The sequence below is a fragment of the Pseudomonas sp. WS 5079 genome (assembly GCF_012985465.1).
Lineage (GTDB): Bacteria > Pseudomonadota > Gammaproteobacteria > Pseudomonadales > Pseudomonadaceae > Aquipseudomonas.
This window is the reverse complement of the sequence record NZ_JAAQWN010000006.1, coordinates 227,504-285,174: the sequence shown is the minus strand read 5'-3', so window position 1 is coordinate 285,174 and position 57,671 is coordinate 227,504. Positions and strand designations below refer to the sequence as shown.

General features: G+C 62.1%; 49 protein-coding genes and 1 pseudogene (2 of these 50 running past the window's edge). 29 read left to right on the top strand and 21 right to left on the bottom strand.

The features are described 5' to 3' along the window. The 4 genes from dgcA to HBO05_RS17890 form a co-directional block, all read left to right on the top strand. On the top strand, positions 1-1,142 hold the 3' portion of the coding sequence (dgcA, locus tag HBO05_RS17905; RefSeq protein ID WP_172313594.1) for a dimethylglycine demethylation protein DgcA. The gene continues 919 nt to the left of window position 1, outside the view; only the last 1,142 of its 2,061 coding nucleotides appear in the window; the start codon falls outside the window, past its left edge; the stop codon is at positions 1,140-1,142. A 185-nt stretch (positions 1,143-1,327) separates the two neighbouring features. Next, positions 1,328-3,265, top strand: a complete 1,938-nt coding sequence (gene dgcB, locus HBO05_RS17900; protein ID WP_169953695.1) for a dimethylglycine demethylation protein DgcB — start codon at positions 1,328-1,330, stop codon at positions 3,263-3,265. Then, positions 3,265-4,485, top strand: a complete 1,221-nt coding sequence (locus tag HBO05_RS17895) for an electron transfer flavoprotein subunit alpha/FixB family protein (protein ID WP_169953697.1) — start codon at positions 3,265-3,267, stop codon at positions 4,483-4,485. The genes dgcB and HBO05_RS17895 overlap by 1 nt, the downstream gene beginning before the upstream one ends. A 15-nt stretch (positions 4,486-4,500) precedes the next feature. Next, complete coding sequence (locus HBO05_RS17890; protein WP_169953699.1) at positions 4,501-5,271, top strand: electron transfer flavoprotein subunit beta; 771 nt, start codon at positions 4,501-4,503, stop codon at positions 5,269-5,271. 854 nt (positions 5,272-6,125) lie between these two features. On the opposite strand, the gene gbcA is transcribed toward HBO05_RS17890, so the two are convergent. Then, positions 6,126-7,421, bottom strand: coding sequence for a glycine-betaine demethylase subunit GbcA (gene gbcA / locus HBO05_RS17885; protein WP_172313592.1), 1,296 nt, complete (start codon positions 7,419-7,421; stop codon positions 6,126-6,128). 281 nt (positions 7,422-7,702) lie between these two features. On the opposite strand from gbcA, the gene gbcB reads away from it, so the two are divergent. Beyond that, on the top strand, positions 7,703-8,803 hold the full coding sequence (gbcB, locus tag HBO05_RS17880) for a glycine-betaine demethylase subunit GbcB (protein ID WP_169953703.1): 1,101 nt from the start codon (positions 7,703-7,705) through the stop codon (positions 8,801-8,803). Positions 8,804-8,863: 60 nt separating this feature from the next. On the opposite strand, the gene HBO05_RS17875 is transcribed toward gbcB, so the two are convergent. Further along, positions 8,864-9,679, bottom strand: a complete 816-nt coding sequence (locus tag HBO05_RS17875) for a nitrilase family protein (RefSeq protein WP_169953706.1) — start codon at positions 9,677-9,679, stop codon at positions 8,864-8,866. Then, positions 9,676-11,121, bottom strand: a complete 1,446-nt coding sequence (locus HBO05_RS17870; protein WP_169953708.1) for a cytosine permease — start codon at positions 11,119-11,121, stop codon at positions 9,676-9,678. The genes HBO05_RS17875 and HBO05_RS17870 overlap by 4 nt, the downstream gene beginning before the upstream one ends. A 263-nt stretch (positions 11,122-11,384) precedes the next feature. Between HBO05_RS17870 and HBO05_RS17865 the strand changes: the two are divergent. Then, positions 11,385-13,199 (top strand): annotated as a pseudogene (locus tag HBO05_RS17865) (NAD(P)/FAD-dependent oxidoreductase). 69 nt (positions 13,200-13,268) lie between these two features. Here the strand turns inward: HBO05_RS17865 and HBO05_RS17860 are convergent. Further along, complete coding sequence (locus HBO05_RS17860) at positions 13,269-14,309, bottom strand: low specificity L-threonine aldolase (protein WP_169953713.1); 1,041 nt, start codon at positions 14,307-14,309, stop codon at positions 13,269-13,271. Between the two features lie 90 nt (positions 14,310-14,399). Between HBO05_RS17860 and HBO05_RS17855 the strand changes: the two genes are divergently transcribed. From HBO05_RS17855 to fdhA, 8 genes are all read left to right on the top strand, one after another. Next, the gene (locus HBO05_RS17855) at positions 14,400-15,128 is read left to right on the top strand and encodes a TraX family protein (protein WP_169953843.1); all 729 of its coding nucleotides are present in this window, start codon (positions 14,400-14,402) and stop codon (positions 15,126-15,128) included. A 236-nt stretch (positions 15,129-15,364) separates the two neighbouring features. Beyond that, the gene (locus HBO05_RS17850) at positions 15,365-16,618 is read left to right on the top strand and encodes a serine hydroxymethyltransferase (RefSeq protein WP_029296971.1); all 1,254 of its coding nucleotides are present in this window, start codon (positions 15,365-15,367) and stop codon (positions 16,616-16,618) included. Positions 16,619-16,640: 22 nt separating this feature from the next. Then, on the top strand, positions 16,641-17,891 hold the full coding sequence (locus HBO05_RS17845; protein ID WP_010207084.1) for a sarcosine oxidase subunit beta: 1,251 nt from the start codon (positions 16,641-16,643) through the stop codon (positions 17,889-17,891). Between the two features lie 15 nt (positions 17,892-17,906). Next, positions 17,907-18,209: a sarcosine oxidase subunit delta gene (locus tag HBO05_RS17840; protein ID WP_169953715.1), complete on the top strand. Its 303-nt coding sequence runs from the start codon at positions 17,907-17,909 to the stop codon at positions 18,207-18,209. Next, positions 18,206-21,223, top strand: a complete 3,018-nt coding sequence (locus HBO05_RS17835; protein WP_172313590.1) for a sarcosine oxidase subunit alpha — start codon at positions 18,206-18,208, stop codon at positions 21,221-21,223. Before HBO05_RS17840 ends, HBO05_RS17835 begins: the two co-directional genes overlap by 4 nt. 132 nt (positions 21,224-21,355) lie before the next feature. Then, the gene (gene soxG, locus HBO05_RS17830; protein WP_169953719.1) at positions 21,356-21,988 is read left to right on the top strand and encodes a sarcosine oxidase subunit gamma family protein; all 633 of its coding nucleotides are present in this window, start codon (positions 21,356-21,358) and stop codon (positions 21,986-21,988) included. 51 nt (positions 21,989-22,039) lie between these two features. Further along, positions 22,040-22,897 carry a formyltetrahydrofolate deformylase gene (gene purU, locus HBO05_RS17825; protein ID WP_169953721.1) on the top strand — a complete coding sequence of 286 codons (858 nt, stop codon included), beginning with the start codon at positions 22,040-22,042 and terminating at the stop codon, positions 22,895-22,897. Positions 22,898-23,086: 189 nt separating this feature from the next. Further along, positions 23,087-24,286, top strand: a complete 1,200-nt coding sequence (fdhA, locus tag HBO05_RS17820; protein ID WP_038443950.1) for a formaldehyde dehydrogenase, glutathione-independent — start codon at positions 23,087-23,089, stop codon at positions 24,284-24,286. Between the two features lie 137 nt (positions 24,287-24,423). Here fdhA and HBO05_RS17815 read toward each other — a convergent pair whose 3' ends face one another. Continuing rightward, positions 24,424-24,789 carry a hypothetical protein gene (locus tag HBO05_RS17815; RefSeq protein WP_178121185.1) on the bottom strand — a complete coding sequence of 122 codons (366 nt, stop codon included), beginning with the start codon at positions 24,787-24,789 and terminating at the stop codon, positions 24,424-24,426. Between the two features lie 258 nt (positions 24,790-25,047). Next, the gene (locus HBO05_RS17810; RefSeq protein WP_169953723.1) at positions 25,048-25,506 is read right to left on the bottom strand and encodes an anti-sigma factor; all 459 of its coding nucleotides are present in this window, start codon (positions 25,504-25,506) and stop codon (positions 25,048-25,050) included. A 182-nt stretch (positions 25,507-25,688) separates the two neighbouring features. Between HBO05_RS17810 and HBO05_RS17805 the strand changes: the two genes are divergently transcribed. After that, positions 25,689-26,258: a DUF2780 domain-containing protein gene (locus tag HBO05_RS17805; RefSeq protein WP_170042198.1), complete on the top strand. Its 570-nt coding sequence runs from the start codon at positions 25,689-25,691 to the stop codon at positions 26,256-26,258. Here HBO05_RS17805 and HBO05_RS17800 read toward each other — a convergent pair. Next, a complete protein-coding gene (locus HBO05_RS17800; RefSeq protein WP_169953727.1) occupies positions 26,255-27,142 on the bottom strand; it encodes an acyltransferase in 888 nt (295 codons plus the stop codon). The genes HBO05_RS17805 and HBO05_RS17800 overlap by 4 nt on opposite strands. 175 nt (positions 27,143-27,317) lie before the next feature. On the opposite strand from HBO05_RS17800, the gene HBO05_RS17795 reads away from it, so the two are divergent. The 4 genes from HBO05_RS17795 to creD are packed head-to-tail and all read left to right on the top strand — an operon-like array spanning position 27,318 to position 31,418. After that, the gene (locus tag HBO05_RS17795) at positions 27,318-27,818 is read left to right on the top strand and encodes an ATP-dependent zinc protease (protein ID WP_029296952.1); all 501 of its coding nucleotides are present in this window, start codon (positions 27,318-27,320) and stop codon (positions 27,816-27,818) included. Between the two features lie 58 nt (positions 27,819-27,876). Further along, complete coding sequence (gene creB / locus HBO05_RS17790; RefSeq protein WP_172313588.1) at positions 27,877-28,554, top strand: two-component system response regulator CreB; 678 nt, start codon at positions 27,877-27,879, stop codon at positions 28,552-28,554. Next, the gene (creC, locus tag HBO05_RS17785; RefSeq protein ID WP_170057623.1) at positions 28,554-29,993 is read left to right on the top strand and encodes a two-component system sensor histidine kinase CreC; all 1,440 of its coding nucleotides are present in this window, start codon (positions 28,554-28,556) and stop codon (positions 29,991-29,993) included. Before creB ends, creC begins: the two co-directional genes overlap by 1 nt. Positions 29,994-30,044: 51 nt before the next feature. After that, positions 30,045-31,418, top strand: coding sequence for a cell envelope integrity protein CreD (creD, locus tag HBO05_RS17780; protein ID WP_172313586.1), 1,374 nt, complete (start codon positions 30,045-30,047; stop codon positions 31,416-31,418). Between the two features lie 151 nt (positions 31,419-31,569). Here the strand turns inward: creD and HBO05_RS17775 are convergent, their stop codons facing one another. The 9 genes from HBO05_RS17775 to HBO05_RS17735 form a co-directional block, all read right to left on the bottom strand. Beyond that, positions 31,570-32,199 carry a glutathione S-transferase family protein gene (locus HBO05_RS17775; RefSeq protein ID WP_172313584.1) on the bottom strand — a complete coding sequence of 210 codons (630 nt, stop codon included), beginning with the start codon at positions 32,197-32,199 and terminating at the stop codon, positions 31,570-31,572. 164 nt (positions 32,200-32,363) lie between these two features. Continuing rightward, a complete protein-coding gene (locus tag HBO05_RS17770; protein WP_169953736.1) occupies positions 32,364-32,543 on the bottom strand; it encodes a hypothetical protein in 180 nt (59 codons plus the stop codon). Continuing rightward, a complete protein-coding gene (locus HBO05_RS17765; protein WP_172313582.1) occupies positions 32,540-33,643 on the bottom strand; it encodes a PepSY-associated TM helix domain-containing protein in 1,104 nt (367 codons plus the stop codon). The genes HBO05_RS17770 and HBO05_RS17765 overlap by 4 nt, the downstream gene beginning before the upstream one ends. Positions 33,644-33,705: 62 nt before the next feature. Continuing rightward, positions 33,706-36,135 (bottom strand): TonB-dependent siderophore receptor, encoded by a 2,430-nt coding sequence (locus HBO05_RS17760; protein WP_172313580.1) that lies wholly within the window; start codon positions 36,133-36,135, stop codon positions 33,706-33,708. A gap of 146 nt (positions 36,136-36,281) precedes the next feature. Next, positions 36,282-39,107 (bottom strand): acyltransferase domain-containing protein, encoded by a 2,826-nt coding sequence (locus tag HBO05_RS17755; protein WP_172313578.1) that lies wholly within the window; start codon positions 39,105-39,107, stop codon positions 36,282-36,284. 140 nt (positions 39,108-39,247) lie between these two features. Continuing rightward, positions 39,248-40,243: a FecR family protein gene (locus HBO05_RS17750; protein WP_172313576.1), complete on the bottom strand. Its 996-nt coding sequence runs from the start codon at positions 40,241-40,243 to the stop codon at positions 39,248-39,250. Beyond that, positions 40,240-40,758: an RNA polymerase sigma factor gene (locus HBO05_RS17745; RefSeq protein WP_169953742.1), complete on the bottom strand. Its 519-nt coding sequence runs from the start codon at positions 40,756-40,758 to the stop codon at positions 40,240-40,242. Before HBO05_RS17745 ends, HBO05_RS17750 begins: the two co-directional genes overlap by 4 nt. Before the next feature lie 97 nt (positions 40,759-40,855). Next, a complete protein-coding gene (locus HBO05_RS17740) occupies positions 40,856-41,563 on the bottom strand; it encodes a 3'-5' exonuclease (RefSeq protein ID WP_172313574.1) in 708 nt (235 codons plus the stop codon). Continuing rightward, the gene (locus HBO05_RS17735) at positions 41,560-43,482 is read right to left on the bottom strand and encodes a putative nucleotidyltransferase substrate binding domain-containing protein (RefSeq protein WP_169953746.1); all 1,923 of its coding nucleotides are present in this window, start codon (positions 43,480-43,482) and stop codon (positions 41,560-41,562) included. Before HBO05_RS17735 ends, HBO05_RS17740 begins: the two co-directional genes overlap by 4 nt. A 247-nt stretch (positions 43,483-43,729) precedes the next feature. On the opposite strand from HBO05_RS17735, the gene HBO05_RS17730 reads away from it, so the two are divergent. Both HBO05_RS17730 and HBO05_RS17725 read left to right on the top strand, forming a co-directional pair. Beyond that, the gene (locus HBO05_RS17730) at positions 43,730-44,176 is read left to right on the top strand and encodes a response regulator (RefSeq protein WP_169953748.1); all 447 of its coding nucleotides are present in this window, start codon (positions 43,730-43,732) and stop codon (positions 44,174-44,176) included. A gap of 128 nt (positions 44,177-44,304) precedes the next feature. After that, entirely contained in the window at positions 44,305-44,694 is a 390-nt protein-coding gene (locus tag HBO05_RS17725; protein WP_169953750.1) for a hypothetical protein, read from the top strand. A 66-nt stretch (positions 44,695-44,760) separates the two neighbouring features. Here the strand turns inward: HBO05_RS17725 and HBO05_RS17720 are convergent, their stop codons facing one another. Further along, positions 44,761-46,938, bottom strand: coding sequence for a malate synthase G (locus HBO05_RS17720; RefSeq protein ID WP_172313572.1), 2,178 nt, complete (start codon positions 46,936-46,938; stop codon positions 44,761-44,763). Between the two features lie 480 nt (positions 46,939-47,418). Between HBO05_RS17720 and HBO05_RS17715 the strand changes: the two genes are divergently transcribed. Next, positions 47,419-47,937, top strand: coding sequence for an ACT domain-containing protein (locus HBO05_RS17715; protein WP_172313570.1), 519 nt, complete (start codon positions 47,419-47,421; stop codon positions 47,935-47,937). Between the two features lie 222 nt (positions 47,938-48,159). On the opposite strand, the gene rarD is transcribed toward HBO05_RS17715, so the two are convergent. The 4 genes from rarD to HBO05_RS17695 all read right to left on the bottom strand — a co-directional run bounded on the left by rarD (position 48,160) and on the right by HBO05_RS17695 (position 51,874). Beyond that, positions 48,160-49,044, bottom strand: a complete 885-nt coding sequence (rarD, locus tag HBO05_RS17710; RefSeq protein ID WP_128593318.1) for an EamA family transporter RarD — start codon at positions 49,042-49,044, stop codon at positions 48,160-48,162. Positions 49,045-49,206: 162 nt separating this feature from the next. Next, complete coding sequence (locus HBO05_RS17705) at positions 49,207-50,181, bottom strand: serine/threonine protein kinase (protein ID WP_032858595.1); 975 nt, start codon at positions 50,179-50,181, stop codon at positions 49,207-49,209. Positions 50,182-50,306: 125 nt separating this feature from the next. After that, entirely contained in the window at positions 50,307-51,071 is a 765-nt protein-coding gene (locus HBO05_RS17700) for a TOBE domain-containing protein (protein WP_170042275.1), read from the bottom strand. Positions 51,072-51,136: 65 nt separating this feature from the next. Continuing rightward, positions 51,137-51,874 (bottom strand): ComF family protein, encoded by a 738-nt coding sequence (locus tag HBO05_RS17695; protein ID WP_172313568.1) that lies wholly within the window; start codon positions 51,872-51,874, stop codon positions 51,137-51,139. 92 nt (positions 51,875-51,966) lie between these two features. Between HBO05_RS17695 and bioB the strand changes: the two genes are divergently transcribed. From bioB to HBO05_RS17660, 7 genes are all read left to right on the top strand, one after another. Beyond that, positions 51,967-53,022 (top strand): biotin synthase BioB, encoded by a 1,056-nt coding sequence (gene bioB, locus HBO05_RS17690; protein ID WP_169953757.1) that lies wholly within the window; start codon positions 51,967-51,969, stop codon positions 53,020-53,022. A 156-nt stretch (positions 53,023-53,178) separates the two neighbouring features. Then, on the top strand, positions 53,179-54,357 hold the full coding sequence (gene bioF / locus HBO05_RS17685) for an 8-amino-7-oxononanoate synthase (protein WP_172313566.1): 1,179 nt from the start codon (positions 53,179-53,181) through the stop codon (positions 54,355-54,357). Next, positions 54,350-55,081 carry an alpha/beta fold hydrolase gene (locus tag HBO05_RS17680; protein ID WP_169953761.1) on the top strand — a complete coding sequence of 244 codons (732 nt, stop codon included), beginning with the start codon at positions 54,350-54,352 and terminating at the stop codon, positions 55,079-55,081. The genes bioF and HBO05_RS17680 overlap by 8 nt, the downstream gene beginning before the upstream one ends. Beyond that, the gene (gene bioC / locus HBO05_RS17675) at positions 55,074-55,886 is read left to right on the top strand and encodes a malonyl-ACP O-methyltransferase BioC (protein WP_169953762.1); all 813 of its coding nucleotides are present in this window, start codon (positions 55,074-55,076) and stop codon (positions 55,884-55,886) included. The genes HBO05_RS17680 and bioC overlap by 8 nt, the downstream gene beginning before the upstream one ends. Then, positions 55,883-56,563, top strand: coding sequence for a dethiobiotin synthase (gene bioD / locus HBO05_RS17670; RefSeq protein ID WP_169953763.1), 681 nt, complete (start codon positions 55,883-55,885; stop codon positions 56,561-56,563). The genes bioC and bioD overlap by 4 nt, the downstream gene beginning before the upstream one ends. Before the next feature lie 107 nt (positions 56,564-56,670). Next, complete coding sequence (locus tag HBO05_RS17665; protein ID WP_169953764.1) at positions 56,671-56,952, top strand: pyrroloquinoline quinone biosynthesis protein PqqE; 282 nt, start codon at positions 56,671-56,673, stop codon at positions 56,950-56,952. A 286-nt stretch (positions 56,953-57,238) separates the two neighbouring features. Continuing rightward, on the top strand, positions 57,239-57,671 hold the 5' end (the start) of the coding sequence (locus tag HBO05_RS17660; protein ID WP_029296902.1) for a phenylacyl-CoA dehydrogenase. It continues 1,373 nt past the right edge of the window; the window shows 433 of its 1,806 coding nt (coding positions 1-433); its start codon is at positions 57,239-57,241; its stop codon lies off the right edge, out of view.

Below are 57,671 nucleotides of genomic sequence, written 5' to 3'. Positions count from 1 at the left end.
ACCAGGCCACGCGCATTCTCGAAGGCGGCTATGTGGACATGGTCGGCATGACCCGCGCGCACATGGCCGACCCGCACCTGATCGCCAAGATCAAGATCGGCCAGATCGACCAGATCAAGCAGTGCGTCGGCGCCAACTATTGCATCGACCGCCAGTATCAGGGCCTGGACGTGCTGTGTATCCAGAACGCGGCAACCTCCCGTGAATACATGGGCGTGCCGCACATCATCGAAAAATCCACCGGGCCCAAGCGCAAAGTGGTGGTGGTCGGTGCCGGCCCGGCCGGGATGGAAGCGGCGCGGGTCGCTGCCGAGCGCGGCCACGACGTGACTCTGTTCGAGAAAAAAGACTTTATCGGCGGGCAGATCACCACGGCGTCCAAGGCGCCGCAGCGCGACCAGATCGCCGGTATCACCCGCTGGTTCCAGCTGGAACTGGCACGGCTGAACGTCGACCTGCGCCTGGGCGTGGCGGCGGATGCCGCGACCATCCTCGACCTGCGCCCCGATGTGGTGGTGCTGGCGGTGGGCGGGCATCCGTTCATCGAGCAGAACGAACACTGGGGCGCGGCAGAAGGCCTGGTGGTCAGCAGTTGGGACGTGCTCGACGGCAAGGTGGCGCCGGGCAAGAACGTGCTGGTGTACGACACCATCTGCGAATTCACCGGTATGTCGGTGGCCGACTTTTTGGCCGACAAGGGCTGCCAGGTCGAGATCGTCACCGACGACATCAAGCCTGGCGTGGCCATCGGCGGTACGTCATTCCCGACCTACTACCGCAGCATGTATCCCAAGGAAGTGATCATGACCGGCGACATGATGCTGGAGAAGGTCTACCGCGAGGGCGACAAGCTGGTAGCCGTGCTGGAGAACGAATACACCGGCGCCAAGGAAGAACGGGTGGTGGACCAGGTGGTGGTGGAGAACGGCGTGCGTCCGGACGAAGAAATCTACTACGCCCTCAAGCAAGGGGCGCGCAACAAGGGGCAGATGGACGTCGAGGCGCTGTTCGCGATCAAGCCGCAACCGTGCCTGAGCGAGCCGGGGGAAGGGTACCTGCTGTTCCGCATCGGTGACTGTGTGGCCCAGCGCAATACCCACGCTGCGATCTACGACGCCCTGCGCTTGTGCAAGGATTTCTGACCCAACACCGAACCAATGTGGACTCGGTCAAAAATGTGGGAGCTGCTTTATGTAGGAGCCGGGCTTGCCCGCGATGCAGGCAACTCGGTCTCGAGTGAGACCTGGGTGATGCCATCGCAGGCAAGCCAGCTCCCACATTGAGCCGGGTCCCACGCGAGACTTGCGTGGTCTGTGGGAGCTTCACCATGTTGAACACCTTGCTTCCTGTTCTTTTGTTCGCAGCGATAGGCCTGGCCGTCCTCGGTGCTGTGCGCCGGATGAACATGTGGCGCCGGGGCCGTGCTGCCAAGGTCGACCTGCTGGGCGGTCTGCTGGCCATGCCCAAGCGCTATATGGTCGACCTGCACCACGTGGTCGCCCGCGACAAATACATCGCCAACACCCACGTCGCCACGGCCCTGGGCTTTGTGCTGTCGGCATTGCTGGCGATCCTGGTGCACGGCTTCGGCCTGCATAACCGCATCCTCGGCTACGCCTTGCTGCTGGCGTCGGTGCTGATGTTTGTCGGCGCCACCTTCGTCTATCTGCGCCGGCGCAACCCGCCGTCGCGGCTGTCGAAAGGCCCGTGGATGCGCCTGCCGAAAAGCCTGATGGCGTTCTCGGTGAGCTTCTTCCTAGTGACGTTGCCGGTGGCCGGGCTCCTGCCTGCCGACTTCGGTGGCTGGCTGCTGGCCGTACTGCTTGGTGTGGGCGTGCTGTGGGGTGTGTCGGAACTGTTCTTCGGCATGACCTGGGGCGGCCCGATGAAACACGCCTTTGCCGGCGCCCTGCACCTGGCCTGGCACCGCCGCGCCGAACGCTTTGGCGGGGGCCGCTCTACCGGCTTGAAGCCGCTGGACCTGAGCGACAAGAGCGCGCCCCTGGGCGTGGAAAAACCCAAGGATTTCACCTGGAACCAACTGCTGGGCTTCGACGCCTGCGTGCAGTGCGGCAAGTGCGAAGCCGCGTGCCCGGCGTTTGCCGCCGGCCAGCCGCTGAACCCGAAAAAACTGATCCAGGACATGGTGGTCGGCCTGGCCGGCGGCACCGATGCCAAGTTCGCCGGCAGCCCTTACCCGGGTAAGGCCATCGGCGAACACAGCGGCAATCCGCACCAACCGATCGTCAATGGCCTGGTGGATGCCGAGACATTGTGGTCGTGCACCACCTGTCGTGCCTGTGTCGAAGAATGCCCGATGATGATCGAGCACGTAGATGCCATCGTCGATATGCGTCGCCACCTGACCCTGGAAAAAGGCGCGACCCCGAACAAGGGCGCCGAAGTCCTGGAGAACCTGATCGCCACCGACAACCCCGGCGGGTTCGCCCCGGGTGGGCGGATGAACTGGGCGGCGGACTTGAACCTGCCGCTGCTCGGCGATAAAGGCAGCACCGACGTGCTGTTCTGGGTCGGCGACGGCGCCTTCGACATGCGTAACCAGCGCACCCTGCGCGCCTTCGTCAAAGTGCTGAAGGCGGCGAAGGTCGACTTCGCCGTACTGGGCCTTGAGGAGCGTGACAGCGGCGACGTGGCCCGGCGTCTGGGCGATGAGGCAACGTTCCAGCTGCTGGCCGCGCGCAATATCCAGACCCTGGCCAAGTACCGCTTCCAGCGCATCGTCACCTGCGATCCCCATAGCTTCCATGTGCTGAAAAACGAATACGGCGCCTTCGACGGCAACTACCGGGTGCAGCACCACAGCACCTACATGGCCGAGCTGATCGACGCAGGCCTGCTGAACCTGGACCAGCACAAAGGCAACAGCGTGACCTACCACGACCCGTGCTACCTGGGCCGCTATAACGGTGAGTACGAGGCACCGCGCCAAGTGCTGCGGGCGCTGGGGATCGAGGTCAAGGAGATGCAACGTTCGGGGTTCCGTTCCCGTTGTTGCGGTGGCGGTGGCGGCGCGCCGATCACCGATATTCCCGGTAAGCAGCGCATCCCCGACATGCGCATGGAAGACATCCGCGAGACCGGCGCCGAACTGGTGGCCGTGGGTTGTCCACAGTGCACGGCGATGCTCGAAGGGGTGGTCGAACCCCGCCCACTGATCAAGGACATTGCCGAGTTGGTGGCGGACGCCTTGCTCGAAGAGGCTGTACCGGCCAAGAACACGCGTGTACCAGCGGAGGTCCACTGATGAGCGACATTATCCGCCGCGACCCACGGGCCGAATGGATCGCCCGCAACCGCTTGCACCCGCTGCATGCGGCGATGCAACCGGAACAGCACAGCTGGATGGGGCCTAACGGCATCCTCCGTAAAAACGTGCATGGCATAGGTTTTATCGGGCCCAACGGCATCAAGCGTATCGACCGCAGCGGCGCCCAGCAGGGCGGTGCGACCAAACGTACGGCAGCGGCGCAAGTGCAGTTGCCGTTGCACCAGGTGCCAGCCCCGGCGTTCTACATCAACGTGGTGCCGGACATGGTCGGCGGCCGCCTGAGCAGCCACGACCGCGACTTGCTGGGCCTGGCGCGGCAACTGGCCGGCAGCGACGGCGCGGTGCTGGCGGTGGTGTTTGGCGAGCATAAGGAAAGTGCCTTCGACACGGCCGGCGTGGACCGCCTGCTGGTGCTCGACGGGCACGAATTCGACGGTTATTCACCGGAGCAGCGGGTCCATGGCCTGCGGGCTGTGGATAACCAGTTCAGCCCGCGTCATTGGCTGCTGCCCGACAGCCGCAGTGGCGGTGGCGAACTGGGGCGGCGCTTTGCCGCCAGCCTCAAGGAACGCCCGGCCACCCGGGTGTGGCAGATCAAGGGCTCTGAGTGCATCGGCCGTGCCGGCGCAGGCCGGGAAGACCTGGCGCGCGCGCTGCCACGGCTGATCCTGGCTGCTGTGGAATGCGCCGATCCGGTCAGCGATACGCGTCACGAAGTGTTGCCCGTGGAGTTATCCACAGCCCTGGCGCGCAGCTTGCCGCGTATCGAGGATTTGGGCGCGGTGGCGGTGGATCCCGGTGCGATTCCCATGGCCGAGGCCGAGTTTATTTTCTCCGGTGGCAACGGGGTCAAGGATTGGCACCTGTTCCACCAGACCGCCGCTGCCCTGGGCGCCACCGAAGGTGCGTCGCGGGTGGCGGTGGACGATGGTTTTATGACCCGTGATCGCCAGGTCGGCGCCAGTGGTATCTGGGTCACCGCGCGGGTGTATGTGGCGGTCGGGATCTCCGGGGCGATCCAGCACCTGCAAGGCATCGGGGCCTGCGACAAGGTGGTGGCGATCAACCTCGATCCGGGTTGCGACATGATCAAGCGCGCCGACCTGTCGGTAATCGGCGACAGCGGTGACATTCTCCGGGCCTTGATTGCAGCGGTCCAGGCCCACCGCAACGGCGCCAAGCGCGATGCGGCTTAAACAAAGGATATGGCCATGACCACCCATGTAATCAGCCTGGTATCCATAGGCGCCCACCCGACCTCCGGCCGTCCGCGCCGCGCCGAACAGGATGCCCGCGCCGTCGAGCTGGGGCTGCAACTGGCTGGGGATAACCTGCAAGTCCTGCATGCCGGCGACATCGCCGAACCGACCCTGCGCGCCTACCTGGGCATGGGGCTGGCGCAGTTGCACGTGCTGGAACAACCGGCTGGCGCCGATGCCTTGCCGGTACTCGGTGACTACCTGCGGGACGCTGGCGCCCAGGTGGTGCTCACCGGCAGCCAGGCCGAAACCGGCGAAGGCTCGGGCATGTTGCCGTTCCTGTTGGCCGAGCAACTGGGCTGGCCGCTGATCGTCGGCCTGGCCCAGGTGGAGTCCATCGACAGCGGCGTGGCCCTTGTGCTGCAAGCGCTGCCTCGCGGGCAGCGGCGGCGCCTGAAGGTGCGCCTGCCCTTTTTGGCCACGGTGGATAACGCCGCGCCCAAGCCTCGGCAAAGCGCCTACGGCCCGGCCCAGCGTGGCGTGCTGCAGGAGCACGACGTGCAGGTGGTGGACGATGAGTTATTCACAGGCGCCGTGCTGCAACCGGCCAAGCCTCGGCCCAAGCGACTCAAGGTGATCAAGGCCAAGAGCGGCGCCGACCGCATGAAAGCCGCCACGGCCAAGGCCAGTGGTGGCGGTGGGCAGGTGCTCAAGGGGGTGAGCCCTGAGGCGGGTGCCGAGGCGATTCTCAAGCTGTTGGTCGAAGAGGGCGTGGTGCGCTGACCCTGTAGGAGCTGGCTTGCCTGCGATGGCGTCACCTGGGTGTAACTGAAAAACCGCGGTGCCTGCATCGCAGGCAAGCCAGCTCCTACAGGGTTTGCGGTGTTACCCACAATCCCTGTTAGCCCAGCTGTGGATAACCTGTTCGCGGCTGTCCACACCCCATGTAAATCAAGCCCTGTAGCCCTCTGTACGAAAAACAACCAACCTAAGCGACGGTTTTTACTGGGCTTTTTCTGTGGATAAGGAAAAAGCTCGGCTCATAGTTGCCCCCAAAGTCTGTTGGTGCTTCTGTGGATAAGATGTTCGCTACCCGCTACAGGTCATGTGAATAAAGGCTTGCAGTGAGTTGGTTGAAATATGATCAATATCGCCATTTCAATCGGTTTACGCGCGTAAAGCCTCGATTTTGCTCGGTTGCAGGCGGTTTTCCACAGAATGGCCGAAGTTGCCCCCAAAGTCTGTTGGCGCTTCTGTGGATAAGGTGTTTGCGATCCGCTACAGGCCATATAAAACGTGGCTTGTACGCTTCTGATTAAAAAATGATCAATGTTCGATCAAACCCGCTGCTTTGAATAAGTCACGGATTTTCTTGGTTTTATTTCAAGGAGATAAGGCAGTTGCCCACAATTACTGTGGGTGGCTTTGTGGATAAGTTGTTGGGGGATGGCTGGAGGGCAGGGTAATAGCGGGCTGGAGGCGCGATGATTAATTTCTGACCAGATGAGTAACCAAATGTAGGAGCGGGCTTGCCCGCGATTACGGTGGGTCAGCCAACAAATCTGTGACTGATACACCGCAATCGCGGGCAAGCCCGCTCCCACACAAGCCCCACAGTTTGATCTCTGGTGTGTCCGTTATTCGTGAGCGGCGACACCTTTAAGGTACGGCGCTGGCGCCGCTCCCAGGTTGTTCAACATGCGTTCGCTGTACCAGTCCACAAAGTTCACCACACCAAACTCATAGGTCTTGGAGTACGGCCCCGGCTGGTAAGCGGTGGAGTTGATCCCGCGCTGGTTCTCTTCGGCCAGGCGCCGGTCCTGGTCGTTGGTGGCGTCCCACACCTGGCGCATGCGGTCGACGTCATAGTCCACGCCTTCCACGGCGTCCTTGTGGACAATCCATTTGGTGGTGACCATGGTTTCCTGGGCGCTGATCGGCCACACGGTAAACACGATGATGTGATCACCCATGCAGTGGTTCCACGAGTGGGGCAGGTGCAGGATGCGCATCGAGCCCAGGTCGGGGTTCTTGATCCGGCCCATCAGTTTCTTGCAGCCCTGCTTGCCATCCAGGGTCATGGACACGGTGCCCTTGAGCAACGGCATGCGCACGATGCGGTTACGCAGGCCGAAGCTGGCGTGGGCGTAAGGGATCTTCTCGGCGTCCCAGGCGGCGGCGGAGGCGGCGACGTGGTCCTTGAAGGCCTGGTCGGCCCGTGGGTCGGTGACGTCGTCCCATTCCAGCAGGGTTTTCAGCAGTTCGGGGTGCGAGGCGTTGCAGTGGTAGCACTCGCGGTTGTTTTCCAGCACCAGTTTCCAGTTGGCTTTTTCGAACAAGGTGGTCTGGATCGCCACCTTGGTGTTCTCCATGTCGTAGGGTTCCATGTAGTGGTTCAGCGTCGACAAAAAGTCATCGATGGCCGGCGGGTTCTCGGCCAGGCTGATGAAGATGTAGCCGCCGGCGGTCTTCACGTTCACCGGTTTGAGGCCGTACTGCTTCATGTCGAAGTCAGGGCCCATCTCGGTGCCGGCGAACAGCAGGCGCCCGTCCAGTTCGTAGGTCCACTGGTGGTAATGGCATACGAGCTTGGCGACCTTGCCCTTGTCGCTGGTGCACAAGCGCGAGCCGCGGTGGCGGCAGACGTTGTGGAAGGCATGCACCACGCCCTCGGCGCCACGGATCACGATGATCGGGTTCTTGCCGATCTGCAGGGTCAGGTAGTTGCCCTTGCTGGGGATCTCGCAGGTCATGCCGGCGATCAACCATTCCTTCTGGAAGATCTCCTGCATGTCGATATCGAACAGGCGCTGGTCAGAGTAAAACGGCTGTGGCAGTGAAAAAGTGCGCTCGCGCTCCTGCAGCATTTGCGCGGTGGCCTTGCGTGCGGGTTCCAGCGGATCGCCCAAGCTCAAGGTTGCGGTGACGTCCATCGTGTGTGTCCTCAAGGCCATTCTGTGTGGCCGCGATAAGTGGCTAATCAGGTTTGCAGCAAGGCGTAAAGAAAGCGTCGTTGTTGGCTGCGAGTGTGGGCCCGGCGCTGCCCGCAACCTTGTCCATTAACGACATGGCCCACTCTGTTCCCGACGCGAAACCCCAGTGGTATGGGGGCTGGTCGCGATAAGTATGCGAATGTCGCAGATAGGTAAATGGCAGGTTGCGGCCTTACGCAGAATCGCCAGCATCAAGCCGAACTACGGCCGTGGAGAACAGCATGTCCAACAGCTTCCTGAATCCTGTCACCACCCAGACCTGGGCCAATGGTCGGCACATCGTCCGTTGCGTCAAAGTCATCCAGGAAACCTGGGATGTGCGCACCTTCTGCTTTATGGCCGACCAGCCGATCCTGTTCTTTTTCAAGCCGGGGCAGTTCGTCACCCTGGAGCTGGAAATCGACGGCCAGCCGATCATGCGCTCGTACACCATCTCCAGCTCGCCGTCGGTGCCCTACAGCTTCTCGGTGACGATCAAGCGCGTGCCCGGTGGCAAGGTTTCCAACTGGCTGCACGACACCCTGCACGAAGGCCAGGAACTGGCAGTACACGGGCCGGTCGGGCTGTTCAACGCCATCGACTTCAGCAACCCCAAGGTGCTGTACCTGAGCGGCGGCGTGGGGATCACCCCGGTGATGTCCATGGCGCGCTGGTATTACGACACCAACGCCAATGTCGACATGGTGTTCGTGCACAGCGCCCGGTCACCCAAAGACATCATCTACCACCGCGAGCTGGAGCATATGGCCTCGCGCATCGACAACTTCAGCCTGCACCTGATCTGCGAGAAGCACGGCCTGGGCGAACCGTGGGCCGGATATCGGGGCTACCTCAACCAGAAAATGCTCGAACTGATGGTGCCGGACTTCCTTGAGCGCGAAGTGTTCTGCTGCGGCCCTACGCCCTATATGAACGCGGTCAAGCGCCTGCTGGAAGCCAATGGCTTTGACATGACCCGCTACCACGAGGAGTCCTTCGGTGCGACCCCGCCAGAGGCGCGTGCCGATGCGGTGGAGCAAGCCGAACAGGCGGCCGATGCGCCAGAAATCGACCTGGCGGACTTGCACCAGGTGGAGTTCATCTCGTCGGGCAAAAGTATCCGTGTGGCCCCTGGGGAAACCGTGCATGCGGCAGCGGCCAAGCTCGGCCTGCTGATCCCCAAGGCCTGCGGCATGGGCATTTGCGGCACGTGCAAGGTGATGAAACTGGGCGGGGAAGTAGAAATGGAGCACAACGGCGGGATTACCGAGGAAGACGAAGCCGAGGGCTACATCCTGTCGTGCTGCAGCGTGCCGAAGGGCGATGTGCGGATCGAGTTCTGATAGATCGTGTGATCGTTCCCACGTGGAGCGTGGGAGCGATCAGGGGAGTTAACGGGCGGATCAGTACAACTGCGGCCGACGGTCCTGGTGCACGTGGTTGTGCTCGCTGATGAACTTGTCCCTGGCCTGGGTCAGGGGCAGGTCGGCCACCAGGCGTTGTTCGTTCTGATGTGAGACCGCTCCGGCCAATGGGTAGCCATCGGCATCGACAATGACGGATCCCCCAATCCAGTTGACCCCCCGCTCTTCGCCATGGCGATCGCATGCGGCGATAAACATCCGGTTGACCGCCGCATTGGCCTGGACCCGCACGATTTCTGCCGGTCTTTCACCGGCTGGGCGCGGGCCGTCCGGCCAGTTCACCGGCACACAGAGCAGGTCGGCCCCGGACAGGGCTGCCAGGCGTACCCACTCCGGCAGTTCCAGGTCGTAGCAGATCATGACAGCGATCCGTCCAGCGGCGGTTTCCACCACCGGTGGCGGTTCAGTTCCGGGGGTGAAGATCAATTTCTCGCGATCCCACAAGTGCGCCTTGCGATACACCGTCAGCCTGCCGCCCGGCTCTATCAGCGCGGCGCTGTTGGCCACCTGGCCTGCCGCCAGGCGCTCACAAAAGCCGGCCACGACAATGATGCCCAGTTCGCTCGCGAGGGTTTTCCAGCGGGTGAGTGTCGGGCCGTCCAGCTCCTCGGACACTGCCAGGGCTTCCTCCCGGTCATTGAACGCGTAGCCGCTTTGCATCAGCTCCGGCAACACCAGCACTTGCGCGCCCAGCGCCGCCGCACCGCGAATGGCCTTGGCGCTGAGTGCGCGGTTGTGTTCCACATCGGCGATACGCGGGGCGAGTTGATCACAGACGACACGTAGGGTGTTCATGGCTTACCACCTTCCAACATGGCCTCGCTGGCGGCAATGGCACGGTGTTCGGCATCGCGGTCAAGGTTGCGGCTCATCAGGCAATAGATAAGCGCGGAAACGCCCAGGCCGATCACGAAGGCGATATCGGCCCCGCCCAGCGCCACGGCGGCCGGCCCTTCATAGAAACTCAACGACATGAACGGGATCATCGACACCAGGCCCAGGCAGTACGCGACCAAGCCCGCCTTGCCCCATAGGCCATAGATGCCGGCGGGGTTGAAGATATCGCTGATGGCGTATTGGCCTTTGCGCACCAGGTAGAAGTCGGCGAGGTTGACGGCAGTCCATGGCACCAGGAAGTACAACATCAGCAGCACGAACGTGTTGAAGCTGGCCAGATAGCTATCGGGAATGCTCAAGGCGATCAGGAAAATGATCACTGCCACCAGGCCGATGCCGATGACCCGGCTCTTGAGGCGCGGCTGGATTTTCACGAAACCGTCGATGGCACTGATGCCGGTCAGCATCGCGCCATAGCAATTGACCGCCATGATGCCAATCAGCGCCGGCACCGCGATTAGCACGGTCAAGGTGCCGAAGCCAGGAATCACCTGGTTGCCCACCGTGCGCACGCTGGCGATGGCATCGGGCGAGGGCAGGGCCGAGGCCAGGAACGCGCCCAGAGACATCAGCCACAGCGCCGAGCCGGCAGCCCCCAGGTAGGTCCAGAAAATCACCCGGCGCGACGGGGTTTGATGGGGCAGGTAGCGCGAGTAGTCCGATACATACACGGCGTAGCTGATCTGATAACCGGCAGCGGCGCTGAGCTGGATCAGGAACGCCGACCAGGAGAAATGCGCCTCGGCCACTGCGGCATCGGCCGACAGGCTCATCAGGGCGGCAACGGTCAGCACTGCGAATACGCTGATCATCACGTAGGTCAGCCAGCGTTGCACAGTGTGCAGCAGGTCATGGCCGATCACGGCAATCATCACCGCGAGGATGATCATCAACGCATACCACGGCGCCCGGCTGCCCGGCAGCACCGTGTTGATGGCGTCGGTGGCGAGAATCACGTTGAACACATTGAAGCCGATGTACACAAAGATCACCGCGACAAACGGTACGATAGCGCCGCGCAGCCCGAACTGGGCCCGTGACTGGATCATCTGCGGCAAGCCCATGCGCGGGCCCTGGTTGGCGTGGAAGGCCATGGCAAAGGTGCCCAGGCCCACGCCGATGACAATCGCCAGGATCGCGTAGACCAGGCTCAAGCCCAGTGCGGCGCCGGTGAACCCGGTGACCATGGTGGTGAGGACGAAGTTGCCGGTGAACCAGAAGGGTCCCTGATGCCAGACTTTGCCGTGCCGTTCGTTGCGCGGCACATAGTCAATGGAACGGGTCTCGATTTTTGGGCGAGGGGCGACGCAGGGAACCGTCTTGTCAGATAGGGCGTTCATAGATTCACGGCTTGTTTTTATAGTGAGTGCCGCAGCATCGGGCAACTGATGGCCCGATTAAATCCTGATCTATAAATAATCACTTCAGACTTTCCTTAAGTAATGGCTTTTGCGCGTGGGGGGCGATGGAGCCGTTCTTTCTTATTGCAAAGCGATCTAATTGTGGCGAGGACGGTCTACTAGGCTGGCTCTTAGTCTCGTCGCATTCGCCTTTAGCCTTGTAGTAGAGGGTGGACATTTACCCAACCTGCAAGGACGCCATCATGTCTGCGATTCCCTCCCGCTCCCAAGGTGCTCAGCGGCTTTTGAACAAAAATGTCACGGCGCTGATTCCTGACTTTCCGTTTCATTACGCCCGCTATTTATGGCAGGCCGCGATCCTTAAAAAGCCCCTGGCCCAAGTTGCCGCGCAGCATCTTGGCGAGCAGGTGTTGATCGTCGGTGCCGGCGTGTCCGGGCTGGTGGCAGCCTACGAGGCGATGCGCATGGGCCTGCATCCGATAGTGGTGGAAGCTTCGGGGCGCATTGGCGGGCGGCTCTATTCCCATGTGCTGGGTGATCGCAACGACCCACAAGGCCGGGTGATCTGTGAACTGGGGGCGATGCGCTTCCCCAAGTCCGGCAAGGCGTTGATGCACTACTTTGCCAAGGTCGGGATGAGCGCCAACTCGGCGGATTTCCCTAACCCCGGCTCGCCCGCCGCCCCCAGTACCCTCGTCGATTACGAGAACGAGCAGACCTACTACGAACGCAATGACCTGCCGCAAAAATACAGGCGAATCGAAGATATGTTCTTCGGCGAATTCCTTGAACAAGACCCGATCCGGTTCACCGACATGGAAAACGCGATGCAGGAAACGGCAGTGGACCAAGGTGAAATCAAAGCGATCTGGAATACGATCCTCAGGGCGGGCTGGGATGACCTGAGTTTCTATGCCGCCATGGTCGAGCAAGCCAAGTGGAGCCGCGAAGACATTGACCTGTTTGGCCAGATAGGCTTCGGCACTGGCGGCTGGAACACCGACTATCCGAACTGTTTCCTGGAAGTGTTGCGGGTGTTGTACACCGGCCTGGATACCAACCACACGTTGATGTATGACGGTTCCAGCGAGCTGCCCCTGCGCCTATGGAGCCGCACGCCGGCTTCGTTCGGCGACACCCAGGTCCATTGGCCGGCAGGCACGACGGTGGAGAGTTTGACGCGGCGGGAGATTGCTGACCCTCTCAACCAGGAAGTCCGGCAGATCCACCGCCTGGCCGATGGCACGTTCGATGTGTACCTGCATGACAACAAATAGGGTGGAGACACCCTGCGTAACTTTAAAAGTGTGATTTATACGCCTCACGTGCGAGTGCTCGACAAGTTCCGCTATATGGATGGCAAAGAGCGCTTTACGCCGATGAACAACTTACTGCCCCAGGCTACCTGGGAAGCGGTGATGTATACCCATTACATGCAATCGGCAAAGATCTTCGCCAACACTCGACGGCCGTTTTGGAATGATGTCGAGAACGGTCGCTACAAGATGAGTGTGACCTTGTCGGACCGCCTTACCCGTGGCACCTATCTGCTGGACTATGCCCCAAGCAACGGGGTGAACAAGGGCAGCGGCATGTTTCTCTCATATACCTGGAACGATGACAGCCTGAAGTTCCTTGGCGACCGCAGCGCGCCGTTGCCGTCTCATGTCGATTTGTGTACGACCTTACTCGATACGGTGTATGCCGACACGCAACTAAACCTGGCGGCCGAGTTCGGCATGGTTGATCCTTTTATCGAGATCAACTGGGAAAATGAGCCGTTCTACCTGTGTGCCTTCAAGATGAACCTGCCGGGGCAGTATGAGTATCAAAGACTGCTGTTTTCCCAGTTCATGAGTGGTGTAAAGGAGGGCGCGCCGGACGGTTTCATTCTGTCTGGAGATGATATTTCCTGGACCGGGGGCTGGGCCGAGGGCGGGGTGACGACGGCGTTGAATGCGGTGAACAAGTTGGCGGTCAAGTTTGGCGGTGGGACGATCGAACACAATCCCGGGCCGATTGATCAGTGGGACGCATTACAACCTCTCCAGTTGTAGGCAACAACGTGCCGGCGATGGCGCCCTCAGGGTCGCCATCGCCGGCACGCCGGCTCCTTCGGGGGGAGATCAGGCGCCCATCACCTCACGAATATCCGCCGCCAGTTCTCGTACCCGCTCTTCCTCGGTATCCCACGCACACATGAAGCGCGCGCCGCCCTTGCCGATGAAGGTGTAGAAGCGCCAGCCCTTGGCCGTCAGCGCGGCGATGGCCGGCTCCGAGAGTTGCAGGAACACGCCGTTGGCCTGCACCGGGAACATCAATTCCACGCCGGGAATATCCGCCACCAGGCTGCTGAGCAACTGGGCGCAGTGGTTGGCGTGGCGTGCATGTTTGAGCCAGGCGTCGTTTTCCAGCAGGCCGACCCACGGGGCTGACAAAAAGCGCATTTTCGACGCCAACTGGCCGGCCTGTTTGCAGCGGTAGTCGAAGTCTTCCGCCAGCTTGTGGTTGAAGAACAGGATCGCTTCACCCACCGCCATGCCGTTCTTGGTGCCGCCAAAGCACAGCACATCCACACCGGCTTTCCAGGTCAGGTCGGCAGGTGAGCAGCCGAGGAACGCGCAGGCGTTGGAGAAACGCGCACCGTCCATGTGCAGGTTCAGCCCCAGTTCCTTGCAGGTGACGCTGATGGCGCGGATTTCTTGCGGGGTGTACACGCTGCCCACTTCGGTGGCCTGGGTCAGGGTCACGACGCGTGGCTTGGGGTAGTGGATGTCCTGGCGCTTGAGGGCGATCTCGCGGATGGATTCGGGGGTCAGCTTGCCGTTTTCGGTACGCGCGGTGAGCAGCTTGGAGCCGTTGGAGAAAAACTCCGGTGCGCCACATTCGTCGGTCTCGACGTGGGCGGTTTCCGAGCAAATCACGCTATGGTAGCTCTGGCACAAGGAAGACAGGGCCAGGGAGTTGGCCGCTGTTCCGTTGAAGGCGAAGAACACTTCACAGTCGGTTTCGAACAGTTTGCGGAAACCGTCGGCAGCACGATGGGTCCATTCATCGTCGCCATAGGCGCGTTGGTGGCCCTGGTTGGCGAGCTCCATGGCGGCCCAGGCTTCCGGGCAGATCCCGGAATAGTTGTCGCTGGCAAATTGTTGGCTCTTGTCGGTCATGGCCCGTTCCTGTGGTCGATGTTGGTGCGCACTTTAACCAAGAATATCCGGCGGGCGCACGCACTGTTAATGCAAAGTCTCTGGGGAATTATGCACGGTACTGAAACGATTCCTTTGCAGCGCGGGCGCGATGGCGCTCTGGACCTGCTCAAATGGCTGGCGCTATTGAGCATGGTGCTCGACCACCTGCGTTATGTCGGTTTAAGCCTCGATGGCCTGTACGTGCCGGGGCGCCTGGCGTTCCCGTGGTTTTGCCTGGCGATTGCGGCCAATTTGCAGCGGGTCCGGGATGCGCCGGTCAGCGGGCAATGGCGTTACCTGGGCTGGTTGCTGCTGTTCAGCGTGATCAGCGAGGTGCCGTATCGGATGTTTATCGACGATGCCGATACATTGAACGTGCTGCCGACCCTGGCGCTGGGGCTACTGGTTGCCAGGGGATGGCAGCAGAAGACGAATTTTGACCGCGGATTGGCGCTGATCGCGCTGTTGATCGCCGGTACGTTCTCGGCGCAACTGATGTTCGGCTTTTTTGGTGTATTACTGCCGCTGGCGATGTTGCTGGTGTTCAGTCGCCCCTGGTATTTCAGCGTGTTGCCGGGGTTGGTGTGTGTAGCTGCCAATCAATGGCAGGTCTTACTCAATAGCGGCAATCTCGTCGCGATGCTCGGGTTGGCCGCATGCCTGATTGCGCCGCTCGCCGGGCTGGTCTTATTGCGACAGGTCACACATGTCTCACCGCCGGCTATGCGGCGCTGGGCGTATGCACTTTATCCCGCGCATTTCTTACTGCTGCTACTCCTTCGAAAGGTCATCACATAGTCCCTGTGGGAGCGGGCTTGCTCGCGAATGCGGTGGGCCAGCCAATGCATGTGCTGCCTGACACATCGCATTCGCGAGCAAGCCCGCTCCCACATTTGTTCGGTGTTGTTCTGGCCATGTCGTAAACGCACCTTTGCGTGGCGTGCGTAGGCATTTGACCTGCCTGCGCCAGCCCTACCATCGCATCAAAGGGCCCTGCACGGGCCTCAACAATACGAAAGGCTGGGAGAGACGCGATGTTCAGCAAACAAGACCAGATCCAGGGATATGACGACGCACTGCTGGCGGCCATGAATGCCGAGGAGCAGCGCCAGGAAGATCATATCGAGCTGATCGCGTCGGAGAACTACACCAGCAAGCGCGTGATGCAGGCCCAGGGCAGCGGCCTGACCAACAAATACGCCGAAGGCTACCCTGGCAAGCGCTACTACGGCGGCTGCGAGCATGTGGATAAGGTCGAGGCCCTGGCCATCGAGCGCGCCAAGCAACTGTTCGGCGCCGATTACGCCAACGTGCAGCCGCACTCCGGTTCGTCCGCCAACAGTGCGGTGTACCTGGCGCTGATCAATGCCGGTGACACCATCCTCGGCATGAGCCTGGCCCACGGCGGCCACCTGACCCACGGCGCCAAGGTGTCGTCCTCGGGCAAGCTGTACAACGCGGTGCAGTACGGCATCAACACCGACACCGGCCTGATCGACTACGACGAAGTCGAGCGCCTGGCCGTGGAACACAAACCGAAGATGGTCGTCGCCGGCTTCTCTGCCTACTCCAAGACCCTGGATTTCCCACGCTTTCGTCAGATTGCCGACAAGGTCGGCGCGCTGCTGTTCGTCGACATGGCCCACGTCGCCGGCCTGGTGGCGGCTGGCCTGTACCCGAACCCGCTGCCCTACGCCGATGTGGTCACCACCACCACCCACAAAACTCTGCGCGGTCCGCGGGGTGGCCTGATCCTGGCCAAGTCCAACGAAGAGATTGAGAAAAAACTCAACTCCGCGGTGTTCCCCGGCGCACAGGGTGGCCCGCTGATGCACGTGATCGCGGGCAAGGCTGTGTGCTTCAAGGAGGCGATGGAGCCAGGCTTCAAAGCCTATCAACAGCAGGTGATCGACAACGCCCAGGCCATGGCCAGCGTTTTTATCAAGCGTGGCTACGATGTAGTCTCCGGCGGCACCGATAACCACCTGTTCCTGGTCAGCCTGATCCGCCAGGGCCTCACCGGCAAGGACGCAGATGCCGCCCTCGGTCGCGCCCACATCACCGTCAACAAGAACGCGGTGCCCAACGACCCGCAGTCGCCGTTCGTGACCTCGGGCCTGCGCATCGGCACCCCGGCGGTGACCACCCGTGGCTTCAAGGTGGCGCAATGTGTGGAGCTGGCCGGCTGGATCTGCGACATCCTCGACAACCTCGGCGATGCCGACGTCGAGGCCAACGTGGCCAAGCACGTGTCTGCCCTGTGCGCGGATTTCCCGGTTTATCGCTGAGCGCGGTTTTGGAGTAATGCCTATGCAACGCTACTCGGGCTTCGGCCTCTTCAAACACTCCCTCAGCCACCACGAAAACTGGCAGAAGATGTGGCGCACGCCGACCCCGAAAAAGGTCTACGACGTGGTCATCGTCGGCGGCGGCGGGCATGGCCTGGCGACCGCTTACTACCTGGCCAAGGAGCACGGCATCACCAACGTGGCGGTGGTCGAGAAAGGCTGGCTGGGCGGCGGCAACACCGCGCGCAACACCACCATCGTGCGTTCCAACTACCTGTGGGATGAGTCGGCGCACCTGTATGAGCACGCGATGAAGCTCTGGGAAGGTCTGTCCCAGGACCTGAACTACAACGTGATGTTCTCCCAGCGTGGCGTCTACAACCTGTGCCACACCCTGCAGGACATTCGCGATTCCGAGCGCCGCGTGAGTGCCAACCGCCTCAACGGCGTGGACGGCGAGCTGCTCAATGCCAAGCAGGTCGCGGACGAGATCCCATACCTCGACTGCTCGAAAAACACCCGCTACCCGGTCCTCGGCGCCACCGTGCAACGGCGTGGCGGCGTGGCCCGTCACGATGCTGTGGCGTGGGGCTTTGCCCGTGCTGCCGATGCCTTGGGCGTGGACTTGATCCAGCAGACCGAAGTAATCGGCTTTCGTAAGGAAAACGGCGTGTGCATCGGCGTGGAGACCAACAAGGGCTTTATCGGCGCCAAGCGCGTTGGGGTGGTCACCGCAGGTAACTCCGGGCACATGGCTTCGCTGGCCGGGTTCCGCCTGCCGATCGAATCCCACCCGCTGCAAGCGCTGGTGTCGGAGCCGATCAAGCCGATTATCGACAGCGTGATCATGTCCAACGCCGTGCACGGCTACATCAGTCAGTCCGACAAGGGCGACCTGGTGATCGGCGCCGGTATCGACGGCTACAACGGCTACGGCCAGCGCGGCTCGTACCCGGTGATCGAACACACCATCCAGGCCATCGTCGAGATGTTCCCGGTGCTCTCGCGGGTGCGCATGAACCGCCAGTGGGGCGGCATCGTCGACACCACGCCGGACGCGTGCCCGATCATCTCCAAGACCCCGGTGCCGAACATGTTTTTCAACTGCGGCTGGGGCACCGGTGGCTTCAAGGCCACCCCCGGCTCAGGCAACGTATTTGCCGCGAGCCTGGCCAAGGGTGAGATGCACCCGCTGGCGGCACCTTTCTCCATCGACCGTTTCCACAACGGTGCGCTGATCGACGAACACGGCGCTGCGGCCGTCGCCCACTAACAGGAGAAATTCCCTATGTTGCATATCTTCTGTCCTCACTGTGGCGAACTGCGCTCCGAAGAGGAATTCCACGCCTCCGGCCAAGCGCACATCCCGCGCCCGCTGGACCCGAATGCCTGCACCGATCAAGAGTGGGGTGACTACATGTTCTTTCGCGATAACCCGCGCGGCCTGCACCACGAGCTGTGGATCCATGCCGCCGGTTGCCGCCAGTATTTCAACGCCACCCGCGACACCCTGACCTACGAAATTCTTGAAACCTACAAGATCGGTACCCAGCCGCAATTCACCGCCAAGGCTTCTGGAGAGAAGGTATGAGCCAGATCAATCGCCTGTCCAACGGTGGCCGCATCGACCGCAATAAAGTCCTGACGTTTACCTTCAACGGCCAGAGCTACAAAGGCTTTGAAGGCGACACCCTGGCCGCCGCCCTGCTGGCCAACGGCGTGGATATCATCGGCCGCAGCTTCAAGTACTCGCGCCCGCGCGGCATCTTTGCCGCCGGCGCCGAAGAACCGAACGCGGTGCTGCAGATCGGTGCCACCGAAGCCACGCAGATCCCCAACGTGCGCGCCACGCAACAGGCGTTGTACCAGGGCCTGGTGGCCACCAGCACCAACGGCTGGCCGAGCGTGAACAACGACATGATGGGCATCCTCGGCAAGGTCGGCGGCAAGCTGATGCCGCCGGGTTTCTACTACAAAACCTTCATGTACCCGCAATCGTTCTGGATGACCTACGAGAAGTACATCCGCAAGGCCGCCGGGCTTGGCCGCTCGCCGACCGAGAATGATCCGGACACCTACGACTACATGAACCGCCATTGCGACGTGCTGATCGTCGGCGCAGGCCCAGCGGGCCTGGCAGCGGCCCTGGCTGCTGCGCGCAGTGGGGCGCGGGTGATCATCGCCGATGAGCAGGAAGAATTCGGTGGGTCGCTGCTCGACTCGCGCGAAAGCCTCGACGGCAAGCCGGCGGCCGAGTGGGTCGCCAGCGTGATCGCCGAGCTCAAGGCCCTGCCGGATGTGGTGCTGCTGCCTCGCGCTACCGTCAATGGCTATCACGACCATAACTTCCTGACCATCCACGAGCGCCTCACCGATCACCTCGGCGACCGTGCGCCGATTGGCGTGGTACGCCAGCGTATCCACCGTGTGCGCGCCAAGCGTGTGGTGCTGGCGACCGGTGCCTGCGAGCGTCCGCTGGTGTACGGCAATAACGATGTGCCGGGCAATATGCTGGCGGGTGCGGTTTCGACCTACGTGCGCCGTTATGGCGTGGCGCCGGGTAAAAAGCTGCTGCTGTCGACCAACAATGATCACGCCTACCGTGTGGCGCTGGATTGGTTCGACGCTGGCCTCAGCGTGGTCGCGGTAGCCGATGCACGCCACAACCCACGCGGCGCGCTGGTGGAAGAGGCCCGCGCCAAAGGCATTCGCATCCTTACCGGCAGCGCCGTGATCGAAGCTCGTGGCAGCAAGCACGTCACTGGCGCCCGTGTGGCGGCCATCGACGTCAAAGCCCATAAGGTCACCAGCCCCGGCGAGTGGCTGGACTGCGACCTGGTGGCCAGCTCCGGCGGCTACAGCCCGGTGGTGCACTTGGCTTCGCACCTGGGCGGCAAGCCGACCTGGCGTGAAGATATCCTCGGTTTTGTACCGGGCCAAGCACCGCAAAAACGCGTGTGCGTGGGCGGTATCAATGGCGTCTACGGCCTGGGTGATTCCCTGGCCGATGGCTTTGAAGGCGGCGTGCGCGCGGCCAGCGAAGCCGGGCTTGCCCCGGTGGAAGGTACGCTGCCCAAGGCCCTGACGCGCCTGGAAGAGCCGACCCTGGCCTTGTTCCAGGTGCCTCACGAAAAAGCCACTGCACGGGCGCCCAAGCAATTTGTCGACCTGCAGAACGACGTCACCGCTGCCGCCATCGAACTGGCGACCCGCGAAGGCTTCGAGTCGGTGGAACACGTCAAGCGCTACACCGCGCTGGGCTTTGGCACCGACCAGGGCAAGCTGGGTAACGTCAACGGCCTGGCGATTGCCGCGCGCTCGCTGAACGTGACCATCCCGCAGATGGGCACCACCATGTTCCGCCCCAACTACACGCCGGTAACCTTCGGCGCGGTAGCGGGCCGGCACTGTGGGCATATCTTCGAGCCGGTGCGCTACACCGCGCTGCAAGCCTGGCACGTAAAAAACGGCGCCGAGTTCGAAGATGTCGGCCAGTGGAAACGCCCATGGTACTTCCCGCGCAACGGTGAAGACCTGCATGCGGCAGTCAAACGCGAATGCCTGGCCGTGCGCGACAGCGTCGGCCTGCTGGACGCCTCGACCCTGGGCAAGATCGACATCCAGGGCCCGGATGCCCGGGAGTTCCTCAACCGCATCTACAGCAACGCCTGGACCAAGCTCGACGTGGGCAAGGCGCGCTACGGCCTGATGTGCAAGGAAGACGGCATGGTCTTCGACGACGGCGTGACCGCCTGCCTTGCCGACAACCACTTCCTGATGACCACCACCACTGGCGGCGCCGCCCGCGTGCTGCAGTGGCTGGAAATCTACCAGCAGACCGAATGGCCGGACCTCAAGGTGTACTTCACCTCGGTCACCGATCACTGGGCGACCATGACCCTGTCCGGGCCCAACAGCCGCAAGCTGTTGAGCGAGGTCACCGATATCGACCTGGACAAGGACGGCTTCCCGTTCATGACCTGGAAAGAAGGCCTGGTGGGCGGTGTGCCGGCGCGGGTGTTCCGGATCTCGTTTACCGGTGAGCTGTCGTACGAAGTCAACGTGCAGGCCGACTACGCCATGGGCGTGCTCGAACAGATCGTCGAGGCCGGCAAACAGTACAACCTGACCCCATATGGCACCGAGACCATGCACGTGCTGCGGGCCGAGAAGGGCTTCATCATCGTCGGCCAGGACACCGACGGCTCGATGACCCCGGACGACCTGAACATGGGCTGGTGCGTGGGCCGTACCAAACCCTTCTCGTGGATCGGCTGGCGTGGGATGAACCGTGAGGATTGCGTGCGTGAAGAGCGCAAGCAACTGGTGGGCTTGAAGCCGATCGATCCGAAGGTGTGGCTGCCGGAAGGCGCGCAACTGGTGTTTGATCCGAAGCAGAGCATCCCGATGAAGATGGTCGGCCACGTCACCTCCAGCTATGCGCACAACTCCCTCGGCTATTCGTTTGCGATGGCGGTGGTCAAGGGCGGCTTGAAGCGATTGGGCGAGCGGGTGTTCTCGCCCCAGGCCGATGGCAGCGTGATCGAAGCGGAGATTGTGTCTTCGGTGTTCTTCGACCCGAAAGGCGATCGCCAAAACATCTGACACCACTCCCTGTAGGAGCCGGCTTGCCGGCGATGGCGTTTCGGAAATCGCCGCCAGGCTTGAGGGCCTCATCGCCGGCAAGCCGGCTCCTACAGGGGTTGTGGTGTTCATTGGAATTCAGATAGGTGCTTTATGACAGCAGCCAATGTGTACCAACAACGCCCCACCTCCGGCGCCAAGGCCGAGTCGTCGCTGCACCATGCCGACCTCGCCAGCCAGGTGGGCAAGGGCCGCAAGAACGCCGGCGTGACCGTGCGCGAAAAGAAACTCCTCGGCCACCTGACCCTGCGCGGCGACGGCCACGATGCGGCCTTCGCCGCTGGCGTGCACAAGGCCCTGGGCATCGAACTGCCCGGCGCCCTGCAGGTCATCGTCAAAGGCGAAACCAGCCTGCAATGGCTCGGCCCGGATGAGTGGTTGCTGATCGTGCCAGGCGGTGAAGAGTTTGCCGCCGAGCAAAACCTGCGTGCCGCCCTGGGCGATCTGCACATCCAGGTCGTCAACGTCAGCGGCGGCCAGCAGATCCTCGAACTCAGCGGCCCGAACGTGCGCGATGTGCTGATGAAGTCCACCAGCTACGACGTGCACCCCGACAACTTCCCGGTGGGCAAGGCAGTGGGCACGGTGTTCGCCAAGTCGCAGCTGGTGATCCGCCATACCGCCGAAGACACCTGGGAACTGCTGATCCGTCGCAGCTTCTCGGACTACTGGTGGTTGTGGTTGCAGGATGCCTCGGCCGAATTCGGCCTGAATGTCCAAGCCTGATGATCGTTCCCATGCGCTGCGTGGGAACGCATCCCTGAGGAGTCAACTGTAATGAGCCGCGCACCCGATACATGGATTTTGACCGCCGACTGCCCCAGCGTGCTCGGCACGGTGGACGCGGTCACCCGCTATCTGTTCGAGCAGGGCTGCTACGTCACCGAGCACCATTCGTTCGATGACCGCCTCTCGGGGCGCTTTTTTATCCGCGTGGAGTTCCGTCAGCCCGATGGCTTCGACGAGCAAGGTTTTCGCGATGGCCTGGCCACGCGAGGCGAAGCCTTTGGGATGATCTTCGAGCTGACGGCACCGAACTACCGGCCAAAAGTGGTGATCATGGTGTCCAAGGCCGATCACTGCCTTAACGACCTGCTGTACCGCCAGCGTATCGGGCAACTGTCGATGGATGTGGTCGCGGTGGTGTCCAACCACCCCGATCTCAAGCCGTTGGCCGACTGGCACCAGATTCCCTACTACCATTTCCCCCTCGACCCCAACGACAAGCCGTCCCAGGAGCGTCAGGTGTGGCAAGTGATTGAAGACGCGGGCGCCGAACTGGTGATCCTTGCGCGCTACATGCAAGTGCTGTCGCCAGAGCTGTGCCGCAAGCTCGATGGCAAGGCGATCAATATCCATCACTCATTGCTGCCGGGGTTCAAGGGCGCCAAGCCTTACCACCAGGCGTACAACAAGGGCGTGAAGTTGGTCGGCGCCACTGCGCACTACATCAACAACGACCTGGACGAAGGCCCGATCATCGCCCAGGGCGTGGAGGTGGTGGATCACAGCCACTATCCCGAGGACCTGATTGCCAAGGGGCGGGATATCGAAGGGCTGACATTGGCGCGGGCGGTGGGGTACCACATTGAGCGGCGGGTGTTCTTGAATGCCAATAGAACGGTGGTGCTCTGACTGACGCCATCGCAGGCAAGCCAGCTCCTACAGGGTGATGTGTGAACCCGATCAAATGTGGGAGCGGGCTTGCCCGCGATGAGGCCCTCACAAACAACGCAAAAACAGCATCTGTAACCCGAGCACTTAAACGCGCTGCCCACTCGAACGGGCACCGCAGTTCCATAAAAACAACAGCGAGGTGAAAGCATGTCTGGTAATCGTGGTGTCGTGTATCTCGGCAACGGTCAGGTCGAAGTACAGAAAATCGACTATCCCAAAATGCAGGACCCCCGTGGCAGGAAGATCGAGCACGGCGTCATCCTGCGCGTGGTCTCCACTAACATCTGCGGCTCCGACCAGCACATGGTGCGCGGCCGTACCACCGCCCAGACCGGCCTGGTGCTCGGTCACGAAATCACCGGCGAGGTGATCGAGAAGGGCAGCGACGTCGAGAACCTGAAGCTCGGCGACCTGGTGTCTGTGCCCTTCAACGTTGCTTGCGGCCGCTGCCGCTCCTGCAAGGAACAACACACCGGCGTCTGCCTGACCGTCAACCCGGCCCGTGCCGGTGGTGCCTACGGCTATGTCGACATGGGCGACTGGACCGGCGGCCAGGCCGAATACGTACTGGTGCCGTACGCCGACTTCAACCTGCTGAAACTGCCGGATCGCGACAAGGCCATGGAAAAAATCCGTGACCTGACGTGCCTCTCCGACATCCTGCCCACCGGCTATCACGGCGCCGTCACTGCTGGCGTTGGCCCTGGCAGTACCGTGTACATCGCCGGCGCCGGTCCTGTAGGCCTGGCGGCCGCCGCTTCGGCGCGTTTGCTGGGCGCGGCGGTGGTGATCATCGGTGACGTCAACCCGATCCGCCTGGCCCACGCCAAGGCCCAGGGTTTTGAAATCGCCGATTTGTCCAAGGACACGCCGCTGCACGAGCAGATCGCCGCGTTGCTGGGCGAACCGGAAGTGGACTGTGCGGTGGACTGCGTGGGCTTTGAGGCGCGCGGCCACGGGCATGATGGCGTCAAGCACGAGGCGCCGGCCACGGTGCTCAACTCACTGATGGGGGTGGTGCGCGTCGCAGGCAAGATCGGCATCCCCGGCCTGTACGTCACCGAAGATCCAGGGGCGGTGGATGCCGCCGCGAAAATGGGCAGCCTGAGCATTCGTTTTGGCCTGGGCTGGGCCAAGTCCCATAGCTTCCACACCGGCCAGACCCCGGTGATGAAGTACAACCGCCAGTTGATGCAGGCGATCATGTGGGACCGCATCAACATCGCCGAGATCGTCGGCGTGCAGGTGATCAGCCTGGATGACGCGCCGCGTGGGTACGGCGAGTTCGATGCCGGGGTGCCGAAGAAGTTTGTGATTGATCCGCACAAGCTGTTCAGCGCGGCGTAGGCACTCGTAATACAAAACGGTGACCCGAGGTTAATGCCGACCAACCAAGAGCGAACAGCGGCCTGTCTGCGCCTTCTCTTGACTGATCGGCATTCGATCCAACGGTCATCGTTTTTGCGTTTTGCTACCGGGGCGGACTACTCGGGGGCATGCAATTTCAGGAAGGGGTTGGAATAGACTTCTTTGCCAGGTTCGCCCGCCTTCACCGCCTCGCCACCATAAATACATGTCAGCTTGCCATTTGCCTGGTTGAAGCCTTCAGCTTTGAGTTTGTATTTGGGATCAAGGTAGTCATCGTCGGTGCCGGCCGTTACGCCCTCCCACTTCTTGCCGTTGCTGCTGGCTTCGTATTTGAAACCATCAGCAAACGTTCCAAGCGCGGGGTCGCTGTAAGGTGACGATTTGATCGCGCTTACGTCGGGACAACTACTAATGTCTGCCGCCAGGGTCTGACCGGTCAGGGCCATGAAGACGAGTGCTCCGATTGCAATTTTGCTGTGCATGATCAACGTTCCTTTGTTGTGGGAGGCTTCATGTTGCAACGGGAGTTGGAGGGTGCCTACTGTGGGAAATGACAGTTAGATAAAATTAAATGCAATTAAAAGTACGTGTCTTATTTCAAACGCCGCGACTGCGACCGAGCAAATGCGCAGGCGCAAAAAAACCTGCAAAGGAGCAGGTTTTTTTTGCGAACTTCACGGCGCGTGCGCTATCACGGGCAAGCCCGTTTCCACAGTGTTTTTTGAGGGGAGGCAGGGCGGTTAGCGAATTGCCAGCGCGCCCTGGTACACCGTCGGGCCGGTAGGCTGCTTGCTCACCGAGCCACCTTTGGTTTCCGAACTGACCATTAACTCCACCGGCTGGCTGATGGTTTCCTGCTGGCGTGGGTTGAGGCCGATGATGCCTTTGCCATCTTCAGGCAACAGGCCCAAAGACACAGGCGTGCCGCCGGCCGGCAGGGCCCACAGTTCGAGGCTGCGGTCCGGCTCAGGCGCGGTGGCGGCGATGGGCTGGACTTCCAGGTAATCCTTGTGCGCCACAATTTGCGCCGCCGGTTGTTGGGTGCTGCTGACCAGGGTCGCGGCGGACTTGACGCTGTCCTGGGTGTAGAGCGCGCCGCCGATACCGGCAACCACCACCACGCAGACGCCGATGAACAGGCGCGGGCGGGTCCAGAATGAGGGCTTGTGCTCGATCACTGGGGGTTGGGACGCAGTCATAAGGCTCTTCCTGACAAGTTTTGTAGTGTGTTGATTGACCCTGTGGCAGGCGATGGGTTCCTAGTGGCAGTTTGATGGTGCCGGGCTTTGGTGCTTTTCTGAACAAATCTGTGACGTGGAACAACCTGTTGGATGCTGAGTCAAACGGCTGCTTTAGCTCCTACATTTACGAGGTTGTCTCGATGAAGATTTCACGCGGTTTTGCCCTGTCCTGCCTCCTGACCGTGGCGGCCAGCCCGGTATTTGCAGCAGGTTTCAGCCTGGGCGATGTGGCCAACGCCGTTTCTGGCGCCCAGGGCACCAACAAGGCCGCCGCCGCTGCGCCGACCTCACAGACCGCTGGCTTGCTGGGCGCACTGACCCAGCAACTGAATGTCACCCCGGAGCAGGCCGTCGGCGGTACCGGTGCGATGCTGGGCCTGGCCAAGAACCAACTGAGCAGCACCGATTATTCGCAGTTGGGCAAAAGCGTACCGGGCCTGGACAAGCTGTCGGGCAACAACGCATTGGGCAGCCTTGGCGCCTTGAGCGGCATGCTTGGCCAGAACGGTGGCAGCAAGACCAGCGGCCTGGACGGCGTGCTGGGTAACGTGAAGAACACCAACGACCTGAACACCGCGTTCAGCGCCTTGGGCATGGACAGCGGCATGATCGGCCAGTTTGCCCCGGTGATCCTGCAATACCTGGGCGGCCAGGGTGCCGACAGCTCACTGCTTGGCAAACTGGCCCAGGCCTGGGGTACCGGTAGCTAAGGTCGCTCGGCGCGCAGTTGGGCAATGCGCGCATCCTTCTCCATCCAGAGCTGGTTGACCCAGTTCTGGACGGTCTGGCGAAACGCCGGATCATTCTCGTAATCCCCCTGCCACAACGCCGGATCCAGCTCGCGGGTGCGGATATCAACAATGACGCGGGGCACCGCGCCGCTGATCAAGTCCCAGAACCCTGGAATCTTCTGCTGTGGATACACCACGGTCACGTCGAGGATCGCATCCAGCTGTTCGCCCATCGCGGCCAGCACAAACGCCACGCCACCGGCCTTGGGCTTGAGCAGGTGAGTGAAAGGTGAGCCCTGCTGGGCACGCTTGGCCTCGGTAAAACGCGTGCCTTCCAGATAGTTGACCACCGTCACCGGCTGGCGCTTGAACAGCTCGCAGGCCTGTTTGGTGATCTTCAGGTCCTGGCCCGCCAGTTCCGGGTGCTTGGCCAGGAACGCCTTGCTGTAGCGCTTCATGAACGGGTAATCCAGGGCCCACCAGGCCAGGCCCAGGAACGGCACCCAGATCAGTTCCTTTTTCAGGAAGAACTTGAAGAACGGCGTGCGCCGGTTGAGGGTCTGGATCAGCGCCGGGATATCCACCCAGGATTGATGGTTGCTGATCACCAGGTATGAGGTGTCGACCCTCAGCCCAGTGTCGCCGCGAATATCCCATTGGGTGGGGATGCACAGGGCAAAGATCAGCTTGTCGATCTCGGCCCAGGTCTCGGCGATCCACATCACGGCCCAGGAGGCGTAATCGCGTGACCGCCCGGGCGCCACCAGTTTGAGCAGGGCGAATACCAGCAGCGGGCCGATCAGGATCAGTGTGTTGAGTAACAGCAGCAGTGTGACGAAACAGCCGGTGAGCAGGCGGCGCATAAGCAACTCTTGCAAGCGATTGGACGGGCCATGATAAGCAGCTTGAGTCTAGAGGCCAAATCGCAAATGGCCTGACGAATGTTTCACTTTGTGTTGCGTATGCTGGGCAACGATCCAACTTTAGGCAGCGTTTGCAGTCTAGTATTCGTCTACTTACTTCAAGGAATCCTCCTACGTGAAATCCCTCCTTGCCCTATTAGCCGTGGTTGCCCTGCCCGTGATGGCCGCCGAGCCGACCCTGTACGGGCGCTACGAATATATCCAGTTGCCGGAAATCGGCGAGACCTTCAAGGCCAAGATGGACACCGGCGCGTTGACCGCCTCGCTGTCGGCCCGCGACATCGAGACCTTCACCCGCGATGGCGAGGACTGGGTGCGGTTCCGTCTCAGCGGCAAGGACGTGAGCAACAAGGTCTACGAACACAAAGTGGCGCGCATCAGCAAGATCAAGAACCGCGCCGACGAAGATGAAGACGGCGAAGAAACCAGCGTGGCCAAGCGCCCGGTGGTGGACCTGGAAATGTGCCTGGGCAACGTCAAGCGCACGGTGGAGGTCAACCTTACCGACCGCAGCAGCTTCAACTACCCGCTGCTGATCGGGGCCAAGGCCCTGCGTGAGTTCGGCGCCGCCGTGAACCCGGCTCGTCGCTATACCGCGGACAAGCCCGACTGCTGATTGACGCCGCATAAGGCATGGGGCACCGTTCACCTTTAGCTCCCAGTGCTCGGACGCCATGCCTCATATCCTGATTGTCGAAGACGAAGCGGCCATAGCCGATACGCTGATTTTTGCCCTGCAAGGCGAAGGCTTTACCACCACCTGGCTGACCCTCGGCCAGGCGGCGCTGGAGCATCAACGCCAAACCCCGGCCGATCTGCTGATCCTCGACATCGGCCTGCCGGACATCAGCGGTTTTGAAACCTGCAAGCAACTGCGCCGCTTCAGTGAAGTACCGGTGATGTTCCTCAGTGCCCGCGACGGTGAAATCGACCGTGTGGTGGGCCTGGAAATCGGCGCGGATGATTATGTGGTCAAGCCCTTCAGCCCGCGGGAAGTGGCGGCGCGGGTCAAGGCGATCTTAAAGCGCGTGGCACCGGTGGCAGCGCCGGCCAGCGGCGGCCTGTTCCAGGTGGACCACGAGCGGGTGCAGATCCACTATCGCGGCCAGTTGCTGGGCCTGACCCGGCATGAGTTCCGCCTGCTCAACTGCCTGCTGGAACAGCCCGGGCGGGTATTCAGCCGCGAGCAACTGCTGGATGCCGTCGGCGTGGCCGCCGATGCCGGCTACGAGCGCAATATCGACAGCCATATCAAAAGCCTGCGCAGCAAGTTGCGTGGCGTGGCCGCCGAGGCCGAGCCGATCCAGACCCATCGGGGCCTGGGCTACAGCTACAGCCCGAGCCACGCCTGATGCGCATGGGGCTGCGGATTTTCCTGGTGTATGCACTGTTTATCGGCCTCACCGGCTACTTTGTGCTCAACACGGTGATGAAGGAAATCCGCCCCGGCGTGCGTCAGTCCACCGAGGAAACCCTGGTAGATACCGCCAACCTGCTGGCGGAAATCCTGCGTGACGATGTGAAAAACGGCACCCTCGGCCAAAGCCACTGGCCTACCGTGCTCAAGGCCTACGGCGAGCGCCAGCCGGGCGCGACGATCTGGGGGCTGGCGAAGAATCAGGTCAACCACCGTATCTATGTGACCGACGCCAGGGGCGTTGTGCTGCTGGACTCGGCAGGTACAGCCGTGGGCCAGGACTACTCGAAATGGAACGACGTGTACCTGACCCTGCGTGGTGAGTACGGCGCCCGCTCGACCCGCAGCGATGCCGATGACCCGGCGTCGTCGGTGATGCATGTCGGCGCGCCGATCCGCGATAACGGGCAGATCATCGGCGCCGTTACCGTGGCCAAGCCCAACAGTTCGCTACAGCCCTATGTCGACCGCACCGAGCGCCGCCTGCTGTGGTACGGCGCCGGCCTGGTGGCGCTGGGCTTGTTGCTGGGGGCGTTGCTGTCATGGTGGTTGAGTGCTGCGCTACGCCGCCTGACCACCTATGCCCAGGCGGTCAGCGAGGGGCGGCGCGCCGAGTTGCCGCATTATCGCGGCGGTGAACTGGCGCAGTTGTCCACCGCTGTGGAGCACATGCGCACGCAACTGGAGGGCAAGGCCTACGTCGAGCGTTACGTGCACACTCTGACCCACGAACTGAAAAGCCCGTTGGCGGCGATTCGCGGCGCGGCGGAGTTGTTGCAGGGGGAAATGACTGTCGCCCAGCAACAGCGGTTTGTCGGCAATATCGCCAGCGAAAGCGCGCGCTTGCAGCAGTTGATCGAGCGCCTGCTGAACCTGGCACAGGTCGAGCAGCGCCAGGGGCTGGAGCAGCAAGTCCCGGTACCGTTGGCCGCCTTGGTCGATGAAGTCCTCAAGGCGCAATGCGCGCGGATCGAACAGGCCGGGTTGCAGGTCGAGCGCCTGATCGAAGCGGATGTGAAGCTGTATGGCGAGCCGTTTTTACTGCGCCAGGCCTTGGGCAACCTGCTGGAAAACGCCCTGGACTTTACCCCGCCAGGCGGCACTCTGCGCTTTAGCGCCCAGGTGCGGCATCACGATGTGGATGTGTGCTTGTTCAACCAGGCTGCACCGATCCCCGAATACGCGCTGCCACGCCTGAGCGAGCGCTTCTACTCCCTGCCGCGCCCGGCCAGCGGGCGCAAAAGCACCGGCCTGGGCCTGAATTTTGTCGAAGAAGTAGTGAAGCTGCACGGCGGCTCATTGCAGATCGGCAACGTCCCGGGTGGCGTGCAAGTGGTGCTGCATCTCCACACAGTCTCCACATTGCCCTCATAAATCCCCCACAGGCCGCCGCCACACTCTCCCCATCAAAACAGGGAGAGACCCATGAACCGCAGCCTGCTATTCAAACTGGGCGCCATTGCGCTGCTGATCCTGCTATTGCTGATTCCGTTGCTGATGATCAACGGCATCATCAACGACCGCCAGGAACTGCGCGACGGCGTCTTGATGGACATTGCCCGCAGCTCCAGCTACAGCCAGCAGGTCAGCGGGCCGTTGATGGTGGTGCCGTATCGCAAGACCGTGCGTGAGTGGAAGCTCAACGAAAAACTCAACAAACGCTATGAAGTGCTCAGCGAAGAAGATGGCCGCCTGTACTTCCTGCCGGAGCAGTTCGAACTCGACGGCAAGGTACAAACCGAACTGCGCGCCCGGGGGATCTACCAGGCGCGGCTGTTCCATGCCGACAACCGCATCAGCGGCCGCTTTGTGCTGCCGGCGCAGATGGGCATCAAGGAGGACTTTGCCGATTACACGTTTGGCCAGGCATTTTTGGCGGTCAGTATCAGCGATATCCGCGGCATTGAAAACGCCCTGAAACTGGAGCTGGGCAGCCAGCGCCTGGAGTTTGCCCCGGGCACCCAGGTGAGCTTCCTTGGCGCTGGCGTGCATGTACCGTTGCCCGCCCAGGACAGCAAGAACCCCGCGCCGCTGGACTTCGCGTTCGACCTGCGGCTGCAAGGTACCGAACAACTGCTGGTGCTGCCGGTGGGCAAGACCAGTAAGGTCAAGCTGGCCTCCAACTGGCCCCATCCAAGCTTCGTCGGCAACTTCCTGCCGGTGCAGCGCGAGATCAACGACCAAGGTTTTAGCGCCAGCTGGCAGACCTCGTTTTTCTCCACCAACCTTGAAGAATCACTGGGAGGCTGTGTGGTCGGCAGTCGCTGCGAGGACTTCAACCAGCGCAGCTTCGGCGTGAACTTTATCGACCCGGTGGACCAGTACCTCAAGAGCGATCGCGCGATCAAATATGCGCTGCTGTTTATCGCCCTGACATTCGCCGGCTTCTTCCTGTTCGAAGTGCTCAAGAGCCTGGCGGTACACCCGATCCAGTACGCGTTGGTGGGGGTGGCCCTGGCGTTTTTCTACCTGCTGCTGTTGTCGCTGTCCGAGCATATCGGCTTTGCCCTGGCGTACCTGATTTCGGCCAGTGCCTGTGTGTTGTTGATCGGTTTTTATGTGTGCCATGTGCTGCGCAGCGTGGCCCACGGCCTGGGGTTCTCGGCGGGGTTGGCGGCGCTGTATGGCTTGCTGTACGGGTTGTTGAGCGCCGAGGACTACGCGCTGCTGATGGGCTCGTTGTTGCTGTTCGGGCTGCTGGGCACGGTGATGGTCCTGACGCGCAAACTGGACTGGTATGGCGTGGGCAAACGCAAGGTGGCCGAGCCGTTGGCGTTTGACCTGGAGGCGGTGCAATGATCGGCTTACGTGAGGATCAGCGGGAGAGGGGAGAGCTGGTGGCGATGATCAGGGCATTGCTGCCCGACCCTTGGAGCGGGCGTGCCTCCCCCTCGACAATGCGCCTGGAATACCTTCGCGAGCCAGCTCGCTCCTACAAGGGAGGCACCACTCAGGCCGGCGGCTGGGTCGCCAACATCGAAGGCCGCTGACTGACCTCGGCGTACCAGGTAGCCAGTTTGGGATTGCTTGAACGCCAGCGCAGGTCCGGGTGGCGAAAGTCCAGGTACGCCAGGGCGCAGGCGACGCTGATGGCGGCGATGTCGAAATAGCTGGCCAGCTCAGCGATGGCGTCCTGTTCCAACTCGGCCAGGGCGCGGCGGATTTTGTTGCGCTGCTCCTGCAGCCAGCTGTCCCAGTGTTTGTCGGCCGGGCGCAGGGCGGTTTCATAGCGTACCAACACCGCCGCGTCCATGATCCCATCGGCCGTCGAGGCCAGGGTCAGGCGGCGCCAGCGGGCCGAGCCGTCGCGGGGGATCAGCGGGTTGCCGACGTGCTGGTGGTCGAAGTAGTCGAGGATCACCCGGCTGTCGTGCAACACATTGCCATCGGCCAGGCGCAGGGCCGGGATCTTGCCCAGGGGGTTGCCCTCGTTCAACGCGGTGATCGGGTTGACCGGCGTGACCAGCACGGTCTCCAGGGCAACCCGCTCTTGCTGGCCGGTTTCGTGGAGCAGCACCAAAACTTTGCGGACAAACGGCGAAGCGGGGTTGTGGAACAAGGTCATGCTGGGCGCGAACATGGGCAATCCTCGGAAAGGGTCGGCCATAGACTAGACAGTTGCGAGGTGACTGGCGAGGGGGATCTCGGTTGTTTTTGCGGGCCTCATCGCAGGCAAGCCAGCTCCCACATTGGACGGTATTCGCACATCAAAGTGGGGGAGCTGGCTTGCCTGCGATGGCGTCCTCACGGCCGCCGCAGCAACCCCCAGACACCGATTGCCGCCGGGATCCCCAGCCCAAGCCAGCTGAGGGAATCCCAACCCCCATCCCCCAGCAACGCCGCAAACAACCCGGCAGCACTGAGCAGCCCGATCACCAAGGGCACCCCGAACACCTTCCAGAAATTCGACTGCCGGGGCCTCATGGCTTGGCCGCCTTGCGCCGCACCCACCACAGGTACACACCGCTGCCCAACACGATGATGGTCAGCACATCCAGCACCGCCCAGAGGATTTTCATCGGCATGCCGCCATAGTCGCCAAAGTGCAGGGGCTGGGACATGCCCATGGCGTCCATGTACCACGGCCGCTCGGCCACGGCGGTGACGCTCAGGTCGCTGGCGTCGATCAGCACCGGGGTCAGCAGGTGCGAGGTCAGGTGCGTGCTGCCTTTCATGAATACCGCGTAGTGATGCTCGCTGGAAAACCGCGTGCCAGGGAACGCAATAAAATCTGGGGTCATGCCCGGTGCGACTTGTTCGGCGATGTTCAGCAGGTTGGTGGCCGGCGCACGCAAGGTCAGCGGCGGCGCGTTCTTGTAGGGCTCGATCATCGCGGTGAGGCTGTCGCTGCGCCACGCGGCGATGATCAGGTCGGCGCAGGCGCTGATCACCCCGGTGACGCCCACCACCAGCGCCCAGGTCAGGGTGACGACACCGATCAGGTTATGCAGGTCCAGCCAACGCAGGCGCGTGGACTTGTCCTGGCGCACCGTGGCGAACTTCAAGCGCCGCATGAACGGCAGGTACAACACCGTGCCGGAAACAATCGCCAGCACAAACAGCACCCCCATGAACGCCAGCAGCAATTTGCCCGGCAGCCCGGCGAACATATCCACATGCAGGCGCAGCAGGAACATCGTCAAGCCGCCGTTGGCCGACGGCATCTCCACACTTTCGCCGGTGCGCGCGTCGAGCATAAAGGTGTGGGACGAATTGGGCTCGGTCCCGGCGGTGGCCGCCATGATCGCAATCACACCGTTCTTGTCGTCTTCGTCCCAGGCCAGGTACTGCATGGCCTCGCTAGGGCGATGGGCCTGGGCCTTGGCCACCAGTTGCTCGAGATTGAGCTGCGGGGTATCGGCCGGCATCTGCTTGAGCTCGGGTTCATTGCCCAGCAGGTGATCGATCTCGTGGTGAAAGATCAGCGGCAGCCCGGTCAGCGCCAGCATCAGCAGGAACACGGTGCAGATCAGGCTGGTCCAGGTGTGGATGAAGGACCAGCGGCGGATGGTTGTGCTTTTCATTTCATAGCCTTCAGACACACCAAAGCCGCCCCACGGGGCGGCCTGGTTGTTAACTCAGCCGATTACCACTGGTAAGTGGCACTGGCGACGACGCTGCGTTGATCACCGTAGTAGCAGTAGGACGCATCACAGGTGGAGATGTACTGCTTGTCGAACAGGTTGGTGGCGTTCAGTTTCACCGAGGCACCCTTGAGGCTGTTGTCCAGGCGGCCGAGATCGTAATGCACCGACGCATCGAACACGGTGTAGGCATCGGCCTTGCCCAGCCAGGTGTTGCCCTGGTCGCCATAGGTGTTGCCGGTGTAGCGGGCGCCAGCGCCAATGCCGAAACCGTCGAGCACGCCATCGTGCCAGGTGTAGTCGGTCCACAGGGAGGCTTGCTGGTTGGGTATCAGTTGCAGGCGGTTGCCTTTGTAGATGCCTGTTTGCACTTCGGATTTGGCCAGGGTGTAGGCAGCGATGACCTTGAGGTTCTCGGTCACGTCAGACACCGCTTCCAGTTCCAGGCCCTTGACCTTCACTTCGCCGGCCTGGTCGGTGATCGACTCGCCAGCCGAGCCGAATCGGGTGACCAGCACGTTTTTCTGGGTCAGGTCATACACCGCCGCGCTAAGCAGGGTATTGGAGCCAGGTGGCTGATACTTGACCCCCAGTTCCCACTGCTTGCCTTCGGTAGGTTTGTACGACTTGACCGGGTCGACGCTGGCGTTGCTCGCTGGCTGGAATGATTCGGCGTAGGACAGGTACGGTACAAAACCCGAGTCGAACACATAACTCAGTGCCGCGTTGCCACTGAAGTTCTTGCTGCGGTCGGTGTTGGTCGCGTCGCTCTTGTTGAGGTACGTGGTGCCTTGATGCACCCAGTCTTCACGGCCGCCCAGGGTCAGGCGCCATTGGTCCAGGGCCATCTGGTCTTGCACGTAGAGGCCGGTCTGGACGGTTTTCTGGTCGTAGTCGTAGTACGCATCTTTGCGCGCCGGGCGCTCAATTGGCTGCCCATAAACCGGCTTGTAGATGTTAACTGTGCCGGCGCCGCCGAAAATGGACAGATAGGAGGAGTTAGTGCGCTGATGATCCAGGCCGATCAGCACAGTGTGGTTGATATTGCCGGTAGCGAAGTCAGCCTGGAAATTGTTGTCCACTGCAAACTGCGCGATGTCCTCGTCCACATTGGTCGAGGAGCGGCTGATGTTGCCCTCGGCGTCCACCGGAGCGTAGAAGTAAGAGCCCACGGTCAGTTGCTGGAACGACAGCTCCGACTTGGTATAACGCAGGTTTTGCTTGAACTGCCAGGTATCGTTGAAACGGTGTTCAAAGGCGTAGCCCAAGGCGTAGTAGGTACGGTCGTAGAACTCGTAGTCCGGGTCACCCAGGTTCTTGTGGTGGGAGACGTCGCCCAGCGGCGACTTGATCTTGGTGCCCACGATCGGCAGGAACTGGCTGGTGGTGCCGGTATCGTCGCGAGTGAACTGCGAGAGCAGGGTCAGCTTGGTATCGGTGTCGATGTTCCAGGTCAGGCTGGGCGCAATGTTGTAGCGCTTGTTGTCGATGTGATCGACCTGGGTGCCGGCGTCGCGCACCACGCCACTGAGGCCATAGAGGAACTGGCCGTCATCATCGATCTTGCCGGTGCTGGCGAAGTTGATCTGGCGGTAGTTGTCGCTGCCGTATTGCACCTGGATGGCATTGCTCGATTCCGCGCTGGGGCGCCGGCTGACCATATCCAGCAGACCGCCTGGCGGGGTCTGGCCGTAGACCGACGAAGCCGGGCCACGCAGCAGGGCGAGGCGGTCGAGGTTCCAGGTTTCCGCTTTCGGGTTGGCGTACACGCCACGTGGCAATGGCAGGCCATCGAGGAAATGGGTGGGTTCGAAGCCACGTACGCGCATCCAGTCATAGCGGGTGTCACTGCCGTAGCTGGCGGACACGATGCCAGGCATGTACTTGACCGCGTCATCCAGGTTCTGCACGTTGCGATCCTGCATTTGCTGGCGGGTGGCGACGGAAATCGAGCGAGGTGCTTCTACCAGGGCTGTATCGGTCTTGGTCCCAGCCGCCGTACGCGTAGCCACATAACCCTCCACCGGCCCCCACGCGCTCTCGTAATTCCCCTGCCCGGTGATATTGGTCTGCGGCAACGACACCACACCCTCTGGAATCGCTACCAGGCTGTAGGTGCCCGCGCTGCTTTGCTCCAGCTGCAACCCAGTGCCACGCAAGGCCTCGCGCAGTGCGCCCGGGGCATCGAACTGGCCCTTGACCGGGGCCGAGGTCTTGCCGGCGGCCAGTGCCGGGCTGAGGGTCAGCGCGAGGCCGGCCTGGCTGGCGATCTGGTTCAGGGTGCTGGCCAACGGTGCGGCCGGCAGGTTGTAGGCACGCACGCTGGATGCCTGTTCGGCGGCGATCAGCGCAGTACTGGCCAGCGGGGCGCTGAGGGCGATCGCCACGGCTAGCAGGCTGGGGCGCAACAAGGTGTCTAGTGTGCGGGACATAGGGCGGCTCCGGAATGGAAATATTTCTCAATTGCCTAGGTGCCGGACGAGAATCAAAAAGTGATAGGGCCAAGTGAAAATAAATCTGTGAATGCTCACAACTCTTCGTAATGCATGGCCCTCAAGGCTCAGGATAGCGGGGTTTTTCAGCCGACGGCCCACTGCAGTTTGTTGGCCAGTGCATCGGGGTATGGCGCTGTATCGGCGATTGCCGCGCGGGTGGCCTCGCCATGGCCGAACGCCTCAATCAATAGCTCAACGTGCGCGGCCAGGTAATCGCTCAACGCATCAAGGCGCTCCTCAAGGGCGCGGTAGCGCGCAATGTCCATAAGGCCTTCGCTGATAAACCAGGCGGCGTGTTTATTCAGGTATTCCAGCACATACATCCCGCACAACGCGCTACCCAGTTCCCTGGCCAGGCCCTGGGGCAGCGAGTGGCTCGCCTGCACCGCGCTCTCGATGGCCAGGCGCTGGGCGTAGGCCTCACCCGCGCGGGCAACGATCATCAATTGCGAGTTCCATACCTGCATGTCGTCCTCACCCTCGCCGCTATGCTGGGCGACATGTTCGGCCACTTGCTTGAGCAAGCGATACTCCAGGGTGTGCGCCATGGCCTGCCAGTACGCGGCATCATCCAGTGCGCCTTGTGGGTCTGGCCGGGTGGGTTCGTCCAAGGGCTGACCGATCAGGACCTTGGCTGCGTCCAACAGGATCATGCGATTATTGCCACCGGCATCCTGGTAGATCTTGGCCATGCCTTCGTAGTCGGCGAAGCGATTGAGGTTGAGCGCGCCGGCCACTCCGCAGCGCAATCGGCATTCGGTGGCCAGCGCCTCGGCGGCAGGGGCGCAGAGGGCCTTGGTCAGGGCCAGGGTCTGGCTGATGGCGGCCCATGGGGTCCACGTCACGTCGCCGCTGCCGGTGGTCTGCAGCGATGCCTGGCTGGCCGTGCCTTCGATCCACAGGCGCGCGGAGTCATTGGCAAAGCACTTCATGACGTAGGCCGTGGCCAGGCAGCCGAACAGCGCACGGCGTTGGGTACGAAAAGCCAGCAAGCCGGTGCCGTTGCCGATCCGCGCCTGGGTGGTGCGCCGGTTGGCATGGGTCAGGGCCAGGGTTGCACAGGCCAGCATCACCGAACTCAAGCCGATACCGACCATGGCCCAGACATTTTTGGGCGCAAACAGTGAGCGAATCAGGCGGCGGTCGGTGCTGCCCAATGGGTCGTGGAAGTGATTGGCCGCGTCGATCGAGGCACCATCGCACAGCCACGCGTCGAACGGTAGGCGCACCCGGTCAAAGCTTGCCAGGCCATAATCGAGCGGCACTGCGCGAATCTCCGCCGGCGACGACATGCAAACCCCTGGGCGCGGGCCCTTGGCGTCACTCAGTGGCAGTACAAACGCGAACACGCCACAGGCCTGGCCCTGCACGGTTACCTGGGCAAACACCACGCCCATCTTGTCCAGGTTATTGATGCCGACGTTGGCGAATTTCAGCGCCGCTTTGTTTGGCGTGTTCAGCACAAACGTGCGGGTTTGGGGGGCGAATACTGCTTCGACACAGGCCCCCATATGGGAGTTGCTGCGACCTATCTCAGTCAGTGCGTACACCCCAAGTCTCGTGCCGGTTTCCAGTTGATGTCGCCACTGCGCAGCGTGCGGGTGATCCTGTTCGAACGCCAGGAGTGTGCCGATGCAAAGCCCTTGCTGAATCACGCAGCCCATAAAAAGCGAGGGGTCGTTGATCGCCGCGTGAGAGGCCACGGCCATCAGTAACTGCGGTTGTGCAAACCCGTGAATGCCTTCGGGCAGTTGCCGCATCAGGTGCTGCAAGCGCTGGTAGGTATGGCGGTGGCCGTCGTGAAAGCTCTGGTTGGCGCGGGGGCGCAGTTCAGGGTCGCGGAAGATTTTCGCCATGTGTGCGTGAACCTGGGCATCGACCGGGCCATTGGCCAGGCCGCGCAGGGCCATGATCGCTTCGTGTTCGAGGGGTGTCTTGGTCAGCAACAGGCGCAGGATTTCGATGGGTTGTGCCAGCGGCGCGTAGACCTGTGCATCGGGCAAGCTCTTGTGTATGCACGTGGACAGGCCGTTGTTCACCCCGAGGTCGATAAACACGGTGTGTTCGTCCGTCGGCAGCTGCGCCAAGGTGTGGGGCAGGTTGGTCGGCTGCGTGACACCCCGGGTAAACATGTGGTGCAGGTCATCCTCGGGTTCGTAGCGGCGCCCCAGTACGGTGGAGTAGATCGGTGTATGGAACGGCTGGGGTATCAGGGGCTGCAGGTTTTCGTAGAGCTTGCGGGCAACTTCCAGGTGAGGGGGGTAGTGGGAAGCGTACGCGATGGGGATCGGGCGCAAGGGCGGCGCGTTGCCGTCATGGTGGGCACGCAGGTGCGCAAGGTCTGCCGTCTCGCCGCTGATGATGCATTGCGCCGGTGCGTTGACCGAGCCCAGTACCAGGTTGCGCTCGGGGAAGCGGTCCAGCAGTGCTTGGGTGGCCGGCGCCGAAAGGTTGATCAGCAGCATGCTGCCTCGGCCCTCCTCGTCGCGGTAGGCGGCATTGAGAGCGCACACCGCGCGTGCCCCCTGCGCAATGTCGAGCACGCCGCCACAGACCCTGGCCGCAATTTCGCCGAAACTTTGCGCAACGATCAGGGCAGGGACCACACCTGCCGCCTGGAGCAATTGATTGAGTACCACCGCTGCGCCATATAGCGCCAACTGGGCAACGCCGGAAGGCAGGGGGAGTGCGTGATCATGGGTCAGCAGAACCTGGGTCACTAATCCAGGGTGCGGATCTGGCTCGTATTGGGCCGCCTGGTGTTCGATGATCGCCAGGGTCGCGTCAATTTGCTCCCGCGCTTGGGGAACGCACTGATACAACTCTGCCAAAGCGCCACAGGGGTCGCTGCCTTGGCCAGGAAAGCCAAAGACATAGTTCTGACGGTAAACATTGAGTTGGGTTGACATGGGTCCATCCTCGTTGGCCTAACAGAAACGCTTTAGCCAGCGGGTTGCCGGCAAAGCGAAGGCTTATTGGATGGCAAAAGGTAGTGTTCATAACCTGTGAAAAATGACAGTTTTTTGGACTTTTTCGAAATTGTCTTTATTCAGTTGTTACTAGCAGAGCCGCCTGGCGCGGGCCCGGCGGCCACGTTTACCCACCATGGCGTACGCTGCTGGATCTGCACCGGCAAAGTCGGCAGCAGGGCATTCAAGGCCAGGTCGGTGTCGTGCAGCGGGAAGCTGCCGGTGATGCGCAGGTCGGCGACGTTTTTGTCCACGCCCAGGTAGCCGGTGCGATAGCGCGACAGTTCCTCGACCACATCCGCCAGCCGCGCGTTGTCGACCACCAGCATGCCGCGGGTCCAGGCGTCGGTGCCGGGGCTGACGGCTAGCAACGGGCCAAGGCCGTCATGGCGCATCAGCACCTGCTGGCCTTCCTTGAACACCTGCTCCTGCTGTACCGCCTCGGGCTGCGCCGCGACGGCCGACTGCAACACGCTGAGCCGCGTTCCGTCGTCCTCGCGCTTGACGATAAACCGCGTACCCAGGGCGCGCAGGCTGCCGTCGCGGGTCTGGACGAAAAAGGGGCGCGCGTCGTTATGGCCGGTCTCTACGAGAATCTCGCCGTCCTGCAACACAATCACCCGGCGCTTTTCGTCAAAGCGCACATCAATGGCGCTGTGGGTATTGAGGTTGATCAGCGTGCCATCGGCCAGTTTCAGGGTGCGTTGTTCGCCGGTGGCGGTGCGTTGGTCGGCCAGCCAATAGTCGAGGGGCGCGTAGCGCTGGCCGGCGAACAGCGCCAGGCCGCAGATCAGCACCACACTGGCCAGGCCACTGCCGAGCTTGCGCACCCGGCGGCGGATACTTTCGCGCGATTGCAGCAACGCCGCCCGCGCCGGGCCGCTGGCCACACTGAAGCGCTGGTCGAGCATGCCCAGTTGGCGCCAGGCACGGGCATGTTCATCGCTGCTGGCCAGCCACTTATTGAATTCTTCCTGCTCTACGGCGCTGCGATTCCCGGAATCCAGGGACAGTTGCCAGGCTATCGCAGCATCCAGCACTCGTGCCGAAACCGGTTTGGAACTGATCTGAGTCACAGCGGCTCGCCATACAGCGCGATGTAGCACTGGCGAATACCCTGGGCCAGGTACTGGCGCACCCGTGGCACGGAAACCCCCAGGCGCTGGGCGATTTCGGCGTGGCCCAGGCCATCGAGACGGTTATAGAGGAAGGCGGCGCGGGCCTTGCTGGAGAGTTTGCCGAGCAGGCGGTCGATGGCCTTGAGGTCTTCGAGGATCAGGTGCTGTTCTTCTGGGGACGGGTGTTCGCTTTCCGGAAGCAGCATCAGTTCGCTGAGGTAGGCCTGTTCCAGCGCGGCGCGGCGGAAATAGTCGAACAACAGGCCCTTGGCGATGGCCACCAGGAACGCCCGGGGCTCGCGGGGTTCGCGCAGTTCTTCACGGCCCAGCAGGCGCATGAAGGTGTCCTGGCTGAGGTCTTCGGCCCGACTGGGGCAGGCCACGTTGCGCCGCAGCCATGCCAGCAGCCAGCCGCGATGGTCACGGTACAACGTGCCAACAAGCTCACTGTGGGGACTTTGGGCTGACGACAAGGCATCACCAATCGAGATGTTTAAACTAACGAGAATTATTCGCGATTGTGGCAGAGGCAGCGGATGGGTGCAATTGGCGTTGGTCGGGTGATGCTTCCTATAGGGAGGGGGCCTGCTTGCGGCGTTTCCATTGGCTCAGGCGCTGTTGCAGTGCCGCCGGGCTGTCCAGCCCCTGCTGGCGGGCGCGGCTGAACAGAATCAACATCAATTCAGCGGTGGCCAGGGCGTCGGCGCTGGCGTGATGGCGTTCGCCGACTTGCAGGTTGAAATGGCCGACCCAGTCATCCAGGCCCGCTTCGCGAATATGCGCCTGCGGGCACAGCAGCGGCGCCAGGTCCGCCACGTCGAGGAATGGATGAGCCAGGCGGTACCCCAGGCTGTCCTTGAGCGCGCGCCCAAGCATGTGTTGGTCGAACGGGGCATGGAACGCCAGCAGCGGGCTGTCGCCGACAAAATCCATGAAGTCCAGCAACGCCTCGGCCGGATCGCAACCGGCGGCGATCGCACTGGGGCCGAGGCCGTGGATCAGTACGCTGGGGCTGAGTTTGGTTTGAGCCCGTAGCAGGGTGCGTTCGAACTGCTGGGAAAAGTCGATGGCACCGTCTTCAATGACCACCGCGCCAATCGACAGCACCAGGTCACGATTGAGGTTCAGGCCGCTGGTTTCCAGGTCGAGGACGACCCAGCGCTGCTCGCGCAAGCTGTGTTCGCCGAGCGCCTTGGGGGCAGCCAGGTGTTGCAGGCGCGCCTGTTGACCGGCATCCAGGCCCGGCCGCGCAGGGCGCAGCCAACTGAACAGGCTCACAGTTGATACCTCAGGGCCAGGCTGCTTTGCAGGCGCTGGGCCTGGCGCAGGGATTCACGCAGGATGCGCCGGTCCAGATGGTTGAGGCTGTCGGGGTCGACCCGGTTGGAGTACGGCTGGTTCTCGCGGGTCTGCAACTGGTGCTGCTGCATGCGGGTTTGCTGGATAAAGTGGTAGGCCTCTTCATAGGCCGCGCCGTCCAGGCGTTCGATCACCTCGTGCTCCACCAGTTGGCGTAAACGCTCCAGGGTGTTGTTGGCTGCGATCCCGTTAGCCAGGGCCAACAGGCGTGCGCCATCGACGAAGGGCGTCAAACCCTGCACCTTGAGGTCCAGGGTGGCCTTGTCCGAGCCCTTGCGCGTCAGCACGAAGTCACGGAAGCGCCCCACCGGCGGGCGCTGGCGCAAGGCGTTCTCGGCCATCATCCGCTGGAACAGGCGATTGTCCGCGACCTGGTCAAGAATGCCCTGGCGCAGTTGCTCGCAACCCTGTTCATCGCCCCACACCACCCGCAGGTCGAAGTAGATGCTGGATTTGAGCAGGTTTTCCGGCGTCGCCTCGCGGATAAACGCAGCAAAACGCCGGGCCCACTCGGCGCGGGACAGGCACAGTTCGGGGTTGCCGGCCATGATATTGCCCTTGCACAGGGTAAAGCCGCACAGCGCCAGGCTCTGGTTGATCTGCTGCGCCAGCGGCAACAGCAGGCCGCGAATCTCGGCCGCATGGGCTGCGTCACGGGCGTCGAACAGAATGCCGTTGTCCTGGTCGGTGTGCAGCGTCTGCTCGCGGCGGCCTTCGCTGCCGAAACACAGCCAACTGAACGGCACGCCGGGGTCGCCCTTGTCGGCGATGCTCAGCTCGATGACCCGGCACACCGTGTGGTCGTTGAGCAGGGTGATGATATGGGTGATCTGGGTCGAGGACGCGCCATGGGCCAGCATGCGTTCGACCAACTGGCCGATTTCGCCACGGATCGCCACCAGGTTGTCGACCCGGGGCGCGTTGCGGATGGTACGCGCCAGGTGCACCAGGTCGACCCGTTGCAGGGAAAACAGATCGCGCTCGGACACCACGCCACACAGGCGCCGATCCTTGACCAGGCACACGTGGGCGATATGCCGTTCGGTCATGGCAATCGCGGCATCAAATGCGCTGTGATCCGGGCTGAGGAAAAACGGCGCCTGGGTCATGTGCTGTTCGATGGCCTGGCTGAAGTCGCTGGTGCCATCGGCGACCACCTGGCGCAGGTCGCGCAGGGTGAAGATCCCCAGGGGCGCCTTGTGTTCATCGACCACCACGATGCTGCCGACCTGCTGCTCGTGCATCAGCGTGACCGCCTCGCGCAGCGGCGTCAGCGGGCTGCACGTCACCGGGTGGCGCATGGCCAACTCGCCCAAGCGGGTGTTCAACGAGTATTGGGTACCGAGGGTTTCCACGGCCTTTTGCTGCACCTGCTGGTTGACCTGGTCCAACAGGCTGCTGACCCCGCGCAAGGCAAAATCACGGAACGGGCTGGACAGGGCAAACAGCTTGATAAAGGCCGGCTTGTTCAATTGCAGGCAGAAGGTATCTTCGGCGGCCTTGTGCTCGGTGCGGGTCGCCCGCTCCCCCAGCAGCGCGGCCAGGGGGAAGCATTCGCCGGTGGTGATTTCGAAGGTGGTTTGCGCCGAATCCGGCCGCTCGCCCACCACACGCCCTTGCTTGACGATGTAGAAGTGCTCCACGGGGCCTGCCGAAGGCTTGAGAATGCTCTCGCCGGGGCCATAGAAGCGCAATTGGCACTGTTCCACCAGAAACGCCAGGTGGGCGTTTTCCATTTGGTTGAACGGCGGGAAGCGTTGCAGGAATTGCAGGGTGCCGTGAATGTTCTGCAACACCGCAGTTTTCCCTGCCTGGGTGAAAGCATCAGCTTTACTCATAACCATGACCGCAGTTTTTTTGTCGTTATCGTCCCTCATGGTCGACCCCCACGCGGCGGGTGCCCATTGGACGTAAGTCTAGGTAGCTATCCGGCCTTCAATGACTAGGGAAAAACCTTACATGAATATGGTCCAAACCCCGTAGATCTCCCACTAGGAAATCTATCCGACGAAGTGCACATTGTTCGCCCTTCCGGCGATGTCTGACTTCTGTGCTGGGAGATTGAGAGAAACTGCCGAGAAATCTATGCCCGACCAAGATATTTTGAGTGATGCCGAGCGCGAGGCGCTGAGCGCCGTGATGCTGGAGCCTGATCTACCGCCGCAACGGGTGCTGATCGTCGATGACGATAAAGACGCCCGTGAACTGCTGGCGGAAATTCTCGGGCTCGATGGCATTCGCTGCATGACGGCGGACAGTGGCGAGGCGGCATGGCAACTGCTCAATTCCAGTACCTCCATCGGGTTGTTGATCACGGATCTGCGCATGGCGCCCAGCAATGGCCTGGAGTTGATCCGAAAAGTGCGCGGCTCCACCCGCGCGGCGTTACCGATCATCATCATGTCGGGGGATGCCGAGGCGCCGGATGTTATTGATGCGATGCATTTGAGTGTGGTGGACTTTTTGCTCAAGCCGATTGATAGCGTGAAGTTGGCGAAGATGGTCAAGCGCGAGTTGGGGATGGCTCCGTAGCCGAGGGACCGTTGGTCGGCACTGTCAGATTTCACAGTATCGGGTGTTTGAGGGGGGCCTGTTTAATCGTTGAGAGGGTGCTGGTTTGGGACCGGCGCCCCAACTAATGAAGCGAACAGGAGTTCACCATGAGTAATGCATGTAATGGCACCACAACAGTCGAAGCGAATATCTCGGCGCGTGTAAATGGACACGATAACCTTTTTTATCCGAATCAATTTTCTGGCTCGTCATCTGGGGTGCTGCTGGTCGCGACCAGTGATACTACGCACCTGGGAATTAACTACGGCCAGACCCTGGGGCAGGGGACTCATACGTTGCCGCATACGCAATTTCAAATAGATTATCTGGATCCTGCTGGACGCACATTTACTCACTCGGTTGGAGGCACTATCCAGGTGAAAGTGGTCGGTAATGTGCATTCGGGCACGTTGACCGGCGTTACAGTTGATGGAACGGGTTCTGGGGCTGGCTCGCAGGCCGTAATTTCGGGTACCTACGTCATTATTGTCAGTTAAGTCTTGCTACACGGCCTATAAAAAGCCCCGGCCATATGACCAGGGCTTTTTCATTTCAGTGACCCGTTACAAACCATTCCTGGCCTTGAACTCCCGCCGCCGACGATGCAACACCGGCTCGGTATAACCATTGGGCTGCTGGGTCCCTTCAATCACCAACTCCACCGCGGCCTGGAACGCGATATTGCTGTCGAAGTCCGGGGCCAGCGGACGGTACAGCGCATCCCCGGCGTTCTGCCGATCCACTACCGGCGCCATGCGCTTGAGGCTTTCCATGACCTGGGCCTGGCTGACCACGCCATGGCGCAACCAGTTGGCGATGTGCTGGCTGGAGATACGCAGGGTGGCGCGGTCTTCCATCAGGCCTACATCGTTGATGTCCGGCACTTTCGAGCAACCCACGCCCTGGTCGATCCAGCGCACCACATAACCGAGGATGCCCTGGGCGTTGTTGTCCAGTTCGTTGCGGATTTCTTCCTCGGACCAGTCGGTATTCTGCGCCAGGGGGATGGTGAGGATATCGTCCACCGAAGCGCGTTCGCGCTTGGCCAGTTCGGCCTGGCGGGCAAAGACGTCGACCTTGTGATAATGCAGCGCGTGCAGCGCAGCGGCGGTCGGCGACGGTACCCACGCAGTGTTGGCGCCCGCCAGCGGGTGCGCGATCTTCTGCTCGAGCATCGCGGCCATCAGGTCGGGCATGGCCCACATGCCTTTACCGATCTGCGCACGGCCCTGCAGGCCGGTGCTCAAGCCGATATCGACGTTCCAGTTTTCGTAGGCGCCGATCCACTTTTCGGCCTTCATCGCGGCCTTGCGCACCATCGCGCCAGCTTCCATGGAGGTGTGGATTTCGTCGCCGGTACGGTCGAGGAAGCCGGTGTTGATAAACACCACGCGCTCGCTGGCCGCCTTGATACAGGCCTTGAGGTTGACCGTGGTGCGGCGCTCCTCGTCCATGATCCCGACTTTCAGGGTGTTGCGCGGCAGGTTCAGCACGTCTTCGATGCGCCCGAACAGCTCGTTGGTGAACGCCGCTTCTTCCGGGCCGTGCATTTTCGGCTTGACGATGTACACCGAGCCGGTGCGGCTGTTCTTGCGGCTGTTGTTGCCATTGAGGCTGTGGATCGCGGCCAGGCTGGTGATCAGGCCGTCGAGGATGCCTTCGGGCACTTCATTGCCCTGGGCATCGAGGATCGCGTTGATGGTCATCAGGTGGCCAACGTTACGCACGAACAGCAGCGAGCGACCATGCAAGGTCACCGCGTTGCCATCGACACCGGTGTAGGTGCGGTCGGCGTTCATGGTACGGGTGAAGGTCTTGCCGCCCTTGGCCACTTCTTCGGTCAGGTCGCCCTTCATCAGGCCGAGCCAGTTGCGGTAGATCACCACTTTGTCATCGGCATCGACGGCGGCCACCGAGTCTTCGCAGTCCATGATGGTGGTCAGCGCGGCTTCCATCAGGATGTCTTTGACGCCGGCGGCGTCGGTCTGGCCGACCGGGGTGCTGGCGTCGACCTGGATTTCGAAATGCAGGCCGTTGTGCTTCAACAAGATTGCGATGGGCTGGGCGGCATCGCCCTGGTAGCCGATCAACTGGGCATCGCTGCGCAGGCCGCTGTTGCTGCCGCCCTTGAGGCTGACTATCAGCTTGCCATCGACAATCTTGTAGCCGGTGGAGTCGACATGGCTGCCGGCGGTGAGGGGTGCGGCTTCGTCGAGGAACGCACGGGCGAAGGCGATAACCTTGTCACCGCGCACCTTGTTGTAGCCCTGGCCTTTCTCGGCGCCGTTGGCTTCGCTGATGGCATCGGTGCCATACAGCGCGTCGTACAGCGAGCCCCAGCGGGCGTTGGAGGCGTTGAGGGCGAACCGCGCATTCATCACCGGCACGACCAACTGGGGGCCGGCCATGCGGGCGATTTCGTCATCGACGTTTTGGGTGGTCGCTTGGAAATCCGCCGCTTCTGGCAGCAGGTAGCCAATATCTTGCAGGAAGGCTTTGTAGGCCACCGCGTCGTGGGCCTGGCCGGCGTGGGTCTGGTGCCAGGCATCGATCCGCGCTTGGAAATCGTCGCGTTTGGCGAGTAGGGCTTTGTTCTTCGGTGCCAGGTCGTGGATGACCTTGTCGGCACCGGCCCAGAACTGGTCGGCGGTCAGGCCGGTACCGGGAATGGCTTCGTTGTTCACGAAGTCGAACAGGACTTTGGCGACCTGCAGGCCACCGACTTGAACGTGTTCAGTCATTGCTTGCCTCACTCTGCGGAGCTAATTCGCTTTTCAGCTTTTCAATTTACCAATGAAGCCTCTGGCCATTTAAACCACAAACCCAAGGCACCAGTACATGCCATCAACGGCGGCTGGGCGGTTCCAATCAACGGCGCAAGGCTTGCTGACGAGGTGTTCGGGGTTCTGACGGCGCCTGGGCAGACATCGACCTAACGTTATGTAGTGCGCGCCGAGGCATACTACATGATGAGTTGCGGTTGTGAAAATTAGACTAAATACGTCGTTTAGCGACCCACTTTGGTTGTACGGTCACAGCGGGGTATGGGATGTTCTCAAAAAACCAATGGATTGTTCCAGATAAATATAAAAATGGTACACGATTTGTTTTTCTTCAAGGCCATGGGATCAACGTGGAAGCTGGCTTGCCTGCGATGGTTCCCGGCTCCTACATGAGCACATCTGCCTATACTGGCTAATCCATAAAAGAGGGCTGTTGCCATGGACCATCTCGTACTCACCGTGATCGCCGCCGACAAACCCGGCGTAGTCGAACGTGTTGCCCACTGCATTGCCGAGCGCGGTGGCAACTGGCTGGAAAGTCGCATGGCTCATATGGCCGGGCAATTTGCCGGGATCCTGCGGGTCAGCTTGCCGATGGAAAACCGCAGCGAGTTGGTCAGCGCCCTGGAGGACTTGTCTACCCATGGCATCCGTGTGCTGGTGGGCGAGAGCAGCGGCGCGCAGGCATCGGCGAGCAAGCCGATCCTGATGACCCTGGTGGGCAATGACCGGCCGGGGATCGTGCGCGAGATCACCGCACTGTTGAGCAAGCAAGGGGTCAACCTGGAACGCCTGAGCACCGACGTGCGCCCGGCGCCCATGAGCAGCGACCCGTTGTTTCACGCCGAAGCTGCGTTGGCCGTGCCGTCCAGCCTGGCGCTGGACACGCTGCAAGCCGCCCTGGAAACCCTGGCCGACGATCTAATGGTGGAGTTGCAGCTGCGCAGCGAGGAATAACCGTCCACAGGGTTGTTCATGGAAATCTTGCATGGGCCTGTGGATAAGCTGTAGAGACCCGGCGCCAGGCCACGCCGGCCGTGGCTTGTGGCGCTTTGAGCAAAAAACGAGCAATTTCAACGGCTTGTGCACAAACGCCGGGGATCAGGTTGTGGATAACCTTGGGGTGAAACCCTGCAAGCCACACCGGCCGTGGCTTGTAGGGTTTTGTACGTTATTTGATCAGCGTTTGCGCAGGCTGAGCCACGCATCAACGCTGTAGACCGCCAGCCCCGCCCAGATAAACACAAAGGCCACCAGGCTGGCGGGCGTCATGTGTTCGTCGAACAGCAGCACCGCCTGCAGCAGCACCAGGGTCGGTGCCAGGTACTGTAGGAAGCCGAGGGTGGTGTAGGGCAAATGCCGCGCCGCAGCGTTGAAACACACCAGCGGAATCAACGTCACCGGGCCTGCCGCCACCAGCCACCAGGCTTCGGAAGTGCTCCAGAACGCCAGGTTGGCACTATGGGCGGTGGGGTTGAGCAGCAGCCACGCCAGGGCGATCGGCACCAGCATCCAGGTCTCCACCACCAGCCCGGGCAGCGCCTTGACCGGCGCCTGCTTGCGGATCAAGCCGTAGAAGCCAAAGGTCAGCGCCAGCACCAGCGAGACCCACGGCAGACTCCCCACCTGCCACACCTGTTGTGCCACACCCACGGCGGCCAGCCCGACGGCCACCCATTGCAGGCGCCGCAGGCGCTCGCCAAGCAGCAGCATGCCCAGCAGCACGTTGACCAGCGGGTTGATGTAGTACCCCAGGCTGGCTTCGAGCATACGCCCACTGTTGACCGACCACACATAGGTCAGCCAGTTGCCCGCGATCAACGAGCCGCTCAACGCCAGGATCGCCAGGCGCTTGGGGTTGTCCCGCAGTTCGCGCCACCAGCCGGGGTGTTTCCACACCAGCAGCAGCAAACCGCCGAACAGCGCCGACCACAGCACGCGGTGGACGATGATTTCGGCAGCCGGCACGCTGGCGATGGCTTTGAAGTAGAGCGGGAACAGGCCCCAGATGACGTAGGCACTCAGGCCCAGGATGTACCCGCGACGCGGGTTGGCGGCTTGCATGCAGAATCCTTGCTTAGGCAACTAACAATGCGGCGATTGTAAGGATGTTTGTCAGCAAATGTGTGCTGAAAACTCAATCGCCACAAAACTTGCCGGCGATGGCGCCCTCGGGTTGGGGGGCTGTTGAGGATGCCATCGCCAGCAAGCCGGCTCCTACCGGGGTCAGAACAATTTCAGGGGTTCTTCGTTGAGTGCAGACAGTTGCTCGCGCAGCGCCAGCACCTGGTCGCCCCAGTACCGTTCGCTGCCGAACCACGGGAAGCTGTGGGGGAACGCCGGGTCATCCCAGCGCCGCGCCAGCCAGGCGCTGTAGTGCATCAGGCGCAGGGCGCGCAGGGGTTCGATCAGCGCCAGTTCGCGGGGATCGAAATCGTGGAATTCCTGGTAGCCGTCCATCAGTTCCGACAGCTGCCCCAGGCATTCCTGCCGATCGCCGGCCAGCATCATCCACAGATCCTGCACCGCCGGGCCCATGCGGCAGTCGTCGAGGTCGACGATATGGAACATCTCGTCGCGACACATCATGTTGCCGGGGTGGCAGTCGCCATGCATGCGGATGTTCTTGTGTGGCGTGGCGCTGTACACATCCTCAACGCGCTTGAGCAGGTCGCGGGCCACGGATTCGTAGGCGGGCAACAGGCTCTTGGGGATGAAATTGCCCTCGAGCAAGGTGTTCAGGGAGTCATGGCCGAAGTTCTTCACGCCCAGGGCTTCGCGGTGCTCGAAAGGGCGGGTGGCGCCGACAGCATGCAAGCGCCCAAGCAACTGCCCGAGGCGGTACAACTGATCGAGATTGCCTGGCTCCGGCGCCCGGCCACCACGGCGGGGGAACAGGGTGAAACGGAAACCCGCGTGTTCGAACAGGCTTTCGCCGTTGTGGATCATCGGCGCCACGACCGGGACTTCGCACTCGGCCAGTTCGAAGGTGAAGCGGTGTTCTTCGAGGATTGCCTCGTTGGTCCAGCGCTGGGGCCGGTAGAACTTGGCGATCAGCGGCTCGGAGTCTTCGATGCCGACTTGATAGACACGATTCTCGTAGCTGTTGAGCGCCAAGACGCGGGCGTCGCTGAGAAAACCGATGCTTTCGACAGCGTCGAGAACCAGGTCGGGGGTCAATGTTTCAAACGGGTGGGCCATGCGAACTCCTGCGCGCAGCAGGTCGCCGCGTCCGGCCGGGTATGGTAGCGCACCGGGCCGTGGATAGGTGGCGCGTGTGCCATCGTGTGGGAGCGGGCTTGCCCGCGATGGGCCCTGAAGATCAGCTAAACCGGCGTGCCCAACAACACATTGCTCGGCGCAAACTGCACCTGAACCTGCGTGCCTTCACCCGCCCCCAGCGCCTTGAGCTGCTCGGGCGCTGCCAACGCGCACAGCACCAGGCCACTGGGCAAGACAATGCGCACCTCACTGGGCCCATCATCGGCATCAAGGATGGCCTCGACCTGGCCGCCCATGCAGTTAAACCCAGGCACCGGCGCCTGGTCAGCCGCGATCAGCTCCAGCCAGCCAGCCTTGATCAAGGCCACCACTTGCGTACCGGTTTCCAGTTCCAGGCGCAGGGTGCTGTCATGGGTGATCTGGGCATCGAGGGTCAAGCCACCGGCCAGTTCCAGGCGTACTCGATCATTGCGGCCGTGGCTGTCGATGGCGACCACCTGGCCATGCAATTGATTACGCGCGCTGGTGCGCAGCATCAGGCGGCCCAGCAGGTTGAGGTCGCTGGCGTCTTCGGCGGCTTCCAGCACCTGGGCTTGCAGGGTTTGCAGGCGCTGATACAGGCGCAACACCCGCTCACCTTCTGCCGAAAGTCGCGCGCCGCCGCCGCCCTTGCCGCCGACGCTGCGCTCGACCAGGGGCTTTTGCGCCAGGTTGTTCAGCTCATCGATGGCATCCCACGCGGCCTTGTAGCTCAAGCCGGCACTTTTTGCGGCGCGGGTGATGGAGCCTTGCTCGGCGATATGTTGCAGCAAGGCGATGCGCTGCGGGCGGCGGACAATATGTTGGCTCAACAGGGACGGTAAAGGCATGGCGAACGGCTGCACACTGGCTTGGAATACCCGGGACGTTGCGGGCACGCGCCGCCAGAGTCAAGTCATGTGCCGGGCTTGGGCGTGCGCGCCAGGCAATACACGTCGACCTGGCGCGCACCGGCCTGCATCAGCAGGCGGGCCAGGCTGTGGGCGGTGGCGCCGGTGGTCAGCACATCGTCCACCAGTGCCAGGTGCTGGCCCTGCACCTGCGCGCCGGGGGCCAGGGCAAAGGCCTTGAGCAGGTTGCGCTGGCGCTGTTTGGCGTCCAGCTGTTGCTGGGCAACGGTGTCATGGGGGCGCAACAGCAGGTGTTCATCCAGGGGCAGGTCCAGGTCCCGGCTCAGCCAGCGGGCGAGCATGGCGGCCTGGTTGTAGCCGCGTTGGCGCAGGCGTTTAGCGGCCATCGGCACCGGGAGTAGGCGGTCGGGGCGGGCCAGTTCGGTGTTGTCGAAGCGGTCTTGCAGGCATTGGCGTAACAGGCTGGCCAGCATCTGCCCCAGCGGCCATCTGCCCTGGTGCTTGAAGCGGCTGATCAGGCTGTCCAGCGGAAAGCCATAGGTCCAGGGCGCGACCACTTGCCTGAATGCGGGCGGCGAGCGCTGGCATTGGCCGCAGACCAGCCCGCTGATCGGCAAGGGCAGGGCGCACACCTCGCAGCCGTCCGTCAGCCACGGCAGGTCGATTTCGCAGGTATTGCACAGGGTCGCGGCTGAATGTGTGGCTTCATCGCAGAGCAGGCACATCTGGTTGCTTTTTAGCCAGATGTAAACCTCATGTTTGTAGTCAGGTTGACAGTGCATGAATCTTCCTTAAATATGCCGAGCATCCGTGTCGTGCCTGTGGGTATTGCCCTACCCACAGCGCTTGCCCAAGCATAAACAAGGAATCGCCCATGAGCGCCAGCCTCACTGCCACCTTGCGTCACGACTGGTCTTTGGCCGAAGTCAAAGCCCTGTTCGTCCAGCCGTTCAATGACCTGTTGTTCCAGGCGCAGACCGTGCACCGCGCGCATTTCGATGCCAACCGCGTGCAGGTGTCCACCTTGCTGTCGATCAAGACCGGCGCTTGCCCGGAAGATTGCAAATATTGTCCGCAGTCGGGCCACTACAACACCGGCCTGGAAAAAGAAAAGCTGATGGAAGTGCAGAAAGTCCTCGAAGAGGCTGCGCGCGCCAAGGCCATCGGTTCGACCCGCTTCTGCATGGGCGCGGCCTGGAAGCACCCGTCGGCCAAAGACATGCCTTACGTGTTGCAGATGGTCAAAGGGGTGAAGGCCATGGGCCTGGAAACCTGCATGACCCTCGGGCGTCTTGACCAGGACCAGACCGAGGCCCTGGCCCAGGCCGGCCTGGACTACTACAACCACAACCTGGATACGTCGCCGGAGTTCTACGGCTCGATCATCACCACCCGCACCTACAGCGAGCGCCTGCAAACCCTGGCGTATGTACGTGATTCGGGGATGAAGATCTGCTCGGGCGGCATCCTCGGCATGGGCGAGTCCCTGGACGACCGCGCCAACCTGCTGATCCAACTGGCCAACCTGCCGGAGCATCCGGAGTCGGTACCCATCAACATGCTGGTCAAGGTGGCCGGTACGCCGTTGGAGAATGCCGAGGATATCGACCCGTTCGACTTTATCCGCATGCTCGCCGTGGCGCGCATCCTGATGCCGCAATCCCATGTGCGCCTGTCTGCTGGCCGCGAAGCGATGAACGAGCAGATGCAGGCCCTGGCGTTTTTTGCCGGTGCCAACTCGATCTTCTATGGCGATAAATTGCTCACCACATCCAACCCGCAGGCGGACAAGGACATGCAACTGTTCTCGCGCCTGGGCATCCTGCCCGAAGCCCGCGAAGAACATGCCGATGAAGTGCACCAGGCGGCGATTGAGCAGGCGTTGGTCGAGCAGAAAAGCAGCGAGCAGTTCTACAACGCTGCCGTCTGAACCCCTTCTCCCTATTGGAATGCAATCCAAATGTGGGAGCTGGCTTGCCTGCGATAGCGACCTATCAGTCACCTGATTGATCGACTGACCCTGCGCTATCGCAGGCAAGCCAGCTCCCACAGTGGGTCGGATTCAACCTGATTTATCGAGGCCAGCATGTCTTTCGATCTCGCCGCGCGCCTCGCTGCCCGCCGTACAGACCATCTCTACCGCCAGCGCCCGCTGCTGCAAAGCCCCCAGGGCCCGCAGGTGGTGGTGGACGGCCAGCCGTTATTGGCCTTTTGCAACAACGACTACCTGGGCCTGGCCAATCACCCGCAAGTCATCGAGGCCTGGCAGGCCGGCGCGGCCCGTTGGGGCGTGGGCGGTGGCGCCTCGCACTTGGTGGTTGGCCACAGCACTCCGCACCATGAGTTAGAGGAAGCGCTGGCCGAGTTCACCGGGCGCCCGCGTGCGCTGCTGTTCACCACCGGTTACATGGCCAACCTCGGTGCCGTCACCGCCTTGGTGGGGCAGGGCGATACGGTGCTCGAAGACCGGCTCAACCACGCGTCCCTGCTGGATGCGGGTTTACTGTCCGGTGCGCGCTTCAATCGCTATCTGCACAACGATGCGGTCAGCCTGGCCAAGCGCCTGGAAAAGGCCTGCGGCAATACCCTGGTGGTGACCGACGGCGTGTTCAGCATGGACGGCGACCTGGCGGACCTGCCGGCCCTGGCCCGCGAAACCCGGGCCAAAGGCGCGTGGTTGATGGTGGATGACGCCCATGGCTTCGGACCGCTGGGCGCCACGGGCGGCGGGATCGTCGAGCATTTCGGCCTGAGCCAGGAGGATGTGCCGGTACTGGTCGGCACCCTGGGCAAGGCTTTTGGCACCGCCGGGGCGTTTGTGGCTGGCAGTGAGGACCTGGTCGAAAGCCTGATCCAGTTCGCCCGCCCGTACATCTACACCACCAGCCAACCGCCAGCGCTGGCCTGCGCGACCCTGAAAAGCCTGGCGCTGCTGCGCAGCGAGCACTGGCGGCGCGAGCATCTGCGCACGCTGATCCGCCAGTTCCGCCAGGGCGCCGAGCAGATCGGCCTGGCGTTGATGGACAGCTTCACGCCGATCCAGCCGATCATGGTTGGCGACAGTGGCCGGGCGATACGCCTGTCACAGATGCTGCGCGAGCGCGGGATCATGGTCACAGCCATCCGCCCGCCCACGGTGCCGGCCGGCAGCGCGCGCTTGCGCGTGACCTTGACCGCCGCCCACAGCGAGGCGCAGGTACGACTATTGTTAGACGCATTGGACGAGTGTTTCCGCTTGTCAGGCCGGGAGTCCGACCATGCGTGACCGACTGATATTGCTTCCCGGCTGGGGCCTGGGTGTCTCGCCGCTGGAGCCCTTGGCCGCCGCCTTGCGCGGCCTGGACGAGCGCCTGCGGGTGGATATCGAACCACTGCCGGCGCTGCCGGGCGGCGACCTGAACGAATGGCTCGACGAACTCGACGCCACCTTGCCGGATAACGCCTGGCTGGGCGGCTGGTCGTTGGGCGGGATGCTCGCCTCTGAGTTGGCGGCACGGCGCGGCGAGCGCTGCTGCGGCTTGCTGACCTTGGCCAGCAACCCCTGTTTTGTGGCGCATGAGGGCTGGCCCAATGGGATGGCGGCGCAGGCTTTCGATGGGTTCCTGGCCGGCTGCCATGCCGACTCGCAAGTCACCCTCAAACGCTTCGGCCTGCTGTGTGCCAAGGGTACGCAAGACCCACGGGGCATCGCGCGCTTGCTGGTCAGCAGCGCGCCGGCTACCCCGTCCAGTGTATTGATGAGCGGTCTTGAGCTGCTCGCGCAACTGGACACCCGCGAGGCCTTGCAGGCTTTTCGTGGCCCACAGTTGCATCTGTTTGCCGGCCTGGACGAGTTGGTGCCCTGTGAGGCGGCCACTGACCTGTTGAAGTTACTGCCAGATGTTGAAGTCGGTCTGATTGAACAGGCCGGCCACGCTTTCCTACTGGATAACCCCCACGGAGTGGCGGGGGCGATCCAGGCTTTTTTGCATGAGTGCGGTGATGACTGATTTGTCCCATCCTCCACTGCCGGGCGCCTTGCCCGACAAGCGCCAGGTCGCGGCGTCGTTTTCCAGGGCGGCGGCCAGTTATGACAGCGTGGCCGCGTTGCAGCGTGATGTGGGCGGCGAGTTGCTCGGGCGCTTGCCGTCGACGTTGCAGCCCCGGCGCTGGCTCGACCTGGGCTGCGGCACCGGGTTCTTCAGCCGCGCATTGAACCAGGCGTTTGCCCAGGGCCAAGGCCTGGCGCTGGATATCGCCGAAGGTATGCTCCATCACGCACGGCCCTTGGGCGGTGCCGAGCATTTTATCGCCGGGGATGCCGAGCGCTTGCCGCTACAGGACGGCAGCTGCGAGCTGATTTTTTCCAGCCTGGCGGTGCAGTGGTGTGCCGATTTTGCCGCGGTGCTCAGCGAAGCCCGGCGCGTGCTGCAGCCTGGCGGGGTGCTGGCGTTTGCCAGCCTGTGCGTCGGCACCCTGGATGAGCTGCGCGAAAGTTGGCGGGCGGCGGACGGGATGGTGCACGTCAATCGCTTCCGCCCGTTCAGTGCTTATCAACAGCTGTGTGCGGCCAGTGGCTTGCGTGTGGTGAGCCTGGAGCAGCGCCCCCATGTACTGCATTACCCGGATGTGCGCAGCCTGACCCACGAATTGAAAGCCTTGGGCGCGCATAATCTGAACCCGGGACGCCCGGGTGGCTTGACGGGCCGCGCGCGGATTGTTGCACTGGTGCAGGCCTATGAGCAGTTCCGCCAGGCTCAGGGCCTGCCGGCAACCTATCAAGTCGTGTACGCCGTATTGGAGAAACCACTATGAGCGCTGCCTATTTCATTACCGGCACCGACACCGATGTCGGCAAGACCACCGTTGCGGCCGGCCTGCTGCACGCCGCGCGGCAAGCGGGCAAGAGTACCGCCGCCGGCAAGCCGGTGGCCTCGGGCTGTGAAGTGACGCCCCGTGGCTTGCGCAACGCCGATGCCCTGGCCTTGCTGGCCGAGTGCTCGTTGCCGCTTACCTATGCCGAGGTCAATCCACTGGCCTTCGAGCCCGCCATCGCGCCGCACCTGGCGGCCCGTGAAGCTGGCGTGGCGTTGACCGTGCAGGCCCTGCTCAAGCCGATGCAGCACATCCTCGAAAAACACGCGGATTTCACCCTGATCGAAGGTGCAGGTGGCTGGCGCGTGCCGCTGGCTGACCAGGACAACCTGTCGGACTTGGCCAAGGCCTTGCAGCTACCGGTGATCCTCGTGGTGGGCGTGCGCCTGGGCTGTATCAATCATGCATTGTTGAGCGCCGAAGCCATCGCCCGGGACGGTCTGCCGTTGGCGGGCTGGGTGGCCAATATCATCGACCCGAAGACCTCCCGTCTGGAAGAAAACCTCGCCACCTTGGCCGAACGCCTGCCGGCGCCGTGCCTGGGCCGGGTGCCGCGCCTCAAGCAGCCCACGGCCGAAGCGGTGGCCGAGTACCTGCAACTGGACTTGCTTGATTAGTTTTTCCTAGCGATAAGGCATTATGCCATTAGTGTTATTGACGGGCCTTTTGCCAGATTGTCTGCTTCAATAAGGGTTCACGATTGATTGCAAGGCAGGTGCACGCCATGGACATCTCTGGAAGTAGCGCGTTTTATTCGGGCCTGAACACTATCCAGGCCGGGCAGAACCGCGTCGACCAGGCCGCCGGCAAAATTGCCAGTGCCGCCACCAGCCAGCCTTCGGATGCGCAGAATGACCGTTTGCAAGCGGTCAATCGCGGCCAGCCGACCGACTCGGCGAGCAATATGGTGGAACTGGCCGAAGGCAAGTTCCAGGTGGAGCTGGGCGCGAAAGTCGCCAAGGCTTCCGACGAAATGCTCGGCACATTGATCGACACCTACGCCTGATCCCCCTGACTCTCCTGTAGCAGCCGGCTGGCCGGCGATCGCGGCCTGCCCGGCACACCGCTATCGCCGGCCAGCCGGCTCCTGCCATTTTTCCCCCTGGAAATCCTGTGCGGCATCACGCTGCAGGCCTCGTCGCGCCTGGCGTTGACCTGCGTCATGACAAACGGCAGCCGCTGGGCGCTTGACAAGGATTGGTCGTAAACGTATGTTTCAAACAACTGTTTGACCGCTACAACAAATCCACGCGGTTGTTCATTCCAGGATTCATCAGCAGAGGTTTATCGCTATGCCTGACTACAAGGCCCCCTTGCGTGATATTCGCTTCGTTCGTGACGAACTGCTCGGCTACGAAGCGCACTATCAGAGTCTGCCGGCTTGCCAGGACGCTACCCCAGACATGGTTGACGCCATTCTCGAAGAAGGCGCCAAGTTTTGTGAGCAAGTGCTGGCCCCGTTGAACCGCGTCGGTGACATCGAAGGGTGCACCTGGAGCGAGTCAGGCGTTAAAACCCCTACTGGTTTCAAAGAAGCCTACAAGCAATTCGTCGAAGGCGGCTGGCCGAGCCTGGCCCACGACGTCGCGCACGGCGGCCAAGGCCTGCCGGAATCCCTGGGCCTGGCCGTCAGCGAGATGGTCGGTGAAGCCAACTGGTCGTGGGGCATGTACCCAGGCCTGTCCCATGGCGCGATGAATACCATTTCCGAGCACGGCACCCCCG

Bases quoted from the DNA above. Each gene is read 5' to 3' on its own strand.
- HBO05_RS17800 (WP_169953727.1), bottom strand. From the start codon at position 27,142: ATGCGCCGCCTGCTCACCGGCTGTTTCGTCACACTGCTGCTGTTACTC.
- creD (WP_172313586.1), top strand. From the start codon at position 30,045: ATGAACCGCAGCCTGCTATTCAAACTGGGCGCCATTGCGCTGCTGATC.
- HBO05_RS17850 (WP_029296971.1), top strand. From the start codon at position 15,365: ATGTTCAGCAAACAAGACCAGATCCAGGGATATGACGACGCACTGCTG.
- bioF (WP_172313566.1), top strand. From the start codon at position 53,179: ATGTCTTTCGATCTCGCCGCGCGCCTCGCTGCCCGCCGTACAGACCAT.
- gbcA (WP_172313592.1), bottom strand. From the start codon at position 7,421: ATGGACGTCACCGCAACCTTGAGCTTGGGCGATCCGCTGGAACCCGCA.
- HBO05_RS17775 (WP_172313584.1), bottom strand. From the start codon at position 32,199: ATGTTCGCGCCCAGCATGACCTTGTTCCACAACCCCGCTTCGCCGTTT.
- HBO05_RS17765 (WP_172313582.1), bottom strand. From the start codon at position 33,643: ATGAAAAGCACAACCATCCGCCGCTGGTCCTTCATCCACACCTGGACC.
- HBO05_RS17760 (WP_172313580.1), bottom strand. From the start codon at position 36,135: ATGTCCCGCACACTAGACACCTTGTTGCGCCCCAGCCTGCTAGCCGTG.
- dgcB (WP_169953695.1), top strand. From the start codon at position 1,328: ATGTTGAACACCTTGCTTCCTGTTCTTTTGTTCGCAGCGATAGGCCTG.
- HBO05_RS17855 (WP_169953843.1), top strand. From the start codon at position 14,400: ATGCACGGTACTGAAACGATTCCTTTGCAGCGCGGGCGCGATGGCGCT.
- creB (WP_172313588.1), top strand. From the start codon at position 27,877: ATGCCTCATATCCTGATTGTCGAAGACGAAGCGGCCATAGCCGATACG.
- HBO05_RS17720 (WP_172313572.1), bottom strand. From the start codon at position 46,938: ATGACTGAACACGTTCAAGTCGGTGGCCTGCAGGTCGCCAAAGTCCTG.
- HBO05_RS17735 (WP_169953746.1), bottom strand. From the start codon at position 43,482: ATGAGTAAAGCTGATGCTTTCACCCAGGCAGGGAAAACTGCGGTGTTG.
- HBO05_RS17665 (WP_169953764.1), top strand. From the start codon at position 56,671: ATGGACATCTCTGGAAGTAGCGCGTTTTATTCGGGCCTGAACACTATC.
- bioC (WP_169953762.1), top strand. From the start codon at position 55,074: ATGACTGATTTGTCCCATCCTCCACTGCCGGGCGCCTTGCCCGACAAG.
- gbcB (WP_169953703.1), top strand. From the start codon at position 7,703: ATGTCCAACAGCTTCCTGAATCCTGTCACCACCCAGACCTGGGCCAAT.
- bioB (WP_169953757.1), top strand. From the start codon at position 51,967: ATGAGCGCCAGCCTCACTGCCACCTTGCGTCACGACTGGTCTTTGGCC.
- HBO05_RS17815 (WP_178121185.1), bottom strand. From the start codon at position 24,789: ATGCACAGCAAAATTGCAATCGGAGCACTCGTCTTCATGGCCCTGACC.
- HBO05_RS17845 (WP_010207084.1), top strand. From the start codon at position 16,641: ATGCAACGCTACTCGGGCTTCGGCCTCTTCAAACACTCCCTCAGCCAC.
- fdhA (WP_038443950.1), top strand. From the start codon at position 23,087: ATGTCTGGTAATCGTGGTGTCGTGTATCTCGGCAACGGTCAGGTCGAA.
- creC (WP_170057623.1), top strand. From the start codon at position 28,554: ATGCGCATGGGGCTGCGGATTTTCCTGGTGTATGCACTGTTTATCGGC.
- HBO05_RS17895 (WP_169953697.1), top strand. From the start codon at position 3,265: ATGAGCGACATTATCCGCCGCGACCCACGGGCCGAATGGATCGCCCGC.
- HBO05_RS17810 (WP_169953723.1), bottom strand. From the start codon at position 25,506: ATGACTGCGTCCCAACCCCCAGTGATCGAGCACAAGCCCTCATTCTGG.
- HBO05_RS17870 (WP_169953708.1), bottom strand. From the start codon at position 11,121: ATGAACGCCCTATCTGACAAGACGGTTCCCTGCGTCGCCCCTCGCCCA.
- HBO05_RS17835 (WP_172313590.1), top strand. From the start codon at position 18,206: ATGAGCCAGATCAATCGCCTGTCCAACGGTGGCCGCATCGACCGCAAT.
- rarD (WP_128593318.1), bottom strand. From the start codon at position 49,044: ATGCAAGCCGCCAACCCGCGTCGCGGGTACATCCTGGGCCTGAGTGCC.
- HBO05_RS17875 (WP_169953706.1), bottom strand. From the start codon at position 9,679: ATGAACACCCTACGTGTCGTCTGTGATCAACTCGCCCCGCGTATCGCC.
- HBO05_RS17705 (WP_032858595.1), bottom strand. From the start codon at position 50,181: ATGGCCCACCCGTTTGAAACATTGACCCCCGACCTGGTTCTCGACGCT.
- HBO05_RS17860 (WP_169953713.1), bottom strand. From the start codon at position 14,309: ATGACCGACAAGAGCCAACAATTTGCCAGCGACAACTATTCCGGGATC.
- soxG (WP_169953719.1), top strand. From the start codon at position 21,356: ATGACAGCAGCCAATGTGTACCAACAACGCCCCACCTCCGGCGCCAAG.
- HBO05_RS17840 (WP_169953715.1), top strand. From the start codon at position 17,907: ATGTTGCATATCTTCTGTCCTCACTGTGGCGAACTGCGCTCCGAAGAG.
- HBO05_RS17715 (WP_172313570.1), top strand. From the start codon at position 47,419: ATGGACCATCTCGTACTCACCGTGATCGCCGCCGACAAACCCGGCGTA.
- HBO05_RS17700 (WP_170042275.1), bottom strand. From the start codon at position 51,071: ATGCCTTTACCGTCCCTGTTGAGCCAACATATTGTCCGCCGCCCGCAG.
- HBO05_RS17770 (WP_169953736.1), bottom strand. From the start codon at position 32,543: ATGAGGCCCCGGCAGTCGAATTTCTGGAAGGTGTTCGGGGTGCCCTTG.
- bioD (WP_169953763.1), top strand. From the start codon at position 55,883: ATGAGCGCTGCCTATTTCATTACCGGCACCGACACCGATGTCGGCAAG.
- HBO05_RS17730 (WP_169953748.1), top strand. From the start codon at position 43,730: ATGCCCGACCAAGATATTTTGAGTGATGCCGAGCGCGAGGCGCTGAGC.
- HBO05_RS17680 (WP_169953761.1), top strand. From the start codon at position 54,350: ATGCGTGACCGACTGATATTGCTTCCCGGCTGGGGCCTGGGTGTCTCG.
- purU (WP_169953721.1), top strand. From the start codon at position 22,040: ATGAGCCGCGCACCCGATACATGGATTTTGACCGCCGACTGCCCCAGC.
- HBO05_RS17890 (WP_169953699.1), top strand. From the start codon at position 4,501: ATGACCACCCATGTAATCAGCCTGGTATCCATAGGCGCCCACCCGACC.
- HBO05_RS17725 (WP_169953750.1), top strand. From the start codon at position 44,305: ATGAGTAATGCATGTAATGGCACCACAACAGTCGAAGCGAATATCTCG.
- HBO05_RS17805 (WP_170042198.1), top strand. From the start codon at position 25,689: ATGAAGATTTCACGCGGTTTTGCCCTGTCCTGCCTCCTGACCGTGGCG.
- HBO05_RS17695 (WP_172313568.1), bottom strand. From the start codon at position 51,874: ATGCACTGTCAACCTGACTACAAACATGAGGTTTACATCTGGCTAAAA.
- HBO05_RS17755 (WP_172313578.1), bottom strand. From the start codon at position 39,107: ATGTCAACCCAACTCAATGTTTACCGTCAGAACTATGTCTTTGGCTTT.